We start from the raw sequence: 49,315 nt of genomic DNA on the forward strand, positions 1-49,315 counted from the left end.
TTTCGGTGCGGCGGCCGACGCGGATATCAAGATCGTCGGTGCGCTCTCGGCCACCGGAAAGGGTGACGCGATCCTGGTCGGCAAGGACTCGACCATCAGCTCCGTCACCGCACTCAAAGGCAAGAAAGTCGCCGTCTACAAGGGCAGTTCGGCCAATGCGAACCTGCTGCTGCAACTGCAGAAGGCCGGACTGTCGCTCAGCGATATCGAGCCGGTGTACCTCGCCCCCGGCGACGGCTACACCGCGCTCACCCGCGGCGATGTCGACGCCTGGGCCACCTGGGACCCCTACACCGCCATCGCCGAAAAGGAATCGGGCGCCAAGTCCATCGCCACCGCCGACCAAGCCGCCAACGGCTACAACTTCTGGGTAGCGGGCAACAAAACCGTCGCCGACGCGGGCAAATCCGCCGCCCTCGCCGACTTCTTCCAGCGCTACGCCGCCGCCACCAAATGGTCCGCGGACAACCTCGACACCTGGTCCACCAGGTACGCCGAACTGACCCAGATCAGCGTCGACGCCTCCCGCACCACCTGGACCCGCTCGATCAAGCAACCGATCAAGCTTTCCGACGAGGTCATCGCGTCCGAACAGGAAATCGCCGACGCCTTCACCAAGGCCAAGGCCATCCCGGGCAAGGTCGACTTCGAGTCCTTCGTCGACACCCGCTTCGACAAGTCGTAATCGGCACCGCTGGATATCGGCGCCCGCGATCCATCTCCGATCGCGGGCGCCGTTCGCGTGATAGCGCACTGTTCGCTCGTTGCCCGGTCGGGCTCCCCGGCGAACCGCTGAAGACTCGGTAGGTTGAGCTGCGGATCGGTCATGACCAGGAATCGGCGGTGAAGCTGAGTGGTGGGCACAAGTGCGGGGGCGTACGGATCGGTGCGCTGGGTCATGCTCGGGGTGCTGTGCGCGAGCCTGTTGCTGGTGGCGATGGATGCCACCATCCTCAATGTGGCGTTGCCGTCACTGATCGAGGATCTGCAGGTCGGGCCGCTGGAGCAGCTGTGGATCATCGACATCTACGGGCTGGTGCTCGGTGGGTTGCTCATCACCACGGGGGCGCTCGGTGATCGGGTGGGGCGAAAGTTGTTGTTCGTCAGCGGTTTCGTGCTGTTCGGTATCGCTTCGGTGGTAGCCGCTACCGCCGGGAGCGCGGCACAGCTGATCGGTGGGCGGGTGCTGCTCGGGATCGGCGGGGCGATGGTGATGCCGTCCACGCTGTCGCTGATCCGCAATATCTTCACCGACGCGCGCGAACGCACCATGGCCATCGGGATCTGGGCGGCGGTCGCGGGGGTGGGGGCCACGGTCGGGCCGATCGTCGGCGGGTTTCTGGTCGAGCATTTCGGGTGGTCGTCGGCGTTCTGGCTGAACGTGCCGGTGGTGTTGGTGACGGTGGTGGTCGGGCTGTGGGTGTTGCCGGAATACCGTGCGCCACAGGCCGGCAGCCTCGACTGGTTCGCCGCCGCGCTCTCGGTGGCGGGCATCGTCTGCCTGGCGTGGGGCGTCAAGCATCTCGCGAAAGGTGAAGCGAGCGTGACGGACTGGGCGATCCTGGTCGTCGGTATCGCCGCACTGGCCTGGTTCACCCGCCGCCAGCTCACCGCCACCGACCCGCTGCTGGACGTGCGACTGTTCCGCAACGGCGCGTTCACCGCCGCGGCCGTCGCGACCCTGCTGGCCATGATGGCGATCGGCGCGGCCATGTTCCTGATCTCGCTGTGGCTGCAGTACGTCCACGGCTACAGCCCGTCGCAGGCGGGCATCCGCATGCTGCCCGCCGCACTCACTCTCCTCACCGCCTCCCTCCTCACACCGATGCTGATGGAGAAGTTCGGTGTCCGCGCGGTGCTCGGAGTCGGCCTCGGCGCGGTCGCGCTCGGCTTCCTGCTGCTCGCGGTGAGTCCGGAGCCGACCACCTATCCGGTGGTCGCGCTGGTCCTGGTGTCGTTCGGCCTCGGCGACGGCATGGCAGTCACCGCGGCCGCCGCCGTCCTCGTCGGCGCCGTCCCCGCCGACCGCGCCGGCCAGGCGGGCGCGGTCGAGGAGACCAACTACGAGGTAGGCGTCGGTTTCGGCGTAGCCCTCCTCGGCAGTCTGCACGCCAGAATCTTCACCCAGCACATGACCGACCTCCCCGTCCCCGCCGACCGCCTCGACCAGGCGAGCGGCTCCATCGGCGGCGCGGCCGAAGTAGCCGCCGACCTCCCCGAACCAGCTCACACCCAACTCGCCCAAGCCGCAACCCACGCCTTCGACGCCGCCCTCACCACCACGTCCTACATCTCCGCCGCGGTGGTAGCCGTCGTCACGGTCTTCACCGTCTGGCTGGTCCCCAAGGGCTTCCAGATCACCGGCGGCCACTGAACGTGGACACGGCAAGTCCCGACCCGGCGTAATCGCACAATCGGCCGCCGCATAATCAGAAAACTGATTCTCGAGCGCCGTTTTGTGTGATTTCGCCGGGCGGTTCGGCCGGTAGCACCGTGGAGCGGGCGATCTGGGCGGTGGCGAGCTTCTCGAAACTATCGCGCGGAAAGTTATCCACAACCTGCGTGTTATCCACAGAGGCGGTCTGGAGCGGACGTCGGCCGTCGACGTCGGCGCAGAATGCCGGGCATGGACAGAGTCGTCACCCGCGCACAGTTGGCTGCCGAAGGTGTTGCGTCGAGCACGATCGGCGATCGGTGCCGCCGCGGCACCTATGTGCGGCTGCTACCGGGGATCTTCTGTGAAGGTGCGCCGACCGCGCTGGCGCGATGCGCCGCGATCATCGAGTGGCTGCCCGAAGCGCATCTCAGTCACCGAACGGCCGCATGGCTGTGGGGGATGTTGCCCGAGCCGGAGGTCTTCGAGGCGACCGTGCCGATCGCCCGCCGCCGCAGAACCCCGCCCTGGGTGCGGCTTTACGGGCGCGATCTCTCCGACGACGCGGTGGATGATCTGGCCCAACTGCCGATGACCACTACCGCCCAAACGGTGCTCGACTGTTTGCCGGTCCTGCCGGCGCCGGACGCGGACGCACTGATCGACGAACAGTTGTGCCGCACGGTCGATCCGGCTGAGTTGTCGCGGCTGTGCGAAACCGGTCGACGTGGTGTCCCCGTCCTGCGACAGCAGTTGCGGCATACGGCCTCGCGGGCGCTGTCGGAGCCCGAGCGACTGTTCGCCCGTGCGCTGGCACGCCGCAACCTCCACCTCGCGGCCAACGAACCGATCGGCCCCTTCACCTGCGACTTCGTCGACCATCGCAGTCGCACCGTGGTGGAAATCGACGGCTGGGAGTTTCATAACGACCGTCTGACGTTCCGTCGGGACCGACGTAGGCAGAACTGGTTGTTGATTCATGGCTGGTTCGTACTGCGCTATTCGGCGCACGATGTTCTGCGCACTCTCGACCACTGTGCCGATGAGGTCGCCGATGTTGTGCGTCGCCGCCGGTTCGGTCGTGGACTGGCGAAATCACACACTTCGGCCTCGATCAGTCAGAAAACTGATTAGAACGCGGCCGATTGCGTGATTACGCCGAACCAACCCTTGACGCAACCACTTGGTTGCCATACCCTGAGTTGCAACCAGTCGGTTGCAACATACGAGGAGGCATCATGGGATTCCCTGATCAGATCGTGCGGACTGTCGAGCTCGCGCATCCGCCGGAGAAGGTGTGGGCGGCGATTACTACCGCGGAGGGGCTGGCGAGTTGGTTCGGTAATACTGCCGAGATCGATCTGCGGCCGGGTGGGGCGATGCGGATGACCTGGACCGAGGGGTTCTCGGCGGATATTCGGGTGGAGCGGGTGGAGAAGCCGAGCGTGTTCGGGTACACCTGGCCGATCAATGGACTGCCCGACGAAGATCCGCGGCGCACGTATGTGGAGTTCACGCTCGAGTCGGTCGGCGCGGGGACACGGCTGACCGTGGTCGAGACCGGGTTCGCGCAGCTGTCCGACGACGCCTACAAGGAGGCGTTCGAGGGCAATGTCGGTGGCTGGAAGAGCGAGCTGGGTGAGCTGGTCGAGTACCTCGATGCGGCCTGAGTCGGAGGCGACGGCCGAACGAGTCTTCGTCGCGCTGGCGGATCCGAGCAGGCGAGCGGTGCTGGCCGCCCTCGCCGCCGACGGGCCCGCCACCGCGACGGACCTCGCCGATCGTCTGCCCATCACCCGGCAGGCGATCGCCAAACACCTTGTCCTGCTGGCAGATGCGGGATTGGTGATCGCGGAACCGGGGGAGCGGCGCAGGGTGCGCTACCGACTCGACTCCGCTCCCATGCAAGTGGCCCAACAGTTCCTGGCCGCCATGGCCCGCGACTGGGACGGGCCATTGGACGCCCTCCGGAGACATCTGGACGGCTGAACCGAAGGAAAAGCAATGAGCGACAACAACTTCACCGCGACCACCACCGTCGATGCGACGCCCGAGGAGGCGTTCGCGGCCATCAACAACGTCCGCGGCTGGTGGAACGAAACGATCGAAGGCACCACGGGCACCGTGGGCGACAGCTACCGCTTCGAGGTCCCTGGCGCGCACCGCTGCACGATGACCACCACCGAGTCGATCCCCGGTAAGCGCCTGGTCTGGCACGTCACCGACACCTACATCTCCTTCATCGCCGACACCGCCGAATGGGAGAACACCGACGTCGTTTTCGACATCGTCGAACGTGAGGGCGGTACCGAAATCCGTTTCACCCATGTGGGTTTGCGCCCCGCCGACGAATGCTACGAGGTGTGCGCCAATGCCTGGGGCGCCTACATCACCAAGAGCCTGCACGATCTGATCACCACCGGCACCGGTGACCCGTTCCGAACCGACAGCACCTTCGAGACCGAGGTACTCAAGCACGGCAACGCCGACTTGGTGAAGCCGCGTCCCTAACGCGGTGCCAGCAGCAGGGTTTGGGTGCTGCGGCCCAACGGCCCGGTCTCGTCGAAGAGTGCGGATTCGGCGAGGCCGATGCCATGCGGTTGGGGGTGGGTGACCGCGTCGAGGCACACCCATTCGCCGACCGGTTGGCGGTGCAGGGTGACGGTGAGGTCGGTGTTGATGAACAGGTACTTCGACCAGTCCAGGACGGCACTCACGCCGTTGCCCGAATCGGCGGCCGCGAGTACGCGCTCGAGCGGGCTCGGGGTGGTGCCCGCGACGATCGGATACTTCAGGCGAATCCAGCAGACCGCCGGGCCGGGCTCGTCGAAAGAGCCGGTGGTGAAACGGTATTCGATGCCGGTGTGGAAGCCGACTTCGTGATCGGTCGGGAACAGTGACGGTTGCGTGGCCTCGGGGAACTCGCGGGTGCCGGTGGGCAGGAATTCCTCGGGCAGGTCGAGCACGGGCTCGGCCAGCTTGATCCGCCACGCCTTCGCCTGCATCACCGGCCCCCGCTCGGACGACAGTGTCGCCTCGATCAGCTCCACACTGCGCCCCGCCCGCACCACCTTCGCCTGCGCGGTCAACGGCGCCAACGGAACGGGCCCGAGAATCTCCACCGCGACCCGCCCGACCTGAAACCCCGGCCGCGGCTCACACCGCTCGATCACATGCCCGAGCAGCGCCGAAGGCGGTCCGGCATGTTGGGCATCCGGCGACCAAGGGCCCCGGGTCAGCTCGGTCGAGAGGTACCGGTTCGGGTCCTCGGGGTCTCGGCGGTAGAAAGCATCGGCCACCCGGCTGACGTTACCCCCGGCCCCGCGATCCGAGGTAGCCGCTGCGCGCGGGGCAGTGACGGGCGAATCCGCCGATCGGCGGGCGCGACCCACCCCACCAGGTCGCGCGCGGTATTCAGGCCTGTGCGCTGCCGGTGTAGAGGGCTGTGAACAGGTCGAACAGCGGGCGGAGGGCGCACGGGCTGGTATCCGAAGTGCAGCCGATGGAGGACGAGCCGGAGTCGGCGACCGGCAGCGACGCGGCCTGGGCGGTGCCGATCGGGGCGGCGACGGACAGGGCGGCGGCCACGAGGGCCCCGGCGACGATGCGCTTCATTGATTCACTCCAGTGCTCAGCGTGCCGGTAGGTCGACACGCTTACCAAAGCTACCGATCTCCTCGATGAGCGAAAGCCCCGAAATCCGGGGTGCACGCGGTGGTGCGGCACGCTGGCTCGGCGCGGCGCGTGCCGGATCATCGCGATTTCCCGGTGTGCGAGCACAGCGCGACGCCCGCCTGATCGCGAAGATCGGACGGGCGTCGACGATGGTGGTGCTGGGAGTCAGGAGACGACCGGGAGGTAGACCTTGTTGCCCTGGTCGGCGAACTCGGCGGACTTCTCGGCCATGCCGGCTTCGATGGCGGCCACGTCGGTGAGCCCCTGTTTTTCGGCGTACTCGCGGACGTCGGCGGAGATGCGCATCGAGCAGAACTTCGGACCGCACATGGAGCAGAAGTGGGCGGTCTTGGCGGGCTCGGCGGGCATGGTTTCGTCGTGGTACTCGCGGGCGGTGTCGGGGTCCAGCGAGAGGGCGAACTGGTCGTGCCAGCGGAATTCGAAACGGGCCTTGGACAATTCGTTGTCGCGGTCCTGGGCGTGGGGGTGGCCCTTGGCGAGGTCGGCGGCGTGGGCGGCGATCTTGTAGGTGATCACGCCGACCTTGACGTCGTCGCGGTTGGGTAGGCCCAGGTGCTCCTTGGGGGTGACGTAGCAGAGCATGGCGGTGCCTGCCTGGGCGATGATCGCGGCGCCGATGGCGGAGGTGATGTGGTCGTAGGCGGGTGCGATATCGGTGGCCAGTGGGCCGAGGGTGTAGAACGGTGCCTCTTCGCAGAGCTCTTCCTCGAGGCGGACGTTCTCGACGATCTTGTGCATCGGCACGTGGCCGGGGCCTTCGATCATCACCTGCACGCCATAGGATTTCGCGATTTTGGTGAGCTCGCCGAGGGTGCGTAGTTCGGCGAACTGGGCCTCGTCGTTGGCGTCGGCGATGGAGCCGGGGCGAAGGCCGTCACCGAGGGAGAAGGTGACGTCGTACTTGGCCAGGATCTCGCACAGTTCACGGAAGTGCGTGTACAGGAACGATTCCTGGTGATGTGCCAAACACCAAGCGGCCATGATGGATCCGCCGCGCGAGACGATGCCGGTGACGCGCTTGGCAGTGAGCGGGATGTAGCGCAGCAGCACGCCCGCGTGCACGGTCATGTAGTCGACGCCCTGCTCGCACTGCTCGATCACGGTGTCGCGGTACATCTCCCAGGTGAGCTTGGTGGGATCGCCGTTCACCTTCTCCAGCGCCTGGTAGATCGGAACGGTGCCGATCGGGACGGGGGAGTTGCGCAGGATCCACTCGCGGGTCTCGTGGATGTTCTTGCCGGTGGACAAGTCCATGATGGTGTCGGCGCCCCAGCGCGCGGCCCACACCATCTTCTCGACCTCTTCGGCGATCGACGACGACACCGCCGAGTTGCCGATATTGGCGTTGATCTTGACCAGGAACTTCTTGCCGATGATGGTCGGCTCGAGTTCCGGGTGGTTGTGGTTGGCCGGGATCACCGCGCGGCCGAGCGCGACCTCGTGACGCACCAGCTCGGGGGAGACCCCTTCGCGGGCGGCGATGAACCGCATCTCGGGGGTGATGATGCCCTGGCGCGCCCAGTGCAGCTGGGTGGGCGGGCCTTCGACGGTGGGCTTTTCCCAGTCGTCGCGCAGTTTCGGCAGCCCGGCTTCGAGGTCGATCACCGCGTTGTTGTCGGTGTACGGGCCGGAGGTGTCGAAGACGTCGAAGTGGTCTCCATTGGTGAGATTGATGCGACGAACCGGGATCCGCAGGCCGTCGACCTCGTTGTAGTGCTTGACGCTGCCCTGGATCGGACCGGTGGTGACGGTGTCGACAGACGTGTTCGAGCCCATGATTCTTCCTCCCTACGCCGGCATTACCCGGTCAGGTTCATACGGTCGACGGCCCTGACGCCCGATTGGGCTAGCCGTCCTCTCAGCCCGCTGGTGCGAGCCCCCGTGCTGTGTTTGATGGAGCGCTGGCGCGCTCGAGTTCGCGGCCCCTTGTGTCCCGCCGATGGGAGGCCGTTGCTTGCTCCTTCGTCGCCTGCGCAACGGCCTCCCATCGGCGGGACGGCCGCGAACCGCCGCTTGCGCGGCGGCCCCTCCTCGAGGTCGGGGCGTGCGTGGCTGGGTTGAAGTCTAGGCGGCGTAGTAGTTGTTCGCTAACGAGTGGCGGATTCGGTCAGCTGCGGTTCGGCCGGTGCCGGGGCGGCCTCGGCTTCATCCAGCCCGAACTTGTTGTGCAGCAACGCCAGTGGTTTCGGCGCCCACCAGTTCCAGGTGCCCATCATGCGCATGAGGGCCGGGGCGAGCAGGCCGCGGATGATGGTGGCGTCGCTGATCACCGCGAGGGCGCAGCCGAGGCCGAACAGTTTCATCATCGACACGCCGGAGGTGGCGACGCCCAGGAACACGATGCTCATCAGCAGGGCGGCGGCGGTGAAGATGCGGCCGGTGCGGGCCACGCCCATCGCGACGGCCTCGGTGTTGCCCTCGGTGGTTTTCGGCCCGGCGAGCCATTCCTCGCGGATGCGGGAGAGCAGGAAGACCTCGTAGTCCATCGATGCGCCGAACGCGAGGCTGAACATGAGGATGGGCATGGCGAGGTTGAGGGTGCCGGTGGCGGTGAAGCCGAGCAGTTCCGACAGGTGGCCCTCCTGGAAGATCCACACCATCGCGCCGAAGGTCGCCGCCAGCGACAGGATGTTGAGGATCAGGGCCTTGATCGGGAGCACCACGCTGCCGGTGAACAGGAACAGCAGGACCAGGGTGGTGAGCGCGATCAGGGCGCCCGCCAGGGGCAACTTGCCGGTGATCGCGTTGACGGAGTCCTGGTTGAGCGCGGCCGGGCCCGTGATCAGGGCTTTCGACGGCGCGGGCACGGTGCGCAGGGTGTCGAGTTGGGCGCCGCCCGCGTCGGAGTAGGGGTCGAGGGAGGTGGCGACCGACAGGTAGGCGCCGCGCTGGGGGTCCGACATCTCGGGCACGCCCGCGGCCACCCGCAGCCCGTTGCGATACACCGCCGCGCTGCTGAGGACGGCCGGTACGTCGGGCACCTTGGACAGCTCGCGCGCGTAGGTGTCGAGTTCGGCTGTGTTGCCACGGAATTCGGGCAGCGCGATGGTGGCGCTCGAGGCGAGATCGGCGTCGAATTCGGTGCGAAGGATGTCGCCAACTTCGCGACTGGCGACATCGGTGGGCAGCGACCGGTCGTCGGGATAACCGAACTGCACACCCAGGAACGGCGAGCCGAGCAGCAGCAGGAACGCGGTGGCGGCCAGCGCGATCGACATCGGCCGCTTCATCACCGCGATGACGAGGCCGTACCAAAACGTCTGGCGCGGTTCCTTTTCCGTGCGCGGAGCCAGCCGGAACAGGCGGCGCATCGGTGCGCGCAGGTCGCCCGCGTCGATGCGGTGACCGACCAGGATGAGCAGCGCGGGCAACACGATCACCGCGGCGGCCGCGGCGGCGGCGACCACCGCGATGCCCGCGTAGGCGAACGACTTGAAGAAGTACTGCGGGAACACCAGCAGCGCCGAAAGCGACAGCGCGACAACAAGTGCCGAGTACACGACCGTGCGACCGGCGGTCTGGATCGCGCGGGTCACCGCGGCCGTCGGGGTGGCGCCCGCGGTCAGTTCCTCGCGATACCGGCTCACGATGAACAGGCTGTAGTCGATCGCCAGCGCCAGTCCGAGCGCCGTGGTCATGTTCAGCGCGAAGATCGACACATCGGTCAGGGCGGTCAGCACGCGCAGAATGCCCAGCGATGCCGCGATGGCGAACAGCCCGATCGCCACCGGCAGCGCGGCCGCCATGAGGCTGCCGAACACCAGCGCGAGCAGCAGACCCGTGATCGGGATCGCGATCGCCTCGGCGATGATCAGGTCCTTGCTGATCTGGGTGTTGATATCGGCGAACGTCGCGGCGAGCCCACCGGCCTTGACCGTGACCGGACCGCTCTCGACCTGAAGTTCCTTGCTCAGCATCGCCGCCCGATCGGGCAGTTCGGCATCGTCGCCCTCGATGCTGGCCAGGATGAGCGCGTGCGAGCGGTCCTTGCTGAGCATCGCCTGTTTGAGGTCGGGGCGCGCGGTCCAGTACGACTGCACGCCGCTGACGATCTCGGAATGGGACTCGAGAACGGCGATCGCGTGGTCGGCGGCCGCACGTGCCTCGGCGGAGTCGGCCACGCCCTCGGCGGAGATCGTCAGCACGAAGTTGGGTTCGCTGCCAGGGAAGTTGTCGTTCAGATACTGGCTGGCCTGCACCGAATCGAGATCATCGGTGACGAATCCGCCCGATTTCATGTGCGAGTGCACCGTGGCACCGATCGCGCCACACAGGATCATCAGCAACAGTGCGACCGCGACCACCCAGCGTGGTCGGGCGACGGCGGTGCGGGCGATTGTCGTCAACATCGTCGGGCCTCTTGTTTGTGACTGCTCGGAAACGCTCGAACCGTCACCGTATCCCGCGCCCGATTCTTCTCGATACCGCCTCGGGTCGGAAGTAGGTCGAGTACTATCTCCGCCCCTGGGTGGACGCGACCGCTGCGGTTATCCCGTAGACGAACCGCCCGCAGCAGGCGGCGAAGAGTTGTGCGCGGGCAGAATGCGTCCGCTGACCGCGCCGAGGCCGATCGGCCTCCCTGCCGATCCGGGTGCGGTGGCGGTGATCGTGACCTCGTCGCCGTCGGCCAGGAAGGTGCGGGACTCGCCTGCGACGGTGACGGGTTCTTTTCCACCCCAGGACAATTCGATGAGCGAGCCGCGCTGTGCCGGTTCGGGGCCGGAGATAGTGCCGGAGGCGTAGAGGTCGCCGGGGCGGATCGAGGCGCCGTTGGCGGTGAGGTGGGCCAGCATCTGGGCTGGGGACCAGTACATGCGTGCGTAGGGCGGGTGGGAGACGGCCTCGCCGTTCCACGCCACAGTCAGGTCGATGTCGAGGCCGAAATTATCGGTGCCGCGCAGGTAGGGGAGGGGTTCCGGGTCCTGGGCCGGTAGTGGCACCTGAGCTTCGGTCAGCGCCGCCAAGGGGGTGATCCAGGCCGACATGGACGTGGCGAACGACTTGCCGAGGAACGGGCCGAGCGGCTGGTACTCCCAGGCTTGGATGTCGCGGGCCGACCAGTCGTTGACCAGGGCCACACCGAAAACATGGGAGGTGAATTCGTCGACGGCGACAGGCGCGCCGAGGGTGGAGCCGGTGCCGACGACGAAACCCAATTCGGCTTCGATGTCCAAACGCTCGGACGGTCCGAAATCGGGTGTGCCGGAAGCTGTTCTGCGCTGGCCCCGCGGTCGGATGACAGGCGTATCCGACACGACGATGGTGCCGGCTCGGCCGTGATAACCCACCGGCAGGTGACGCCAATTCGGTAGCAGCGGTTCACTATCCGGCCGGAACAGTCTGCCGAGATTGGTGGCGTGGTCGATGCTGGCATAGAAGTCGACGTAATCGCCGATCCGTATCGGCAGTGCCATCCGCACCGAGGACGCCGGATACAGAGCATCGACCGGTAGTGCCGTATCGGCGAGCGCGCGCAACCTTTCGCGAACCTCGCGCCACCGGCTGGAACCCTGCGCGAGAAAGGCATTCATGTCGGGGCGCGCGAACACCGAATCATCCAGCAGCGCAGCCAGATCGAGCACCGTATCGCCCAACCGACAGCCGACCCGGAAGTCGCCGTCGGGGGGCGCGAAAACCCCGTAGGGCATGTTCTCGGGCCCGAACAGGGAGTCGGCGGGCACCTCCACGCGCAGCAGGCTCATCGCAGCCCCGGCCCGCGACCCGACCAGGTCCACGCATAAGCGGGATCCTCGCAGGCCAGCGCACCCTCGCCGAGTTGCAACGGCCGGAACGTATCCACCATCACCGCCAGTTCGTCGAAGAATTCCGCCCCGATACTGCGTTCATACGCGCCGGGTTGCGGGCCGTGCGCGTAACCGCCCGGATGGACCGAGACCGAACCCTGGGTGATACCGGAACCCTTGCGCGCCTCGTAGTTTCCGCCGCAATAGAACATGATCTCGTCGGAATCCACATTCGAGTGGTAGTACGGCACCGGAATCGACAGCGGGTGATAGTCCACCTTGCGCGGCACGAAATTGCAGATCACGAAATTGGTGGCCTCGAAGGCCTGATGCACCGGCGGTGGCTGATGAACGCGGCCGGTCAGCGGTTCGAAGTCGGCGATATTGAAGGTGTACGGGTACAGGCAGCCATCCCAGCCGACGACATCGAACGGATGCGTCGCGTAGGTCATCCGGGTGCCGATCACCTCGGTGCCCGCGCGATGCTTCACCAGCACCTCCACGTCGGTGTCGTCGACGAGCAGCAATTCGTTCGGCCCGTGGATGTCTCGCTCGCAGTACGGCGAATTCTCCAGCAGCTGACCGAATTTCGAGAGATAGCGTTTGGGTGGGGTGATGTGACTGGATGCCTCGATCACATACGCGCGCAACGGTTCCTCGCCCGTCGGCAGCCAGCGGTGGGTCGTGGCGCGCGGCATCAGCACCTGATCGCCCTGGCGGACCGGCAAGATCCCGAACACGCTTTCCACCACGGCCGCACCGGATTCCACGTACACCAGCTCGTCGCCGATGGCATTGCGGTACAGCGGAGACGCACCCTTGGCGACCACGTACGAGATCCGCACATCGGCATTGGCGAGCAGCAGCCTGCGCCCGGTGACGGGGTCTGTGGAAACGGCCGTGTCGCTGGGAAACAGCAGTGGCAGCCGCAGATGTCGGTGGTGCAGTGGATGATTCGGCGTCAGAGTCTGGTCGGGTAGCTCCCAGATGGTTGCATCGACGATCGCGGGTGGTAGGGCTCGGTGATAGAGCAGCGAGGAGTCTCCGGAGAACCCCTCTTCGCCCATCAGTTCTTCGTAATAGAGGTTGCCGCGCTCATCGCGATGCTGCGTATGCCGTTTCGGCGGCACCGCACCAACTCGCCGGTAGAACATCGAGCGCACCTCCCGCTGCGTTGCAGGCTGAAACTTCTCCCTTCAACGTAACCGAGAACGCGCGGAAATTCCGTCAGAATTCGGCGATCACCGGAGCATGATCGCTGGCGCCCTTGCCCTTGCGTTCCTCACGGTCCACCGAGGCGTCCTTGATCTGGTCGGCCAGCGCGGGGGAGGCGAGGATGAAGTCGATGCGCATGCCCTCCTTGCGGGGGAAACGCAGCTGGGTGTAGTCCCAGTAGGTGTAGACGCCGGGGCCGGGGGCGAACGGGCGCATCACATCGCGGAAGCCGAGGTCGAGCATCGACTGGAAGGCCTCGCGCTCGGGCGCGGAGGTGTGGGTCTTGCCGATGAACAGTTCCGGCGCCCAGACATCGTCGTCGGTGGGGGCGATGTTCCAGTCGCCGACCAGCGCGATCTTCGCCGCGGGATCCTCGGCCAGCCAGCTCGCCGCCTTCGCGTGCAGGGTCGAGAGCCAGTTCAGTTTGTAGGTGTAGTGCGGGTCGTCGAGCGCGCGACCGTTGGGGACGTAGAGACTCCACACCCGCACCCCGCCGCAGGTGGCGCCGAGTGCGCGCGCCTCGACGACCGGCGATTCGATCAGCGAATCACCGGCGTCCTTGTCGAAACCGGGCTGATCAGGGAACGCGAGTTCGACATCGGTGAGCCCGACCCGCGACACGATCGCGACCCCGTTCCACTGGTTGAGCCCCACATGCGCCACCTCGTACCCCGCAGCCTCGAACTGCTCGAAGGGGAACTGATCGTCACGGCACTTGGTCTCCTGCAACGCCAGCACGTCGATGTCGTGGCGGTCCAGTAAGGCGATCGCCCGATCGACGCGGGAGCGGATCGAGTTGACGTTCCAAGTGGCGAGACGCACGGGTGCGGTTGTCCCTTCTAGTGATTCTGGGGTGCTGCGTAGCGGTAGGCGTGGTGTTCGATGAAGCCCAGCTCGCGGTACAGGGCGAGGGCGGCGGAATTGCCCACCTCCACCTGGACGTAGGCGTGGGTCGCGCCGTGCTCGGCACCCCAGCGGATCAGTTCGGCGCACAGCAGCGCGCCGAGTCCGTTGCGGCGGTGCGCGGTTGCCACGGCCACGCAGGTGAGACCGACCCAGCGGCGGCCGTCGGGTGCGGTGGTCACCGCGCCGCGGCCGATGGACAGTGGTTCGGGTAGGCCGAGGGAGGCGAAACCGAGAACACCATCGATGACCGTGGTGAGCACGGCGACATCCGGTTCGCGCACGGACGGGTCGAGGGGGATCTCGCCGCGATAGCGGTGCGTGCGAAGCCAGCCGTCCTCGGGCACATCGGAGATCCGCACCATCGGCGGACCTTGTGGCAGTACGAAATTCGCGATGTCGAGACCGAGGACGACGGTCTCGCTCCAGGTGTTCCAGGTCGGCGGAACGGGGGCGAGGCGGTCGGGCAGTTGCAGCAGCAGCGGCAACCCCTGACTCGTGTACCAGTCCGCGATCTTGTGCATGGTGTCGATCGACAGCACCGCGGGCACACCCGACTCACCCAGTGGCACAGCCGAATTCGCCCGCCCGGTGTAGCCGTTGCCCGCACGCGCGAGCCAACCGTCGATCCACAGGTGGGTGCTGCCTGGCCACGCCATCGCTGCTGCGGTTTCCAAGGAACGAATCTCCTTGGTCCGAATAGGCCTGGGCCCCAGTGCTTTCAGCGCGACGACGCGGTCGGCCGACACCGACACCAGCTCACCCTCGGCGGTCCGGACCGACGGCGGTGCGAGCGACACCAGTTCGCCGATCACGTCGGTGAGCGGCTGGGGATAACCGGCGGGCAGCTGGTACCGCATCACTACGCGGCGCCCGAGGGGGATTTCAGTCGTCATGACCGAAGGGGTCGGGCACGGTTCCCGGAATCCAGCTCAAACCCGGTGTGCCCCAGCCGTTTCGCTTGATCGCCTTCTTGGCGGCGCGGGCGTTGCGGCCGATCAGCACGTCGACATAGAGGAAACCGTCGAGGTGGCCCACCTCGTGCTGCAGCATGCGCGCGAAGAAGCCGGTGCCCTCGATGTCGACCGGCTCGCCGTTCTCGTCGGTGCCGGTGACCCTGGCCCAGTCCGCGCGACCGGTCGGGAACTGCTCGCCGGGCACCGACAGGCAGCCTTCCTCGTCGTCATCGGGATCGGGCATGGTCTCGGGGATGGCCGAGGTCTCGAGCACCGGATTCACCACCACGCCCTTGCGGCGGACCTGGTTGCCCTCGGCGTCGAAATCGGGGCAGTCGTAGATGAACAGCCGCTTGCCGACGCCCACCTGATTGGCCGCGAGGCCGACACCCTTCGACTCTTCGAGGGTGTCGAACATGTCCGCGATCAGCTCGGCCAGCTCCGCGGGGGTCTCCGTCACCTTCGCGGTGGGGTTGTGGAGAACGGGGTCACCGACGATCACGATCGGGAGAATTGCCATGGTCGCCATTATCGCCGCACGCACCGGCGGGCGAGCGGCGGCCCCTGTGGGCCGCGACACCCCTACTGGCCGCTAGTCAACACGCCGTGACATGGGTCGAGGGATCGGGGGAACCCGTGGTTGAATGGCGACGGTATTCACCCATCTCGTGATACTCGGCGAGGGAGCAAGATGGACGGCGCAGCAGCTCGGCACATCTCCGAGGGCCCTGGTGCGGGCGAACCGGACGAGAGCACCGGTCTGAGCCGGCGCGAGCTCGACATCCTGGACTTCGAACGCAAATGGTGGAAGTACGCGGGCGCCAAGGAAGACGCGATCCGCGAGCTCTTCGCCATGTCGGCCACCAGGTACTACCAGGTCCTCAACGCGATCGTCGACTCCGACGCCGCGCTGGCCGCCGACCCGATGCTGGTCAAGAGGTTGCGCCGACTCCGGGCCAGCAGGCAGAAGTCGCGTGCCGCGCGCAAACTCGGTTTCCAGGTCTGACATGACGGTCACACACCCGGTGTTGCGACTAGGGTTGGGCGGGTGAGCAACCCGAACCCCACCCCCGGCGGCCCGCCGTTGCGCGCGCTGGCGATGGTGTTGATCGCGCTGGCCATTGTCTTCGCCGGTCTGGGTGCGATGTCGCTGTCGAATTCCGATGCCCAGGCCTCGGAGGAGCCGACCGAGACCACCACCTCGAGCGCGGTCGCCCAGGCGCCGGCCACCACGAAGCCGCCGACGACCACCAGCGCGGCCGCTGCCCCGACCACGACTTCCGTCGCGCCGACGACCACCTCCGCGACCACCACCGCTCCGGCGGCGAGCGGCACGGATCAGGCTGTGCCGGTGAAGGTGCTGAACAACAGCCTCGTCGCCGGACTGGCCGCGCGCACCGCGAGCGAACTGGGTGCGGCGGGCTGGACCAATGTGAGCACCGGCAACTACAGCGGCGCGAACCTGACCACCACCACCGTGTACTACGGCGGCGGCGCGGGCGACAAGGCCGCGGCCACCGAGATCGCCGAGCAGGTCGGTGGGACGGTCGCGCCCAAGTCGGGCGATACCTCGCCGGGTGTTGTCGTCGTCCTGACCGGTCGCTGAACCAGGCGCGGCACGCGGTGCCGTAGGTCGCCTCGCCGCTGTGGCATCATCTTGAGCGGTATAGCCCCAGTCCGATAAGGAGTCTCCTGATGGCCACGTCGACAACTCGTCGCCCGTCCTGGCGCATTGTGACCCCGGTGCTCGCGGTCGCCGCGCTCGGGCTCGCAGCCTGCACCAACAGCCAGGAGTCGAGTGACGTCAAGGGCACCACGCCGCCGGTGTGGACCAGCTCGGCGGCTCCCGGTGGCGAAAGCGGCGGTCACGGTGGTTCGCACGGCGCACCCGCGACCACCGCGGCTCCCGGCCACGGTGACGATCACGGCACCCCGGCAGCGGGCGGTCTGAAGACCACGCTCAAGAACGGTGCGGGCGCCGATGTGGGCACCGCGACCATCGCCCAGGAGGGCGGCCACCTGGTCGTCACCGTCGAGGCGCACGGTCTCACCCCCGGCTTCCACGGCCTGCACTTCCACCAGAACGGCACCTGTGAGGGCGACTTCGCCTCGGCCGGTGGACATCTGCAGGTCGGCGCCGCCACCGCGCACCCGGCCAGCGGTGACCTCACCTCGCTGCAGGTCGGCGCCGACGGTTCCGCGAAGCTGGTCACCCAGACCGACGCGGTCACCCTCGACAACGTCAAGGGCAAGGCGCTGATCATCCACGCGGGCGCCGACAACTTCGGCAACATCCCGCCGCGCTACACCCGTGAGGGTGGCACCGGCCCGGATGAGACCACCCTGACCACCGGTGATGCGGGCGCCCGGGTGGCGTGCGGCGTCGTCGGTTAGCGAGACACACCCAATGGCCGGGGCATTCGAGCCGGTTCCGTTTCGCGGTTCGCCCCGGCCGACCATCGGCATCGAGTGGGAGATCGCGCTCGTCGACAAGGTGACGCGCGATCTGTCCAATACCGCCTCCGCGGTGTTCGACGCGGTCGGTGATCTGCGCGCGCACGACGGCACCCAGCAGGTGACCAAGGAATTGTTGCGCAACACCGTCGAATTGGTGACCGGTGTGCACGACACGGTCGGTGGCGCGGTCGAGGATCTGCACACCACCATGGACGCGGTGCGGCGCGCAGCCGATCCGCTCGGCGTCGACCTGTTCTGCGCGGGCACCCACCCGTTCGCGGCGTGGTCGGCCCAACAGCTCACGCGCTCACCGCATTACGACGAACTCATCGAACGCACCCAGTGGTGGGGCCGCCAGATGCTCATCTGGGGTGTGCACGTGCACGTGGGAGTTTCGCACCGGGACAAGGTCTTTCCGATCCTGAACTCGCTGCTGCTGTCGTATCCGCATCTGCTCGCGTTGTCGGCCTCCTCGCCGATGTGGTCCGGTGACGACACCGGCTACGCCAGTAATCGCGCGCTGATGTTCCAGCAGTTGCCCACCGCCGGGCTGCCGTTCCAGTTCGAGAACTGGCGCCAGTTCGAAGGTTTCGTGCACGACCAGATGAAAACCGGTGTGTTCGAACAACTCGGCGGCATGCACTGGGACATCCGGCCCGCACCCAAGTGGGGCACCATCGAGGTGCGCGTGTGCGACGGGCTGTCCAGCCGCGCCGAACTGGCCGCGGTGGCCGCGCTGATCCACTGCCTGATCGTCGACCTGGACCAGCGTCTGGAAAACGGCGAGACCCTGCCGACGCTGCCGCCGTGGCACGTGCAGGAGAACAAATGGCGGGCCGCGCGCTACGGCCTCGACGCGATCATCATCGTCGACGACGACAGCAACGAGCGCTTGGTCACCGACGATCTGATGGACCTGCTCACCCGCTTGGAGCCGACCGCGAAGCGTCTCGGCTGTGCCGACGAGCTGGCCGCGGTGGCCGACATTCCCCGCCACGGCGCCTCCTACCAGCGGCAACGCCGGGTCGCGGCGGCTACCCAGGGCGACATGGTCGCGGTCGTCGACGCGCTGGTCCGCGAGCTGGATCAGTAGCGTTCAGCTGCGCAGCGGGGTGGCGTTAACCCGCCGTTTACGATGGTTGGATGCTTGTCGAACAACCACGCACTGTGGCGGGGGGTGCCACCCGTCTGCGCGACCCACGAACACTCGCCGTTGTCGCGGTGGCAGCGGTGCTCGCATTGCTCATCGGGCTGCAGGTCATGGCCGCGATCATGGGCTTCGACGGTCCGCTTTCCAGCCTGGCTCGCGACTTCGTCGGCACGCCCAAGTCGATGTCGGTGCCATGGGCGGGGTTCGTACTCGCGCTGGTCGGGATCTCCACGCGCAGACGCGTGATCTCGCTGGCCGCGGCGATCGGGATCGACGCGGTGTGGGTGGCGCTGCGGCTCATCGACGGCAAGGCGGTGTCCTTCGGCAACGGGCCGACGATCGTGCTGGCCGCGCTCGGCCTGGTCGCCCTGGTGCGCTGGCGGGGTCGCGAGCGCACCGACGCGCTGAAGGCCGTCGCACTCGGCGCGCTGCTGGTGCTGGCCACCAAGGTCGGCGATGTGTGGTTGCACCTGACCTCGGCCGTGCGGCCCACGGTGCTCGACGAATACGTGCTGCTCGCCGATCACGCGCTCGGTGACCCGTCGTGGGTCGTCGGACGGGTGCTCGATGTGCTCGGGCCCGAGGTGTACGCGGTGCTGCACTGGGTCTACATCGAACTGCCGGTGGCGGCGATCGCGGTGGCGGTGTGGCAGTTACGCAAGGTTGTGCCGACCGGGCAGTGGCCGAGCCACTATCTGGTGCGCACCTTCCTGGTGCTCGGGCTGGTCGGGCCGCTGTTCTATGTGCTTTTCCCGGTGGTGGGGCCGATGTTCGCGTTCGGCGCCGACGGGCACGGTTTCGAGGTGGGCAGTTTCTGGCCCGCCGCGCTGCCGCCGATCGACTCGAATCCGTCCGCGCTGCCGTTCGACGAGGTCACCCCGCGCAACTGCATGCCCTCGATGCACACCGCGTGGGCGCTGGCCCTGTTCCTGCACACCCGCCGCGATGTCGACGGCTCCCGCGCTCCGATCTGGCTGCGCTGGGGCGGCGCGTTCTGGCTCGCCGCCACCGTTACCGCGACGCTCGGCTTCGGCTACCACTACGGCGTCGACCTGATCGCGGGCGCCGTCCTGTGCCTGACCGTCGACTCGGCGCTGCGCGCTCCCGAACGCGGCTGGGACGCCTTCCGCCTCCGCCTGGTCGGCTTCGGCACCGCGGTCTTCGCCGGCCTCCTGCTCTCCTACCGCTACCTGGCCGTCCCGATGGCCGAATATCCCGTCGCCGCGGGCGCGATCGTCATCGGCCTACTCGCCGCAGTAGCCATCGCCTTCCACCACACCTGGTTCGCCGCCGCTCCCGAACCTGCCATCGAACGCATCCCCGCAACCTAGAACAACCCGGACGCGGTGGCGGCGTCGAACGGGTACTGCGGTCTCCACCGCCGATCGAAAGTCGAGTCCTGTTGCGCAGGTGAGTAATTGGGTGCGGACCAAAACCGGTACGCGGGCGCACTATGTGTGCGAGGCCAAAGCCGACGGGACCTACCGAACCCTCTGCGGCAAGGTTCGTGGCGTGAAGGATGATTCAACCGACATGGAGTGCCAGCACTGCTCCGGCCGGTGCGCGGTCGAGGTTGTACCCGCCTTCGGGTCATCCAACCCCGCGCCCGGTGTAGGCGGTCAAAGATAGTATGCGAAGCGTCCCAATAATGCAAGCAAATTATACCTCGGTGAATTGGGTGATGCTTGTTTGACGGATTGTTAGTATGCAGGTATAGGGAAGGTGGCTGCATGACTGGCGATGCGATGGCTCAACTCATTCCGGCTCTGCGCCGCGCCGGGCTTCAGGTTGCCTCGGGTAGCGAGAAAGACCTGGTCATAGTCTTGCCGGATCGTAGGTCACGATACGTCGACCTCAAACTGCACAATCGCCGACTGGGTCGCTCGAACATCGTCCATTCTGCCGATCGCCCGACCATGTATGCAGCGGTTTCGGCCACGTCGGCTGTGGTTTCTGCTGCCAAAGACGGGGAGTTCGACCTGGTCACCTTCGACCCGCCACGGGTGATCGTCGCCGCGCAAGCGTTCATACAACCGGGAGCCAGTCAGCGGAATGTACTCGGTAGGCCGGGCTGGGGTACCCAGGCTGTTCTGCGAATACTGGCCACAACAGCCTTGCCGCTGCGGCAAGTTGAACTCGCCGAGATGGTAGGCATCAGCCCACAAGCCGTCTCGCAGGTGCTGAAGCGGGCCGGTGATCGCGTTGTTCGTGATGGCAGCGGCTGGACCGCCCGAGAGGGCGTCCTACGGACCTGGGTCGAGGAATACCGTGGCCCGGGCGGGATGTCGACCTATTGGTATGGCCTCGACGATCCGGCCGAACAATCTCGGTTGGCCCTCGCGCTCCTGGACGAACTCGATCTCACGGGCATCATCGGTGGCGACCTGGCCGCTGACCGCTACTCGCCTTGGCAGCTGCCCGGTTCCGTGCGGCTCTATCTGCCCGAGCTGATCGACTTCACATCAGTCGGGTTCTCGCCTGCACAACCCGCGGAAGCGACCATGACCGTCGTCGTACCGCTCGACCCCACCATTGTTCACGTCGCCACTACGCAAGCACGGCCATACGTCGGCCGTCATCTACTTGCTGACCCAGCGATCACGATGTGGGACCTGCTCAACACCAGCGGCACGCCCACCGCACATGAAGCAGCCCACCATCTGAACACGGCAATATCCGCAAGGAGCCTCGATGCCTGACCCGCGCGTGATTCATGTGATTTCCACGAGTCGTGCCGCAGATCGAGGGTTCCGCGCACTCGCAGACTTGGCAACGGCCGCCGAACCTCTCGACGCGGGTGCCTATCGGGTCGTGGGCGGTCACATGGTGCAGCTGCTCCAGCATGTCTACCCGCTTCCCAACTGGCAGTTGCGTGGCACCATGGACGCTGACGCAGGAATGGATCAACAGGCCCTCGTGGCGGCTGAACCTGTACTGCACCAACGCATCCAGGCGCTCGGCTATGCCCTCACTGCCGGTAACCGCTATACCCGCGAAACGCCGGACGGGCGCCTCGACATCGACATCCTGATTCCCTCGTTCAGTGTGAATCGGCAAAGCACCGAAGTGGCGGGGCGTGGGTTCGATGGCGTCCCGGGCTTGGGCCTTGCGGTCTGCGCGCCGCCGATCATGGTGCACGCCAACATCACCCTGACTGGCGGCGAGCGAACTGAATTCGCTGTTCCCATCCCCGATGTCGAGATCGCGGTCATCCTCAAAGTACTGGCTTGGCAGAGCCGCCTTGCGGACAAGGACGTCACCGATCTGGTTACGCTCTTGCACATTGTGCACCGCCATCGAGTTCACCTCCCCGGATGGCAACTCGACGGGCACGCTTTGGTTGGTGCTCGTCGGGACGCTGCTGCGGCGTTACGAGCGCTGGCTGCGAGTATCGACCGCGGCCGCTGGGCGCAAGCGGTCTCCGCCGCAGCTTCGCCTGCTCACTTCAGCGCTCTTGTTCGCCGTTATGCGCAGCCGAATCTCAGCCGAACAAACCCATGACGAAGGGGAGGGAATCCGCCTGCTGCGGTCATGATGACCTGCGGGCTGTACTGAACCATGTCGAGCACCCAAGGGTGCCGGTGTCGTAACCATCCCTGCCCGCTTCCCCGCACCGAACCCCGATTCGCGTCCTCGGCCAACACTTCTGGCCGCGCGTCGCATGGACGCGTGGCTGGTTGGACCGTGGCGAAGGTGTGCACTCCCGGCCGTCACGGTGCGTACGTGCGAGGCGTACGACAGTGGTACTCGCAGACGGCTGTTTGGTGGGTTGGATGCTCCCCGGTCGGGCTCGTCGGTAACGACCGCGAAGGGCCCAGGGCCTTGGGAAGCGAAACGGGTTTTCGCGGTCCGCGCACGGGAGGATTGAAACTCCGGCGTCAGGACGACGACCTCGGCATTGGAGCACTCCGAGGAGGTGCAGGTAGGGTCTCCCTACGGTGCGAACAGGTTGAGTCTGTTTCGTACCCAGGCCCTCGGTGAGTGTTGACGCACTCCCGGGGGCCGATCTCTGTGACCGACGCTACACCTCGGGTTACAGATCGGCAAACAGTCTGTGGCGGTGAGGGATCCGATCCTGGCTCGCCGTTGCTCGACGCGGCAGTGCATTTCGACTGCAAGCACCGCCCGATCCCCCACAACGGCGAGCACCACCCGCCTCCGTAAGCAGTGGGAGCGGTGCCGCGACCTAATGAATCAGTGCTTACGGCACACGACATCCATCAGCGATCCGGCTCTCCCTGTGTACCTACGGGGGCACGGTCCTTCTGGAGGACTCGGGGTCCCGGTGCCCCGTGTGCTCACTTGTCGGCGATGGCGTTGGGAGCCAACCAGGTTCGGTGGAGCTCCCGGAACTCGTTAGGTGCGCCAAACCTCGAGGTTGAAAACTGCTGATCCGCAGTCTGTCGGGATGGCTTTGTTCGCCGGGCTGGTGGCGAAATCGAGGTTGCGCAAGGTAAGCAGGAGTTGCTCGCCGAGGTTCGTGGCTACCGGCCGATCATGATGCCTCATCTCGTAGATCGAGTTCTACCAGGGGACTAGCTTTGGCTGTGCGAGTGAATGCGTCGTCAGCGTTCTCCCATGCTGTCCGACTTCGGAAGATCACTTGGCTGTCGCGTCCCAGCGGACGTAAGGCCGCTCGAACGGCCTCGCTCACGTCGTCGCGGTTGGGTACGCCGATGACGATCACGTCGACGTCGCGCGGGAACGGTCCGTTGCCTCCGAGGTATCGGGCGGCCCAAGACCCGCCGATATACGCTGCCTCGATACCTGGGATCGCACCCAACGCGTGCTCGGTCGCTGGTTTCGGGCCGTATCCGAGCTCGAGCAAATCGACCAGGGGTTTCGCGAGTGGGCTGTCGCCGCGCCGAAGGAGTCTGGCTCGACCGACTCTGCGATCGGTCAGGATATCGGCCTCGATCAATCGCATTGCCTCTTTGTGCAGGTTGCCCGCGTCGGCCCCTGTCTCCCTGGCGAGTTCGGCGATGCTCGCCTCGCGGTCAGGGCGCAGGAGTAGGGCTGCCAATAATCGCGCTTGCGTCTCATTGCGCAGAATTGGCGCGAGTATCGAACGAACCCGTGTCATAGTTACACGATATCATGTAACTATGACACGATAGTGGTGGAAGTCTCTCGTTAGAACAGTCCGTCGCGGTGGCGTTGTTCTCGGTAGGCGGTGCGGCCGATGAGGTGGGCTACTACCGGGGCGGTGATGATGGTGAACAGGGCGGTGAGGACGAGCATCCAGACATTGACGTCGTGGCGGATGTCGATGCCGGTGCCGACGAGGACCAGCATGAGGCCCACCACCTGGGGTTTGGTGGCCGCGTGCATGCGGGTGAGGGTGTCGGGGAAGCGGACGATGCCGATCGAGGCCGTGAACGCGAGCGCGCAGCCGGTCAGGATCAGCACCGCCGACACCCACTCCCAGATGCTCATCGGTCGTCCCTCACCCGGAATCGGGTGACCGCGGCCGAGCCGAGGAAACCGACCAGCGCGAGCGCCACGATCGCCGGGATCACCGTGGTGTCACCGCTGTAGGCGGCCCATACTGCGAGCCCGGAGGCGGAAATGGCCATCAGTGAGTCGATCCCGACGACCCGGTCGAGGGTGCTCGGGCCAGCGAGGACGCGGTAGCTGGTGATCACCGCGGCGGCGGTGAGCAGGACAGCGGCGATGACGGCGACAACGGTCACGGTTGCACCTCCGTCGGGCGGCGCCGTTCGCTGGGTCGTTCGAAGGCGTTGATCATCAGGTGCTCCAGGCGTCGGGTGGTGCGGTAGAACTTCGCGACCGCCTCGTCGCTGCCCACATCCAGCACGTGGACGTAGACAACGCAGCGCGGGCGGTCGAGTTCGAGGACCATGGTGCCGGGGATCAAGTTGAGGATGTCGGTACACATCACCAGCACCAGATCGGACTGAATGCCCAGATGTACGCGCAGCACGCCCGAGACCGGCGGACCACTGGGCCGGAGGGCGAACCAGGCGACCTGCAGACTGGACTCGAGCGCGTAATAGCTGCTGACAGCGAGCAATTCGAGAAATGACAGCGGATGGAAACGCCCGGCCACCGGCACCAGCGGCAATGGCAGCGCGAAGACCACGATCAGCGCGACCACGATGCCGCCGAGCACATTGGCGAGGCTCACCTCGCCCCAGAGCGCGACCCAGACGGCGGTGAGCCAGATCAGGACGGCGAGGCGAAGGACATTGTCGCGATTGATTATTCGGCTCATCGCAGCTCCGGTCCGAGTACCGAGTCGATGTAGACCGACGGGTCGTCGAGGTCGGCGGCGGCGCGTTCGGCGATGCCGAGGATCGGCCCGGCGAACACGGTGAGCGCCAGCCCGGCGGTGACCAGGCCGATCGTGGCCAGCACCATCAGCACGGGCATCCGGCCGGGGTCGGTGCGGTCTTCGTAGTTCACGTCGGTCGAATCCTCCACCAGTGTCGGCAGATTCGCCGCGGTGAGATGACCTTCCGGCGCTTCCTCGCGCGGTCGCCAGAACGCTTTGCTCCATACCCGCGCCACCGCGTACAAGGTGAGCAGGCTGGTGACCACCGAACCGCCGACCAACACCCAGGCCAGCACACTGCCGTCGGCGGCACCGGCTTCCAGCAGCGCCACCTTGCCGATGAAGCCCGAAAACGGCGGAATGCCACCGAGATTCAGGGCAGGGATCAGGAACAACAGACCCAGCAGCGGGCTCGCGGAAGCCAGTCCGCCGATCCGGCGCAACGACACCGACCCGGCCTGCCGCTCGATCAAACCGACCGCGAGGAACAGCCCCGTCTGCACCAGAATGTGGTGGGCCACGTAGAACACCGCGCCGGTCAGCCCGGCGGTGGAGGCGAGACCGATGCCGAACACCATGTAGCCGATATGGCTGACCAGCGTGAACGACAGCAGTCGCCGGATGTCGGTCTGCGCGATGGCGCCGAGGATGCCGACGATCATGGTCGCCAGCCCGCACACCAGCAGGATGTTGTCGAAGGCGCCGTCGGGGAACCAGAGCGTGTGGGTGCGGATGATCGCGTACACACCGACTTTGGTGAGCAGGCCCGCGAACACGGCGGTGACCGGCGCGGGCGCGGTGGGGTAGGAGTCGGGCAGCCAGCTCGACAGCGGGAACACCGCCGCCTTGATCCCGAACGCCACCAACAGCACCGCGTAGCAGGCGGTGCGCACGCCGCTGGGGGTTGCCTCCAGACGCACGGCCAGTTGGGCGAGATTCAGGGTGCCCGTGGCCGCGTAGGTGAGGGCGATGCCGATCAGGAAGATCAGCGACGACACCATCGACACCATCACATACGCGATGCCGGTGCGGATCCGTTCCTCGGTGGCGCCAACGGTGAGCAGCACGAACGAGGCGACGAGCAAAACTTCGAAGGCGACGAACAGGTTGAACAGGTCACCGGCCAGGAACGCGGTCGAGACGCCGGCGGTCAGGATCAGGTAGGTGGGTCGGTAGATCGAGGTCGGCTGGTGTTCGTCGCCGTCGGAAATGTTCTGTCCCGCACCGTAGATCGACACCACCAGCAGCACGAACGCCGAGACCAGCAGCATGGCGGCACTGAGCCGATCGACCACCAGGGTGATCCCGATCGGGGTGTCCCAGCCGCCGACCTGTACGGCGGTGGTGCCGTCGCGGTCGGCGAGGTACAGCAGCAAACCGCTGATCACCAGCACCACCGCCAGCGCCGTCAGCGTGATCATGGCCTGCAGTCGTGGGCGGCGGCCGAACACCAGCGTGGCCGCGGCGGCGAGCAGCGGAACCAGCACGGGTAGTGCGGCGATGGCGGGCAACAGCTCCGGGGACAGGGTCACTGTTCGGGGTCCTCCCGTTCGCGCCGGGCGGCGACCTGGGCATCCTCGGGGTCGTTGGTCACGTCTTCGGTGGTGGTCAGCATGTAGGCGCGATAGGCCAGCGCGAGCACGAAAGCCGCCAGACCCATGGTGATCACGATCGCGGTGAGCACCATGGCCTGGGCGAGCGGGTCGGCCATGCCGTCGGGGGAGGTGTCGGAGCCGCTGAGGATCGGTGGTTTCCCGTCCGGGCCGCCCATCGTGAGGATCAGCAGGTTCACCGCGTTGCCGAGCAGGATCATTCCGAGCAGCATCTTCGACACCACCCGCTCGAGCAGCAGATAGACACCGCACGCGGTGAGCACACCGATGGTGATCAGGAGGGCGAGATTGGCACTCATAGGAGTTCCTTGTCGAGGCGGGCGCCGAGGCTGCGCAGGACGTCCAGCACCAGCCCGACGATCACCAGGTAGACGCCGAGGTCGAAGAACATGGCGGTGACCAGCTTGATGTGGCCGAGCAGGGGCAGCGTCACCTCGATGATCGCCGAGGACAGCGGGGGGGCGCCGAGCAGCAGCGAGGCGGTCGCGGTGCCCGCGGCGAGGGTCAGGCCCGCGCCGAGCAGGTGTCCGGCGTCGACCGGAAGTGCTTCGCCCAGTTCGTACTGACCGCCTGCGAGGTAGCGCAGGGTCAGCGCGAGCCCGGCGACGAGGCCACCCGCGAAGCCGCCGCCGGGGGCGTTGTGGCCGGCGAAGAAGAAGTACACCGACAGCACCATGATGGTGGGGAAGATCAGGCGGGTGGTGATCTGCAGGACCATCGAACGATCCCGGCTGTCGAGGAGGCGGGCGGCGGGCAGCCAGCTCACCGCGTCGGGGTCGTAGTTCGGTGAGTCGACGGCGCGAGGTGCGCTGCCGAAGCGGCGGTTGCGGAAGACCAGCGACGCGACGCCGGTCGCGGCGACGACGAGCACCGAGATCTCGCCGAGGGTGTCCCAGGCGCGGATGTCGACGAGCAGGACATTGACCGCGTTCTTGCCCGCGCCGATCCGGTAGGCCGTATCGGGAATGGCGTGCCAGATCGGGTCACCGTGCCGGGCGGCGAGGGCGAACGCGGCGAGCACGGGGACGGTGATGCCGACACCGATGGCCAGCAGGGCCCGGCGGAATTTGAATGCGGTGCCCTGGCTTTCGGTGATTTCGGCGGGGAAGGCACGCAGCACCAACACGAAGACGACCAAAGTCAGTGTCTCGACCAGGAATTGGGTCAGGGCCAGATCGGGTGCGCCGTGCAGTGCGAAGATCACACCGCAGCCGTAGCCGGTGACTCCGACGACGAGCACGCTGGCCAACCTGTTGCGCAACACGGTGGCGGCCAGTGCCATCGCGACCATGATCGCGCCGATCGCGGCCTGCAACGGTGAATCCCACAGTCGCAGTTGCACTCCCGTCCGGGTGCCGACCGCGAGCAAGATCGTCGGCAACACGATGAGCGTGCCGAGGATGGTGGCCTGGCTGGCGGGCAGCGAACCGGACTGCACAGTTCCGGTGATCCGCAACGACAGCCGGTCCATCGCGCGCAGGGCCGCGTCGTAACCGCGGTCGGCATTGCCGAGCCGCGGATGCGCCGGTTCGCCGATCCGGCCGCGGATCAGGAACAGCGCGATACCGGCCGCGACGATCAGCACCGTCAGCCCGAGTGGTCCGGTGAAGCCGTGCCAGAGCGCGAGATGGGTGTCGAGGACACCGGGCAGCGTGGCCGCGTAGGGACTCAACCAGTGATCGACGGCGGGCGCGGCGAGACCGCCTGCCAGTCCGGCGACCGCGAGCACTGCGGGTGGTCCGAGTATCAATGGCCCCGGTGCGTGCCAGGTGGTCTCGCGCTCGGGGTTGGCGGTGATTCCGAAAGCGCCCCAGACGAATCGGATGCTGTAGGCCACGGTGAACGCCGAACCGACCGCGACCCCCGCGAGCAGGGCGAACCGCACCGGCGGGCTCAGAATCTCGGCCGACCACAGCGCGCCGAGCGCCGATTCCTTGGCCACGAACCCGAGCAACGGTGGCAGCCCGGCCATGCTGAGCGCCGCGAGCACCGCGATCGCGCACAGCACCGGCGCACGATGACCGAGCCCGGACAGCCTGCGCAGATCCCTGGTGCCCGCACCGTGATCGATGATGCCGACCACCATGAACAGACACGCCTTGAACAGCCCGTGCGCCACCAGCAGCGCGAGCCCGGCCAGCGCCGCGTCGGGCGTGCCGATGCCCATCATCATGATCATCAGACCCAGCTGGCTGACGGTGCCGAACGCCAGCACCAGCTTCAGATCGTGCACCTGGATCGCCCGCCACCCCGCGAGCAACATCGTGATGATGCCGAGCGGCAGCAACATGAGATGCCACGGCGGTGTCTGCGCGAGCGCGGGCGAGAGCCGGGCCACCAGGTAGATGCCGGCTTTCACCATCGCGGCGGCGTGCAGGTAGGCACTCACCGGCGTCGGTGCCGCCATCGCGCCGGGCAACCAGAAGTGCAGCGGCACGATCGCGGATTTGCTGATCGCCCCGAGCAGCACAAGGCCGACGCCGACCGACACCGCGCTGCCGGTCGGAACCGGGCTCGCGAGAAGATCCGAGAGCAGGAAACTGTCGTAGCGCAGCCCGAGGATCACGATCCCGACCAGCATCGCCAGCCCGCCCGCACCCGTCACCAGCAGCGCCTGGATCGCGGCCCGTCGACTCACCGATCGCTCGGCGTAATGGCCGACGAGCAGGAACGACAGCACCGTCGTGATTTCCCAGAACACGAACAGCAGCAGCATGTTATCGCTGATGACCAGCCCGAACATGGCACCGGCGAACCCGGTCAGCTCGGCCGCGAACACCCCGAGTCGGGCCTCGTCACGGTCGAAGTAGCGGCCGCAGTAGGCCAGGATCAACGCGCCGACGCCGAGCACCAGCGTGCACATCACCGCGGAGAGGGAATCGAAACGCAGGTCGATGTCCATCGAGATCTGTGGCGCCCATTGCACATGCGTGCGCACGGTTTCGCCCCAGTGCGCGAACACCCAGCCGAGGCTGCCGAGCGGGACCAGCGCGAGTAGGTAGAAGGCGTTGCGGCCCAGTGCTCGTACGCACAGCGGGGCCAGGAGTGCGGCCAGTGCGTGAACGAGCAGTACGGCTAACAACTCCCCCTCCGTCGGGTAGGTAGCGGTCGAGTAGCGCGCCCCGATCCTACGGGCGCGAGTGGGATGTTCGGCGGCACCGAGGTTGTTGGGTCGGCCATGTCGCGGGGGTCGTGGCTATTGCTGCGGCACTCGGGCGGGGGCGGGGCGGAGTTGGTAGAGGACGGCGAGGCCGGCTGCCGCGCCGAGGGTGATGGCCAGCGCGACCTGGCCGGGAACCCGCTCGGCGACGGCGTCGCTGCCGGTGGGCCAGTGCCGTTTTCCGGTGGGAATCGACCACAGGATCGAGGGCAGGAACAGCGCACCGAGGCCGAGCATGGCGCTCGGCAGGTAGGTGACCCGCGTCGAACCGACCGCGAAGCCGGTCACCCAGGTCAACAGCATCACCCCGGCAGGCCACGCGAGTGCCAGCGGAATGTACTCGGCCAACGCGGCGAACGCGCAGACCGCGCCCGCGCCGAGCAGCACGCCCCACGGCGCCGCCCAGCGCAGACCGGCCAGGATGGCGAGCGCGCCGACGACGAGCACGAGCAGCAGATGCCAGCCGAGATTCGACGAGTCGCCGAGCGAATCGGCGGCCGCGGCCACGCTCACGGCGAGCAGCACACCGGAGCCGTCACGCCCCGGCAGCAGCAGCGCGGCGACGAACGCCGCGACGAGCGTGACGGTGACTGCGATGGCGATCTGCCAGAAGTTCCCTTTGCGCCCGTCGAACTCGCGGCCGAGCCACTCGGTGGCGATCAGCAGCGACAACGACAGCACAGTCGTGGCGATGATCGGAGTGATCGGCAGGTCCGCCGCCATCCGCGGCACCGCGGGCAGCATGATGCCGTGCCGGTGGCGCACGGTGTTCACCGCGAGCAGCACCACCGCGGCGCCGACCAGCCAGAACGGGGTGTGCACGGCCTTGTCCGCCGTCGCCGAGGCGTTCGAGGTGAACACCGCGACCACTTCGCCGTAGACGAACACCACCACGATCCCGAGCCCGAAACCGACTGCGGACCAGCGCATCCGCCACGCGCAGATGCACAGCGCGCCGAACAGCACCCCGCCGAACAGCGAGTCGATGTAGTTCTGGGTGGTGAGTACGTCGGCGGAGATCATCGCCTCGCCGACGGCGTAGTTGATCGCCAAGGCGAGCGCCCCGGCCGTCGCGGCGAGCCAGACGAGTCCGGGCCGGGTGATCGGCCTCGCCAGTACGGCAACGACGACGGCGACGATGAGACCGAGCGCCGCCGCGCGGGGGACGCTGTTGATCAGGCTGGTGACGCGGTACGGCGAGTCGATCGCCGAGTCGTCACCGAAGGTGAACGGCAGGAACAGTGACATCCCCGCAGCCGCGGCCCCGGCGAACGCCGTGACCGCGTCCAGACCATCGCCGATCTTGGGCACGTGCCGACGATACCGGCGACCACCCCTCCCACCTGGGATGTCGTGACCGGATCGAAAGGCGAGTTCATGACTTGCTGTCGGCGTAGCGGCGCAGCGATTCGACCTGGGCGGGATCGAGGGAGGGGCGCACGGCGGCGCGGGCGGCGGCCACGTCCTCGGCGGTGACGTCGGCGGCGGCCATATCGCGCCGCAGCGCCGAGAGCGCGGCTTCGCGGAGCAGGGCGGCGCAGTCGGCGGCGGAGTAGCCGTCGAGGTCTTCGGCCAGGGCGGCCAGGTCGACGTCGGCCGCCAGCGGAACCGAACGGCCTGCCGTGCGCAGGATCTCGAGGCGGGCGGGGCCGTCCGGCGGCGGGACGAAGACGAGGCGGTCGAGTCGGCCGGGGCGCAACAGGGCGGGGTCGATCAGTTCGGGGCGGTTGGTCGCGCCGACCACCACCACATCGCGCAACGGTTCGACGCCGTCGAGTTCGGTGAGCAGCGCGGCGACCACCCGATCCGAGACGCCGGAGTCGCTGCTCTGGCCGCGTCGTGGGGCGAGCGCGTCGACCTCGTCGAGGAAGATCAGCGACGGTGCCGAATCGCGGGCCCGCTGGAACAGCTCGCGGACCGCGCGTTCCGACGAACCGACCCACTTGTCCATCAGCTCAGCGCCTTTCACCGCGTGCACGCTGAGCTGGCCGGTGCCCGCGAGTGCTCGCACGAGGAAGGTCTTGCCGCAGCCGGGCGGGCCGTAGAGCAGGACACCACGGGGCGGTTCGACGCCGAGGCGGGCGAACGAGTCGGGGTGGCGCAGCGGCCACAGGACTGTTTCGGTGAGTGCCTGTTTGGTTTCGACCATGTCGCCGACGTCGTCGAGGTCGAGTGAGCCGATCGCCAATTCCTCTGTGCCCGAACGGGAAAGGGGCCGGATCACGTCGAGGGCGCCGATCAGATCGTCCTGGGCGAGTTCGGGTTCGGTGTGTTCGCGACTGGCTCGACCCGCAGCGTGCACGGCGGCTTCTCGGCACAGGGCGGTCAGGTCGGCGACGACGAAACCCGGTGTACGGGAGGCGATCATGTCGAGGTCGAGTTTTCCGGCGGGTACTTTGCGCAGCAACTGTTCCAGCAGGGCGCGCCGAATCGCCGCCGTCGGCAGGGGCAGGGCCAGTTCGCGGTCGCACAGGTCCGGTGCGCGCAGGCGCGAATCCACCTGTGTCGGATGGGCGGTGGTGGCCAGCAGGGCGACGCACGGCTCGCGGACCGCCGCGCGCAACTGGTCGAGGATGAGGGTGGCGACCGGCTCGGCCTCGGCGGGCAGCAGTGCGTCGATATCGGTGATCAGCAGCACGCCGCCCTGTCCGGTGGCGATATCGGCGACGGCCTCGGCGACCTCACGCAACCGAGTGCCGCTCTCGGTGGCACCGACACTGGGGCCGTCGAGTTCGACGATGCGTCGAGGCGCGGCAACAGCTTTCGCGAACGTAGCCTTGCCAACTCCGGCCGGGCCGGTGATGAGCACACCCAGATGTGCTGGGGCGCCGAGTGTTTTGAGCAATTCGGGCTCGTCGAGGGCGAGGCTCAACCATTCGGCCAGCTTTCCCGCCTGGCTCTGCACGCCCGCCAGGTCCTCGACCTGAATCGGAACCGTCCCCGAACTCACCTTCACCGCAACAGGTTCCGGCTTGCTCGCCGAGGGTGCATCCCGTGCCACCGCGTGCAGGGTCGCCGCCGCGCCCGCGCCCCAGCCGACAGCCGAATTCGGTTGCACACTCACCGGTCCCGGCATCGGCTCGATCGCGGTCACGGTGAGCAATTCGGTGGTCCAGGCGATGCCGAACGCGCGCGAAAGGGCCTGCGTGGCGGCCGAGGAACTGATGTCGGGTCCGAGATCGCGGGGCAGCAGCGACACCGTGTCGCCCACGGTCACCACTTTGCCGAGTAGTGCCTGTCGCAGGGTGGCCGCCGGAATGCTGGCCATCGCGTGCGCCGAGCCGCTCAGCGAGATCTGCCTGGCGCCGAACACCGTCACCGGTGCCACGGTCACCGCCGCGTTCTCGCGCAGCCCCACATTCGACAGCGTCACGTCGTCGAGCAGGGCCACCCCCGGCGGACTGCCCGCGGGCGCCTTCGCCACCACCGCCGCGGTCCTGCGGGCGCCGATCAGGGCGATGCCGTCCCATTCGCGCAGGCCGAGGGCGGTGAGCGTCTCGGGGTGCAGACGCACCACCCCGCGACGGGCATCGGCGGCGGAGGGGTTGAGCCGGGCGGTGAGCGAAAGTTCAGCCACCGCCCCATTCTGCCGCGTCGCGCCGCGATCAGGAATCGATAGGCCGACCGCAAGGTCAGGCGGCCATTCTGGCGGACATGACGAACTCCTCGCCCCAGTCGGTACGCTGCACCGGACGCGCCGGACATGCCGGCGCCGCGATCTACCGGGGAAAGCAGCAGATGAACCGAATCTCCCTCGCCGTGCTGGCCACCGGGGCACTGACCCTGACCTTGGTCGGCTGCGGGTCCGACGAATCCGCTGACGCGAGCGGGCTGCGCAAGGGAACGCCCAGCTCCAGCGCGCCCGCCACCACCACCGCCAAGCCCACCACGTCGAGTGCCACGCCCGCCTCGGCCGTGGTGACCGCCGATATCACCTGCGCGCAGTTCCAGACCCTCGACTCCGACGGCGAGAAGAAGGCGATCGAGCTGATCCTCGCCGAGCACCCCGGCGGGGCGTTCGAAGGCAGCCCCAACGTGGCGCTCAGCACCGCGAAGCTGGTCTGCCTCGTGCCGAGCAACGCCGACAAGCCGGTCGCCGACGCCGCCGGGATGAAGCCGTGATCAGCTGATCAACGACTGCCAGTTGGCGGGGACCCGTGCGGCCGGTCCGGGAACGGACTGGTCGGCGGGGTGGCTGGTCGGCGGGGCGAGTTCGGGGCCGTCGCTGTACATCTCACCGCTGGCGAAGTTGTAGAACCAGTCCTCACCCGGTTCGTAGCTCTGCATGAACGGGTGCGAGGTGGCCTCGTAATGCTTCGTCGCGTGCTTGGCGGGGGAGCTGTCGCAGCAGCCGACGTGTCCGCATTCGGCACAGCGGCGCAGGTGCACCCACCAGCCGCCGTTCTCGTCGCACTCGACGCAACCGGCGCCGCTCGGCGGCACGCTGGGATCGATTCCGGCTTCAGCCATCCTGACCTCCTGTAGTTGGTGTGCCCACATCCTCCGCCGCCGGGTGCAACGGCAGGCGCACGATGAACCGCGTGTTGCCGGGTTCTGATTCGACCCGGATGTCGCCGTCGTGCTTGTTCGCCACGATCCGGAACGAGATATCGAGGCCGAGACCCGTGCCGTCGCCGACCGGTTTCGTGGTGAAGAACGGTTCGAAGATGCGACCGCGTACCTCGGCGGGGATGCCGGGTCCGGTGTCGCCGATTTCGACGGCGGCGCAGTCGTTTTCCTTGAAGGTGCGGATCGTCAGGGTGCCCTCGCCGTTCATGGCGTAGACCGCGTTGTCGATCAGGTTGGTCCACACCTGATTGAGTTCGGCGGCGAAGCACGGGATCGGCGGCAGGCTGCGGTCGTAGTCCTTCACCACGCGGATGCCGTCACCGAGTTTGCGGTTGAGCATCACCAGGGTGGAATCGAGCAGTTCGTGCAGGTCGACGACCTGATAGGGCGCGCGATCCATCTGCGAATACTGTTTGGCCGCACCGACGAGAGTGGAGATGCGGGTGGTCGAGTCGAAGATCTCGTTCATCAGCAACTCGGTCTCGATGGTGTAGTTCAGCCAGCGCACCGCGCCCTCGAACACCGGGGTCTCACAGGCCTGCAGCGTCGCGGCGACGCCCTCCAGCCAGTCGGTGTCCAGACCGGCTTGGACGAAGGTCGGCGCCAGATTCCAGCCGTCGGCGATGCCGCGTTCCTCGAACCAATCCGCAAGGGCGTCTTCGCGATCGGCCGCTTCCATCGGGCTCAGGTCGGGTGCCTTGGCGACCTGAGCGGCCGCCTGCTCCTGCATTTCGACCAGCTTCACCAGGGCCTCGGGCGGGAACTTGCCCTCGGCCATCATCTTGAGCTTGTGCCGCATCCCCGCCACGCGTTCGCGCAGCCCGGAGGTGGCGCGTACCGCGGCGGCAGCGGGATTGTTGAGCTCGTGGGTGAGCCCGGCCGACAGCGAACCCAGCGCGAGCAGCCGCTCCCGTTCGGCGATCCGCTGGCTCGATCTGCGCCCGCCGAAGAACGCGCCCTCGAGCAGGTGCACGGCCATCGGGAACCACTCGTGCATGATCCGGGAGAAATCGGCCGCGTCCAGCACCAGGAAGCGGGAGCGGCGCAGCACGTACATCGAGCCGTTGTAGTTCGGATCCGCCTTGTCGCCCAGGTAGGCCGCCCAGGCGCCCGCGTACACCCCGCGATGGTCGGTGCGGTTGGTCTCGATCTCCACGCCGCCGGACAGTTTCGTCAGCCGCACCTCGCCGTCGATCATCACGTAGAAGCAGGTCGCGGGTTCGCCCTCGCGGAACACCGGGCCCGGGTCGACGTACTCGATGCGCCCGATCGAGCACAGCTCGGCGAGCTGGGAATCGTCGAGCTTCTCGAACAGGAACAGGGTGCGCAATTCTTCCGGATCGCAGATCATCGAACCCCCTGTGCAGTCTCTATTGGCATGATCGGGCGGCCTGCGTGGTCACGCTCCGCTACCGCCTCCGGCCGCCGACCTCTCATGCCAGGTACCGGTGGACGAGCATGACCGCCATCGCACCCTCACCGACCGCCGAGGCGACCCGCTTGGCGGATTCGGCGTGCACATCGCCTGCGACGAACACGCCGGGGACGCTGGTCTCGAGGTGCTGGGGTGGGCGCGGCAGTTCCCAGCCGGGTGGTCGGGTGCCGTCGACCATCAGGTCCGGGCCTGCCAGCACGTATCCGGCGGCATCGCGGGTGACGACGCCGTCGAGCCAGCCGGTTTGCGGCGCGGCGCCGATGAACAGGAACAGGCGTTGCGCGTCGACCTTGTCTTCGGTGCCGGTGTTGTTGTCGCGCAGGATGATTCGTTCCAGATGCGTATCTCCGTCGACACCTACCACCTCGGTCTCGGTGTGCACGACGATGTTCGGGATCTCGCTGATCTGCTGAACGAGGTAGTACGACATCGACCGCTCCAGCGAATCGCCCCGAACCACCAGGTGCACGCGACGAGCATTGCGTGACAGGAATACCGCGGCCTGACCGGCCGAATTGGCCCCACCGACGATGTAGACCTCCTGGTCGGAGCACTCGGCCGCCTCGGTCATCGCCGACCCGTAATACACCCCGCGCCCGGTGAATTCGTCCACGCCCGGCGCCGGATGGCGTCGGTAGTCCACACCCGTCGCGATCAGAACCGTATGCGCGCACAGCTTTCCGCCATCGGCGAACCGCACCGTACGCGCCGACCCGTTGACCTCGAGTGCGACCACATCGCGCGTGGTGATGATCTCCGCGCCGAACTTCGCCGCCTGCCTGCGCGCACGATCGGCCAGCTGCGACCCCGACACCCCGTCCGGGAAGCCGAGATAGTTCTCGATCCGCGAGCTCTGCCCCGCCTGCCCACCGGTGGCCGTGCGCTCCACCAGCACCGTGCGCAGCCCTTCCGACGCGCCGTAGACCGCCGCGCCGAGGCCGGCGGGCCCACCACCGACCACGATCAGATCGTAGAAATCCCCACTGGGTTCGACTGTGAGCCCGACGTTTTCGGCCAGTTCACTGTCGGTCGGCTGGATCAGCGCGGTGCCCTCGGCGGTGATCACCACCGGACAGGTCAGGGGATCGGCGCCCGCCGCCTCGAGCAACCGAGTGCCCTCCGGCTCGTCGACCGGGTACCACCGATACGGCAATTGATTGCGCGCCAAGAACTCTCGCACCTGCGAAGACCGCGGCGACCAGCGATCGCCGACCACCTTGGTCTCGTACACCGGCCGCTGCTCGGCACTGCGCCACACGTCGAGCAACCCGTCGATCACCGGGTACAGCTTCTCCTCCGGCGGATCCCACGGCTTGAGCAGATAGTGGTCGAGATCGATCACATTGATCGCGTTGATCGCCGCATCGGTATCGGCGTACGCGGTGAGCAGCACCCGCCGCGCGTACGGGTGCAGATCCATCGCCTGCTCGAGGAATTCGATCCCGTCCATCCCCGGCATCCGGTAATCGGCGATCAACACCGCCACCGGCTGCCCGCGCAGCTTCAACTCCCGCAGCGCCTCCAGTGCCTGCTGCCCCGAGTCGGCCCGCAGAATCCGGTAGTCGGCGCCGTACCTGCGACGCAGATCGCGCACGACCGCCCGGGAAACCCCTGGATCGTCGTCAACGCTCAAAATGGCCGGTTTGGTTACCGAGGGAGTGCTCACCATGTCGAGTATCCCCTGTCTGCCCCCACCGATCCATGTCCACAACACTGGGTCGGGTAATCACCAGGAAGTCTCTACCAAAGGGGCCCGCCCCGATCTGGACTGACCGGAGGGTGCGACGAAGGAGTACCCGGAGGGAGGGAAGATCGGGGCACCGGAGGGCCCCGCTCGAGCGCGCCAGCGCTCCAAAAACACAGCCGTATACAACCCTGTGCGGGTAGTCCTGAGGCGCTACCGAGTCTCAAAGCTGATGATACAGCACCAAATCCAGCTCGGATGGAGTCAGCAATCGTTCGAGGCGTTCCTCGCGTTTGAGGCGGGTGCCGCGTGGCACGAACGCGCTGGGGAGCGCGAAGGCGTCGTCCGGTCCGATGCTCGGCAGGAGCGGGACCTCGTTGATGTGCCTGCGTGGCAGGAGTGAGCGCAGTTTCACGGCCGATCACCTCGGGTTGACGAACGGGAACGCTGGAGGCTGAGCTTCGTCGATCAGCTGAACGTCGGTAGCGAAAAGTTTGCCAGTATGTCCGAGTTGGTGCAACTGGGACAAGGTGGACACGGCGAGCCAACCGCTCGGTGGCCTGCTTCGTCGCAGGCCACCAGGGTTTTGCAAGATTTGCTGATCCAGTTATTTCCAGGCAGGAAGCGCGACAATCTGTGCCGCGTAGGACAGCCCGGCGCCGAAGGCGATCAGCAGCGCGGTGTCGCCCGGCTTCGATTCGCCCTTGCGCAGCAGGGCCTCCATGGCGAGCGGGATCGAAGCTGCCGAGGTGTTGCCGGACTCCTCGATATCGTTGGCCAGCGCGCAGCTCTCCGGTAGCTCGAGCACCCTGGCCATGATCTCGATGATCCGGCCGTTGGCCTGGTGCGGGATCATCGCATCGAGGTCCTCGGTAGTCAGGCCCGCGCGGTCGATCGCCTCGCGGCAGACCTTCTCCAGCGAGTGCGCCGCCCAGCGGAACACCGCGGTGCCCTCCATCGTGAGGTAGGGCCGCACCGCGTCGGTGCCCTTCTCCTCGATCTCGGCGAAGAACTCCGACCAGTCCTTGGACTGGCGGATGGCGTGGTGCTGGGTGCCGTCCGAGCCCCACACGGTCGGGCCGATGCCCTGCTCGGCCGACGGGCCGACAACCACCGCGCCGGCGCCGTCGGCGAACAGGAACGCCGTCGAACGATCGGTGAAATCGATGGCATCGGTGAGCTTTTCGACGCCGATCACCAGCACGTGGTTCGAGGTACCCGCGCGGACCAGGTCCGATGCCATCCCCACCGCGTGACAGAACCCGGCGCAGCCCGCCGAGACGTCGAAGGCGGCCGAGCCGGTCATGCCGAGCTCGGTGGCGATGCGCGGGCCGATGGCCGGGGTGAGTAGCAGGTGCGTCGACGTCGCCACGATGACGCAGTCGATCTGATCCACCTCAACGCCCGCGGCGGCGATCGCGTCGCGCGCGGCGGCGACGCTCATGGATTGGATGGTTTCCTCGGCCGAGGCGAAGCGCCGGGACTTGATGCCGGATCGGGTGAAGATCCACTCGTCGCTGGAGTTGATCGGCCCTGCGACCTCGTCGTTGGTGACCACCCGGGCGGGGCGGTAGACGCCCAATCCGAGGATCGCGGTGTGCTCAGCACCCGTCGTCTGGGCGATTCGAGCAGCCATTGTGCGTCTCCTATGTACCTGTCAACCTGCGGCAGCACCGCTGGGTCTACCCGAACCATCCAAATCAGTCCCTCATCGCCCGTGGCTCGTGTGTGGACAGCATGTGAACGCACAGAAGTGAGGCTTCCTCATGTTATAGACGTGAGGCGTCCTCATGTTAACGCGGATTGGCGAACGATGAGTGTCGATTGTCACAAGCGGATGGGGGTATATCTTGGATACAAGGCGATTGCTCGCCGACCCTTCGAGGGATCGAGGACACCATGCTTGAACTCGGGATCATTGGTTGGATCATCATCGGCGGTCTCGCTGGATGGATAGCGAGCAAGTTCATGAAGACCGACGCGCAGCAGGGCATCCTGCTGAATATCGTCGTGGGGGTAGTCGGCGGTCTCCTCGGAGGCTTCGTGCTGACCCTGTTCAACCGCGATGTAGCGGGTGCAGGTTGGATCTTCAGCTTCTTCACCTGCCTGGCCGGAGCCTGCGTGCTGTTGTACCTGGTGAAGCTGGTCACCGGGCGTAAATCGGTCCACTGACCACAGGTGCTTGCCGCGGGCTTCCCGTAAGGTGTGATCGCTTGTAGTCATCACACGAAAGAGGGAGCCCGTGGCACGCCGCCCCACCCCGCCCGGCACGCCCGATACCACCGGCGTCGGACATGTCGTCGACTTGGTGCGGGCCGCTGTACCCCCACTCCATCCCGCCGGATTGCCGTTCGTCGCAGTGCCGTTGGCGGTGGCTGTCGTCGGCGGCCGCAACAAGTGGATCCGTCGCGCCGGTCTGACCGCCGCCGCCGCATGCGCCGCCTTCTTCCGGCACCCGCACCGCGTCCCACCGAACCGCCCCGGCATCGTGGTCGCGCCCGCCGACGGTGAGGTGGCGCTGGTCGACACCGCCGTGCCGCCCGTCGAACTCGGACTCGGCGATCAGCCGCTGCCGCGCGTGAGCATCTTCCTTTCGGTGCTCGATGTGCACGTGCAGCGCGTTCCGGTGTCGGGCACCGTGCGCGAGGTGCTGCATCAGCCGGGCAAGTTCCTCTCGGCCGATCTGCCGGAGGCCTCCGACGCCAACGAGCGCAACAGCATGGTGATCGACACCGCCACCGGCAAGCAGGTCGTGGTGGTGCAGATCGCCGGACTGCTGGCCCGGCGCATCGTCTGCGATGCCCGCGTCGGCGATGTGCTCACCATCGGTGACACCTACGGTCTGATCCGTTTCGGGTCGCGCGTCGACACGTACTTCCCGGTCGGCACCGAACTGCTGGTCGCCCCCGGGCAGCGCACGATCGGGGCCGAAACCGTCCTGGCTGTGCTGGGATGATCGAACAGGCGCGCTCGGCTCCGCGTAAGCGGCCCCGCTCGGTGCGATTGCTGCCGAGCGTCGTCACGATCCTCGCGCTGTGCGCCGGTCTGTCGGCGGTGAAGTTCGGGCTCGACGGCGAACTCGGCATCTCACTGGCGATGGTCGGCGCGGCCGCCGTGCTCGACACCCTCGACGGGCGCCTGGCCCGCATGCTCGACGCGACGTCGAAGATGGGTGCCGAACTCGATTCGCTGTCCGACGCCATCTCCTTCGGCGTCGCGCCCGCGCTGGTCATCTACGTGACCCTGCTCGACGGTTACAGCGCGGGCTGGATCGTGGCGCTGCTGTTCGCGGTGAGTCTCGTGCTGCGCCTGGCCCGTTTCAACACCCTGCTCGACGACGATTCCCGGCCGAACTGGGCGCGCGAATACTTCGTCGGGGTGCCCGCGCCCGCGGGTGCGTTGATCGCGCTGGTGCCGATCGCGTTGAAGGTGCAGTTCGGCGACGGCTGGTGGGACGGTTTCGCCTTCGTAGCCGCCTGGACCATCTTCGCGGCACTGCTGTGTGTGAGCACGATTCCGACGCTGGCGATGAAGTCGGTATCGGTCGCGCCACAGGCGGCGGCGGGTCTGCTGGTGCTGACCGCGCTCGCCGCCGCGCTGCTCGTGACGTATCCGATCGTGCTGCTGCTGATCCTGGTCGCGCTGTACCTGGCGCACATTCCGTTCGCGTGGCGGTCGGCTCGCTGGGTGGCGGCGCGGCCGGAAACCTGGCAGCACAAGCCCGCTGAGCGGCGTGCGCAGCGGCGTGCACAGCGGAAGATGCCCGCGATCCGTCGGCCTGCTATTCGCGGGTCCGCGCGGTTGCGGTTACGTCGTCCGCGCAACGACGACTGATCAGCGATGGAGCGATCAACGCCCTCACCCGACCACGAGGGTTTTCGGCCGCCTCGGATCCGAGGGGCGAGACGGAACGCCGAAGGCGCAGTATCGCCCCTCGGATTCGAGGCACACGGGGCCGAAAACCCCGCGGCGCCAGCCGCCGATATCACAGAGTTCCTCGAGCATCGGCCTCGGCTGTTCTCACTCGCCTATCGCATGTTCGGGGCGGCGAGTGAGGCCGAGGATGCCGTGCAGGAGGTCTATCTGCGATGGGCGCTGGCCGATCGTGGGGAGATCGCCAATCCTGAAGCGTGGCTGACCACCGTCACCGTGAATCTGTGTCGCACTCAACTCGTTTCGGCTCGGGCCAGGCGTGAGACCTATGTCGGGCAATGGCTACCGGAACCGGTGCCGACCGGTGGTGGCGCGCTCGGTCCGCTGGGGACCGTCGAGGAACGCGAGTCGGTGTCGCTGGCCGTGCTCACCGCGATGGAACGGCTGAGCCCGATCGAGCGCGCGGTGTTCGTGCTGCGCGAGGCCTTCGGTTACTCGCACAGCGAGATCGCGGAGATGCTCGACCTCACCGTGGCCAACTGCCAGCAGATCTTCCATCGGGCCGGTCAGCGAGTGCGGACCGGCAAGCAGCGTTTCGTGGTGTCGGCCGAGCACGCGCGCACGATGATCGAGAAGTTCCTGCAGGCGGCCTCGACCGGCGATGTGGACGGTCTGCGCGAACTGCTCGCCGACGATGTGGTGTCGGTCGCCGATGGTGGTGGCAAGGTTGTCGCGGCCAAGATTCCGGTGGTCGGTGGCGATGTGGTCGCCCGGTACCTGTCCAACCTGCGGCGTTTCCTCGGTCCCACGTCGCGGTTCGAATTCGCCGAGATCAACGGCGACGTCGGGTTGATCTTGATCCAGGACGAGGTGCCCGCCGGTGTGCTCGTCTTCGACTTCAACGAAGCGGGTGTGATCGAGGCTGTCCGCACCGTCGTGAATCCGGTCAAGCTGACGGCCGTCACGGTGTGATGAATCGCGACAGTTCGCACGGTCGAGTACCGGCCGAGTTGGCGCTACGCGGGCGCGAAACAGTGTGATGCAGGTCACTGCGTAGACCTGTCAGGAACTCGAGGGCTGCTCGGTCTGGTGTGTGTAGGCATTGCGAGAGAAGGAGCCACACCATGACCGGTCAGCATCGGATCGTCGTCCTCGGCGCCGGGTACGCGGGACTCACCGCGGCCCGCGCCCTCGCGAAGAAGACTCGCGACACCCAGATCACCGTCGTGGACGGCCGCGCCGAATTCGTGCAGCGGGTGCGTCTGCACCAGGCCGCCGCCGGCCAGTCGGTCAAACGCCTTGACTTGCAGAAGTCGTTGGAGCGCAAGGGCATCGACTTCATCCAGGCGCGGGCCACCGACCTGGACCCGGAGCGCAAGGTCGTCGCCATCGACGGCGAGTGGACGCTGCACTACGACACCCTGGTCTACGCCCTCGGCAGCCAGGCCGACCGCAATGCGGTGCCCGGCGCCGCCGAGCACGCGAAGTTCGTCGCGACCGCCGAAGACGTGACCGAGCTGTCGGGTCAGATCGTGATCGTGGGATCGGGCCCCACCGGCATCGAACTGGCCACCGAACTCGCTGAGTCGCACCCGGATTCGCAAATCAGCCTGCTCGGCTCCGAGGACCCCGGCGCCTGGCTCTCACCGCGCGCGCACCAGCTGATCCGTTCCGCGCTCACCCGGCTCGGCGTCGAAATCCGAACCGGTGTCAAGGTTGTCGAGGTGCTCGCCGATGCGGTCCGACTCGCCGACGGCACCCTGGTCCCCGCCGCAACGACTGTGTGGACCACCGGTTTCACCGTCTCCGACCTGGCTGCCCGTGCCGGTCTCGAGGTCGCCGCCGACGGCCGCATCCGCACCGACGAGACGCTGCGCTCGGTTTCGCACCCCGACATCTACGCCATCGGCGACGCCGCACTGATGGCCGGTGTGGACGGGCGTCCGCTGCGAATGGCTTGTGCGACAGCCATTCCCGCCGGGCAATACGTCGTCGGCGCGATCACGGCACGAGCGAAGGGCCGCGAACCCGAGCCGATGAACGGCCGCTACGTCGCCCAGTGCATCAGCCTCGGCCGCCGTGACGCGGTGTTCCAGGTCGTCAAGGCCGACGACACCCCCACGAACACGGTTGTGACCGGGCGGCTCGGCGCGGTGATCAAGGAACTGATCGTGCGCGGGACTGCGCTCACGGTGGGGTTGCGATAGTTCGCTCGGACTGGCGTAATCACACACTTCGCGGTGTTCGAGTCAGAATTCTGACTGTAGGGCGGCGGAGTGTGTGATTACGCCGGGTCGGTGCCGCTGCGAGGCACGAATGCCGCGCACCATTCACGGAGATGTCCGACCGGCTAGGCGGCGAGTGTGCGTTCAGCACGGTCAGGGGCTGGTGTGCGGTGTCGTGCGTGGCGAATCAGAGTCCGAATCCAGGGCGCGATCGCGATCGCGATGAGCAGACTCAGCCACGGAAGTCTCCACCACCAGCGCAGATCCCGTCCTACCGCCGTCGTCGGCTCGGTCAGCAGGCGGGCCGTCGACGACCACACCACGAACGCGTCCCCGATCGGCATCAGCCCGAAGGCGTACCGCTTGGAGCCGGGCAGGCCGAGTGGAAGTCCGAGCAACTCGCCTTCGGAACCGATCGCGGCCGCCAGATCGCGGTCGCCGTTCACGCGGGCCGCACCTTGGGCGACGACCGTGGCGGACAGGCTGATGCCGGCGATCAGCGGTCCCGAGTCGACATCGCCGCCACCGTCGACCCCCTTCGGATACTCACGAAGCGCGGGCCCGAAACCGCCTGGGTAAGCGACGAATTGTTCGCGATAGAGCGCGTATTGGCTCTTGGCGAAGGCTGGATCGATCTCGGGCAGGAATCGGTGGATCGCCGTTTGCGAGGTTGCCCGTGCGCCGGTCGTCATCGATCCGTCCGCTGGTGAAACCTGATGGGGCAGTAGCCCGGTGGCAGGGTCGAGCCGTGTCTTCGCCTGTTCGAGCCAGCGATCGATCACCGGCGTGTACTTCGCACCGAACAGCTTGTCGTGCAGGCGCAGCGATGCCATGGCGACCGTGGAGTCCACTGGCCAGGCTTGGCCCTGGTAGGCCTGGAGAAACGGCGTTTCGGCTGCGGTGAATGCCTGCGCGATTTCGGAGCTGTGCGTGGAAAAACGTTGTACTTCTTCGGGTTCAGATCTACCAAGGGACAAGATCGCCCCGCGCAACCAGTTCGTCCAGCCCGCCCAGAACACCCCGTACGCAGGCTGCAGACGTGGGCTGAATATCGCCCGCCCCTCGTCGGACTCCAATCGTGTCAGTGCCCACCGTGATTCACGCACCGCCTTGTCGCGTAAAGCTGAATCGGTGTGCGCGGCCTGTACCCATGCCAGGCCGTAGAGCACGTTCGAGAAGATGTACCCCTCCGGAAACAGTTCCTGCGCAGCGGTATCGGAGCCCTCGTCGAGTGAATCGCGTACGAAAGCCAGCTGTCGTTCTGTCGACCCGGGCTGCTCGTCCAGGCCCGGCTGCGGCCACAGCAGTCGCCCGGCGCCGACAAGGCACGCCAACGTCACGACGATCCCCACCACTCGCGGCGCCCAGCGCCGAATTCTCCCCATGGCGACACTCTGCCAGGAATTAACCGTCAACCAACCGTTGACGCCACCGCATCGTCAACCTACAGTTGACGCATGAGCACTCCGAACTTCCGCCTCGACGACCTCATCGACGGCATCAAAAAGGCCCGCCCCGACAACGTCCTCGACCAGCTCTCCGATGCCGTGGTCGCCGCCAATCACCTCGGCGAGACCGCAGACCACCTCATCGGCCACTTCGTCGACCAGGCCCGCCGCTCCGGCGCCTCCTGGACCGATATCGGCGCCAGCATGGGCGTCAGCAAGCAGGCCGTACAGAAGCGATTTGTGCCCAAGGGGCCAAGCGACACCGCCGCGATGGACCCGCAGGCCGGCTTCGCCAAGTTCACCGAACGGGCCCGGCAGGTGGTCGTCGGCTCCCAGGAGGCGGCCCGCTCCTCGGGCAACGGTCAGATCGCGCTCGGGCATCTGATTCTCGGTCTGATCGGTCAGTCGGACGGTCTGGCCGCCAAGGAAATCGTCGCCAGAGGTGTCACGCTGGACGCGGTGCGCGATGTCGCTACTGCCTCGCTGCCCGCCGCCGACGGTGACGTGCCCGCCCTCATCCCGTTCGACGGCGACACGAAGAAGGTCCTCGAGCTCACCTTTCGCGAGGCGCTTCGCCTCGGCCACAACTACATCGGCACCGAACACATCCTGCTCGCGCTGCTCGAGCAGGAGAACGGCACGGGCGTACTCAGCGGTCTGGGCCTTGACAAGGCCGTCGTCGAGGCCGAGCTCGTCGAACTGCTGAATCAGTTCCTGGCTTCGGCGCAGGCGCAGGACTGAGGCGTCAACCTTGCACTCTCACCACCTGAGTGCTAAAAATGACCTGGCACTCGTCACTGTTGAGTGCCAGGTCGGGACGGTGAGATCGGGTTCCATCGACACCCTCGGTCGTCCGTCGCGGGCACCTCCTGGCCAGCGTACTTTGGGGCGATCCAACCTGTGGTCGTCTCGTGTGTCAGCCATAGACATGTGGAGGATCTCAACGCAATGGCCAAGACAATTGCGTACGACGAAGAGGCCCGTCGCGGTCTCGAGCGGGGTCTGAACGCCCTCGCCGACGCTGTCAAGGTGACGCTGGGCCCGAAGGGTCGCAACGTCGTGCTCGAGAAGAAGTGGGGCGCCCCCACGATCACCAACGATGGTGTTTCCATCGCCAAGGAGATCGACCTCGAGGACCCGTACGAGAAGATCGGCGCCGAGCTGGTCAAGGAAGTCGCCAAGAAGACGGATGACGTCGCCGGCGACGGTACGACCACCGCCACCGTGCTGGCCCAGGCGCTCGTACGTGAAGGTCTGCGCAACGTCGCGGCCGGCGCGAACCCGCTGGGTCTGAAGCGCGGCATCGAGAAGGCCGTCGAGGCGGTCACCGCTCGTCTGCTCGACACCGCCAAGGAGATCGACACCAAGGAGCAGATCGCTGCTACCGCTGGTATCTCCGCGGGCGACCCGGCCATCGGCCAGCTCATCGCCGAGGCGATGGACAAGGTCGGCAAGGAAGGTGTCATCACCGTCGAGGAGAGCAACACCTTCGGGCTCCAGCTGGAGCTGACCGAGGGTATGCGCTTCGACAAGGGCTACATCTCCGGTTACTTCGTGACCGATCCCGAGCGTCAGGAAGCGGTCCTCGAGGATCCGTACATCCTGCTGGTCGCGTCGAAGATCTCGACCGTGAAGGACCTGCTGCCGCTGCTGGAGAAGGTCATCCAGGCGGGTAAGCCGCTGCTGATCATCGCCGAGGACGTCGAGGGTGAAGCCCTGTCGACCCTGGTCGTGAACAAGATCCGTGGCACCTTCAAGTCTGTCGCCGTCAAGGCGCCGGGCTTCGGTGACCGTCGTAAGGCCCAGCTGGCCGATATCGCCATCCTCACCGGTGGCGAGGTCATCAGCGAAGAGGTCGGCCTGTCGCTGGAGACCGCTGGTCTCGAGCTGCTCGGCACCGCGCGCAAGGTCGTCATCACCAAGGACGAGACCACCATCGTCGAGGGTGCGGGCGACGCGGAGGCCATCAAGGGCCGCGTGGCGCAGATCCGCGCCGAGATCGAGTCCTCGGATTCGGACTACGACCGTGAGAAGCTGCAGGAACGTCTGGCCAAGCTGGCCGGCGGCGTCGCGGTGATCAAGGCCGGTGCCGCTACCGAGGTCGAGCTCAAGGAGCGCAAGCACCGCATCGAAGATGCCGTGCGCAACGCCAAGGCCGCCGTCGAAGAGGGCATCGTTGCCGGTGGTGGCGTCGCGCTGCTGCAGGCCGCCCCCGCGCTCGACGGCTTCAGCGGCCTGACCGCTGACGAGGCGACCGGTGTCAACATCGTGCGCGTCGCGCTGTCGGCTCCGCTCAAGCAGATCGCCTTCAACGCGGGCCTCGAGCCCGGCGTCGTGGCCGAGAAGGTCTCCAACCTCCCCGAGGGCGAAGGCCTGAACGCCGACACCGGTGTCTACGAGAACCTGCTGGCCGCCGGCGTTGCCGACCCGGTCAAGGTCACCCGTTCTGCCCTGCAGAACGCGGCCTCCATCGCGGCCCTGTTCCTCACCACCGAGGCAGTCGTCGCCGACAAGCCGGAGAAGTCCGCCCCCGCGGGCGACCCCACCGGCGGCATGGGCGGCATGGACTTCTGAGTCCAGCCACCTAGGCAACCAGTTCCACCCGAAGGCCGGTCCACTCGGACCGGCCTTCGGGCGTTTCGGGAGCGAAAACCAGCTGTTCACTGAACTAGTTTCGAACTAGCGTAGGCTGGTGGCATGGCTACTCGCACCTTCCCGTTTTCGACGCTGATCAACAAGCAGACCAGCGTTTTCCCTGCTCTCGCCGACGCCGATGTCATCCTCGAACGCCGGGATGCCGAGAACCTCGTGTTGATGCGCTCGGAGCGGTTCGAGGCAATGGTGAAGGGTCTCGGGCTGGCCGCCCGCTCGCTCGCGATCATCGCGAAGGCGAACCGGCCGCTCGCCGAAGAAGTCTTCGCCGAGGAGCTTCCGTGGCTGACGTGGCTGCCGGCCGAAGCTCGTCCCGAATGCATCAGCGAGCTTCTCGACCACCTCCTCGCGGGCGCCGAAACCGGTCTCCTACTGCCTTTTTCGCGGGCATTACGGGAATGGCAATCGACCGCCGAGATCTACTCCGATCCGGAGCTGGCCCGTCGACTACGCGGTCCGTTCGACACCGAGGACTCGACGGCCGTGCCGCGCCCCGGCGGTGGGGATGCCTGAACTCCGGCGTGGTGACGAGATCCGGCGCCCCACCGGCTGGGTCGTCCGAGCTGTCGACCTGCGGGCTGCCAAGGGATGGGCACAACTGGTGAATCAGGCGCAGACCAATACCGACCGCGCATGGCTGGCTATCACGGCAGACCCGCGCTGCCGGGACGATCCTTCCCGGCAGCATCCTCTGAAGTACGACCTGAGTCGAGTCAAGGTCGACGGATCCGTATTCGAGCAGTGGCAATTCGAGGTGACAGGCGGCGGCCGGATCTGGTACGCCATCGATGACGAGACTCGCACGCTGTGGATCACCCACGTCGGAACCGGCCATCCGAAGCAGACCGACCGTCGCAAGTAGGGCGAGCAGTTTCTGAGTCCAGCCATTCAGGCGCCCAGCTCCATCCGAAGGCCGGTCCGCTTGGAGATCTGCCAGATTCGGACGAGGGTGCCTCGTCGTCGGCTCGCAGCTCAGGTCTCGTGGTCGAAGGCGATGACGAGGTGAGGGCGGACGGGGAGCGGGGCGGGGCTGGTGTTGTTGTGGAGTGCTGAGACCAGCACGCTCAGCTCGGTGGGGTGGATGTCGAGCGTGAGAACGCCTTCATCGAGGCTTACACCCGCGGAGTCGTCGGGGGAGAAGGTGATCGATCGGCCACTGCCGGCGATCGTCAGTGACTTCCGGTGGGGGAGACGGTTGACGAGGGCGTCGGCGATCGCAGGGCAGGCGCTGGCACTGAACCGTAGGTGTAGGGAATCGTTGCGAGACTCCCATGACACCGTCTCGACGCAGAGCATGCCGAGACCGGAGCCCTCGCGTTCGATGCCCGTACGGATGGCCTCATCGACATCGTCGTGTGCGAGCAGGCTGGTTCGGTCGAGGTCGGTGATGTACAGCGGCATATGCGGTGTGACCGCCTCCAGCAGGCCTTGCGTGCGCCAACTTCGCGCCGCGTCGTACTCGTCCAGAGTCAGGCCGACTACCTGGAGGAACTGGAACCGGCCGTTCGGCGAGTCGACCACACCGAGTTCGGGATCAACGGCGAAAGCGAACGCGCGGATGAGCGAATCCTGGCGGTCGAAGTAGATCGGGCCGTTGGCATCGACATGATCACCGGGTTCGAACCAGTTTCCCGAGGAGTAGACGTAGCGCGCCAAATTCTGCAGAAAGCCGATCGGCCATACCGGGGCTTCGTGTTCTTCGGGTCGCCGCATGAGTTTCCTGAGTCAACCCCTACGCTGCAATCAGCTGTTTTTCGGGCTCGTGCCGGGTAGGGTTGTAAGCGGTTTCAGTGCGCCAGCACGCCCAGATGATCCGCAGCCAAGACCGACCCAGGGTGCGCAGGGCGTGTGGGTGTCGTTGCCCGC

General features: G+C 66.8%; 48 protein-coding genes and 1 riboswitch (1 of these 49 running past the window's edge). Of the genes, 23 read left to right on the plus strand and 25 right to left on the minus strand.

Annotation, left to right across the window (positions count from 1 at the left end):
* From ACFWUP_RS10305 to ACFWUP_RS10330, 6 genes are all read left to right on the plus strand, one after another.
* Positions 1–685, plus strand: the 3' portion of a protein-coding gene (locus ACFWUP_RS10305; RefSeq protein ID WP_379232785.1) for an ABC transporter substrate-binding protein. Its footprint begins 326 nt before the window's first position; the window shows 685 of its 1,011 coding nt (coding positions 327–1,011); the start codon falls outside the window, past its left edge; its stop codon occupies positions 683–685.
* Positions 686–853: 168 nt separating this feature from the next.
* Positions 854–2,374, plus strand: a complete 1,521-nt coding sequence (locus ACFWUP_RS10310) for an MFS transporter (RefSeq protein WP_379232787.1) — start codon at positions 854–856, stop codon at positions 2,372–2,374.
* Between the two features lie 252 nt (positions 2,375–2,626).
* A complete protein-coding gene (locus ACFWUP_RS10315; protein WP_379232789.1) occupies positions 2,627–3,508 on the plus strand; it encodes a DUF559 domain-containing protein in 882 nt (293 codons plus the stop codon).
* Positions 3,509–3,612: 104 nt separating this feature from the next.
* The gene (locus ACFWUP_RS10320) at positions 3,613–4,044 is read left to right on the plus strand and encodes an SRPBCC domain-containing protein (RefSeq protein WP_379232791.1); all 432 of its coding nucleotides are present in this window, start codon (positions 3,613–3,615) and stop codon (positions 4,042–4,044) included.
* Entirely contained in the window at positions 4,034–4,363 is a 330-nt protein-coding gene (locus tag ACFWUP_RS10325) for an ArsR/SmtB family transcription factor (RefSeq protein ID WP_379232793.1), read from the plus strand. Before ACFWUP_RS10320 ends, ACFWUP_RS10325 begins: the two co-directional genes overlap by 11 nt.
* 15 nt (positions 4,364–4,378) lie before the next feature.
* Positions 4,379–4,885, plus strand: coding sequence for an SRPBCC domain-containing protein (locus ACFWUP_RS10330; RefSeq protein ID WP_379232795.1), 507 nt, complete (start codon positions 4,379–4,381; stop codon positions 4,883–4,885).
* Here ACFWUP_RS10330 and ACFWUP_RS10335 read toward each other — a convergent pair.
* The 9 genes from ACFWUP_RS10335 to ACFWUP_RS10375 form a co-directional block, all read right to left on the minus strand.
* Entirely contained in the window at positions 4,882–5,673 is a 792-nt protein-coding gene (locus tag ACFWUP_RS10335) for a thioesterase family protein (protein ID WP_379232797.1), read from the minus strand. The two genes, ACFWUP_RS10330 and ACFWUP_RS10335, sit on opposite strands and share 4 nt — an antisense overlap.
* A 115-nt stretch (positions 5,674–5,788) precedes the next feature.
* Complete coding sequence (locus ACFWUP_RS10340) at positions 5,789–5,989, minus strand: hypothetical protein (protein WP_379232799.1); 201 nt, start codon at positions 5,987–5,989, stop codon at positions 5,789–5,791.
* Positions 5,990–6,214: 225 nt separating this feature from the next.
* A complete protein-coding gene (gene thiC, locus ACFWUP_RS10345) occupies positions 6,215–7,846 on the minus strand; it encodes a phosphomethylpyrimidine synthase ThiC (protein WP_379232800.1) in 1,632 nt (543 codons plus the stop codon).
* Positions 7,838–7,963, minus strand: a riboswitch (TPP riboswitch). (Overlaps the previous gene by 9 nt.)
* Positions 7,964–8,157: 194 nt before the next feature.
* Positions 8,158–10,419 (minus strand): MMPL family transporter, encoded by a 2,262-nt coding sequence (locus ACFWUP_RS10350; RefSeq protein WP_379232802.1) that lies wholly within the window; start codon positions 10,417–10,419, stop codon positions 8,158–8,160.
* Positions 10,420–10,557: 138 nt separating this feature from the next.
* Positions 10,558–11,772 carry a fumarylacetoacetase gene (gene fahA / locus ACFWUP_RS10355; RefSeq protein ID WP_379232888.1) on the minus strand — a complete coding sequence of 405 codons (1,215 nt, stop codon included), beginning with the start codon at positions 11,770–11,772 and terminating at the stop codon, positions 10,558–10,560.
* A complete protein-coding gene (locus ACFWUP_RS10360) occupies positions 11,769–12,968 on the minus strand; it encodes a homogentisate 1,2-dioxygenase (protein ID WP_379232804.1) in 1,200 nt (399 codons plus the stop codon). Before ACFWUP_RS10360 ends, fahA begins: the two co-directional genes overlap by 4 nt.
* Before the next feature lie 73 nt (positions 12,969–13,041).
* Positions 13,042–13,851, minus strand: a complete 810-nt coding sequence (locus ACFWUP_RS10365; RefSeq protein WP_379232806.1) for an exodeoxyribonuclease III — start codon at positions 13,849–13,851, stop codon at positions 13,042–13,044.
* 17 nt (positions 13,852–13,868) lie between these two features.
* A complete protein-coding gene (locus ACFWUP_RS10370) occupies positions 13,869–14,828 on the minus strand; it encodes a GNAT family N-acetyltransferase (protein WP_379232808.1) in 960 nt (319 codons plus the stop codon).
* The gene (locus tag ACFWUP_RS10375) at positions 14,818–15,408 is read right to left on the minus strand and encodes a peptide deformylase (protein WP_379232810.1); all 591 of its coding nucleotides are present in this window, start codon (positions 15,406–15,408) and stop codon (positions 14,818–14,820) included. Before ACFWUP_RS10375 ends, ACFWUP_RS10370 begins: the two co-directional genes overlap by 11 nt.
* A gap of 171 nt (positions 15,409–15,579) precedes the next feature.
* On the opposite strand from ACFWUP_RS10375, the gene ACFWUP_RS10380 reads away from it, so the two are divergent.
* From ACFWUP_RS10380 to ACFWUP_RS10410, 7 genes are all read left to right on the plus strand, one after another.
* Positions 15,580–15,894 (plus strand): DUF3263 domain-containing protein, encoded by a 315-nt coding sequence (locus tag ACFWUP_RS10380; RefSeq protein WP_379232811.1) that lies wholly within the window; start codon positions 15,580–15,582, stop codon positions 15,892–15,894.
* Positions 15,895–15,936: 42 nt separating this feature from the next.
* Entirely contained in the window at positions 15,937–16,494 is a 558-nt protein-coding gene (locus ACFWUP_RS10385; RefSeq protein WP_379232813.1) for a LytR C-terminal domain-containing protein, read from the plus strand.
* Positions 16,495–16,583: 89 nt separating this feature from the next.
* Positions 16,584–17,282: a superoxide dismutase family protein gene (locus tag ACFWUP_RS10390; RefSeq protein ID WP_379232815.1), complete on the plus strand. Its 699-nt coding sequence runs from the start codon at positions 16,584–16,586 to the stop codon at positions 17,280–17,282.
* Between the two features lie 13 nt (positions 17,283–17,295).
* Positions 17,296–18,438 (plus strand): glutamate--cysteine ligase, encoded by a 1,143-nt coding sequence (locus ACFWUP_RS10395; protein WP_379232816.1) that lies wholly within the window; start codon positions 17,296–17,298, stop codon positions 18,436–18,438.
* A gap of 50 nt (positions 18,439–18,488) precedes the next feature.
* Positions 18,489–19,826, plus strand: a complete 1,338-nt coding sequence (locus ACFWUP_RS10400; protein ID WP_379232818.1) for a DUF5933 domain-containing protein — start codon at positions 18,489–18,491, stop codon at positions 19,824–19,826.
* Between the two features lie 399 nt (positions 19,827–20,225).
* Positions 20,226–21,194 carry a hypothetical protein gene (locus tag ACFWUP_RS10405; protein ID WP_379232819.1) on the plus strand — a complete coding sequence of 323 codons (969 nt, stop codon included), beginning with the start codon at positions 20,226–20,228 and terminating at the stop codon, positions 21,192–21,194.
* Positions 21,187–21,996, plus strand: a complete 810-nt coding sequence (locus tag ACFWUP_RS10410) for a hypothetical protein (protein WP_379232821.1) — start codon at positions 21,187–21,189, stop codon at positions 21,994–21,996. Before ACFWUP_RS10405 ends, ACFWUP_RS10410 begins: the two co-directional genes overlap by 8 nt.
* 994 nt (positions 21,997–22,990) lie before the next feature.
* Here the strand turns inward: ACFWUP_RS10410 and ACFWUP_RS10415 are convergent.
* The 9 genes from ACFWUP_RS10415 to ACFWUP_RS10455 form a co-directional block, all read right to left on the minus strand.
* Positions 22,991–23,578, minus strand: coding sequence for an ArsR family transcriptional regulator (locus tag ACFWUP_RS10415; RefSeq protein WP_379232822.1), 588 nt, complete (start codon positions 23,576–23,578; stop codon positions 22,991–22,993).
* A 50-nt stretch (positions 23,579–23,628) separates the two neighbouring features.
* Positions 23,629–23,931 (minus strand): monovalent cation/H(+) antiporter subunit G, encoded by a 303-nt coding sequence (gene mnhG / locus ACFWUP_RS10420; protein WP_379232824.1) that lies wholly within the window; start codon positions 23,929–23,931, stop codon positions 23,629–23,631.
* Positions 23,928–24,188: a monovalent cation/H+ antiporter complex subunit F gene (locus tag ACFWUP_RS10425; protein WP_379232826.1), complete on the minus strand. Its 261-nt coding sequence runs from the start codon at positions 24,186–24,188 to the stop codon at positions 23,928–23,930. The genes mnhG and ACFWUP_RS10425 overlap by 4 nt, the downstream gene beginning before the upstream one ends.
* Positions 24,185–24,718: a Na+/H+ antiporter subunit E gene (locus tag ACFWUP_RS10430; RefSeq protein WP_379232890.1), complete on the minus strand. Its 534-nt coding sequence runs from the start codon at positions 24,716–24,718 to the stop codon at positions 24,185–24,187. The genes ACFWUP_RS10425 and ACFWUP_RS10430 overlap by 4 nt, the downstream gene beginning before the upstream one ends.
* Positions 24,719–24,726: 8 nt before the next feature.
* Positions 24,727–26,322 (minus strand): Na+/H+ antiporter subunit D, encoded by a 1,596-nt coding sequence (locus ACFWUP_RS10435; protein ID WP_379232827.1) that lies wholly within the window; start codon positions 26,320–26,322, stop codon positions 24,727–24,729.
* Positions 26,319–26,702: a Na(+)/H(+) antiporter subunit C gene (locus ACFWUP_RS10440; protein WP_379232829.1), complete on the minus strand. Its 384-nt coding sequence runs from the start codon at positions 26,700–26,702 to the stop codon at positions 26,319–26,321. The genes ACFWUP_RS10435 and ACFWUP_RS10440 overlap by 4 nt, the downstream gene beginning before the upstream one ends.
* Positions 26,699–29,485, minus strand: a complete 2,787-nt coding sequence (locus ACFWUP_RS10445; RefSeq protein WP_379232831.1) for a Na+/H+ antiporter subunit A — start codon at positions 29,483–29,485, stop codon at positions 26,699–26,701. Before ACFWUP_RS10445 ends, ACFWUP_RS10440 begins: the two co-directional genes overlap by 4 nt.
* Before the next feature lie 114 nt (positions 29,486–29,599).
* Complete coding sequence (locus tag ACFWUP_RS10450) at positions 29,600–30,874, minus strand: hypothetical protein (RefSeq protein ID WP_379232833.1); 1,275 nt, start codon at positions 30,872–30,874, stop codon at positions 29,600–29,602.
* Positions 30,875–30,938: 64 nt separating this feature from the next.
* Complete coding sequence (locus tag ACFWUP_RS10455) at positions 30,939–33,140, minus strand: AAA family ATPase (protein ID WP_379232835.1); 2,202 nt, start codon at positions 33,138–33,140, stop codon at positions 30,939–30,941.
* A gap of 77 nt (positions 33,141–33,217) precedes the next feature.
* Here ACFWUP_RS10455 and ACFWUP_RS10460 point away from each other — a divergent pair, with 77 nt between their 5' ends.
* Complete coding sequence (locus ACFWUP_RS10460) at positions 33,218–33,685, plus strand: hypothetical protein (protein WP_379232837.1); 468 nt, start codon at positions 33,218–33,220, stop codon at positions 33,683–33,685.
* On the opposite strand, the gene ACFWUP_RS10465 is transcribed toward ACFWUP_RS10460, so the two are convergent.
* The 5 genes from ACFWUP_RS10465 to ACFWUP_RS10485 form a co-directional block, all read right to left on the minus strand.
* Entirely contained in the window at positions 33,686–34,033 is a 348-nt protein-coding gene (locus ACFWUP_RS10465; RefSeq protein ID WP_379232839.1) for a UBP-type zinc finger domain-containing protein, read from the minus strand. It abuts the gene before it with no gap.
* Complete coding sequence (locus tag ACFWUP_RS10470; RefSeq protein WP_379232840.1) at positions 34,026–35,483, minus strand: ATP-binding protein; 1,458 nt, start codon at positions 35,481–35,483, stop codon at positions 34,026–34,028. Before ACFWUP_RS10470 ends, ACFWUP_RS10465 begins: the two co-directional genes overlap by 8 nt.
* A gap of 82 nt (positions 35,484–35,565) precedes the next feature.
* Entirely contained in the window at positions 35,566–37,236 is a 1,671-nt protein-coding gene (locus ACFWUP_RS10475; protein ID WP_379232842.1) for an FAD-dependent oxidoreductase, read from the minus strand.
* Between the two features lie 238 nt (positions 37,237–37,474).
* Positions 37,475–37,666 (minus strand): hypothetical protein, encoded by a 192-nt coding sequence (locus tag ACFWUP_RS10480; protein WP_379232844.1) that lies wholly within the window; start codon positions 37,664–37,666, stop codon positions 37,475–37,477.
* A 192-nt stretch (positions 37,667–37,858) separates the two neighbouring features.
* Positions 37,859–38,887 (minus strand): beta-ketoacyl-ACP synthase III, encoded by a 1,029-nt coding sequence (locus tag ACFWUP_RS10485; RefSeq protein ID WP_379232845.1) that lies wholly within the window; start codon positions 38,885–38,887, stop codon positions 37,859–37,861.
* 263 nt (positions 38,888–39,150) lie between these two features.
* Here ACFWUP_RS10485 and ACFWUP_RS10490 point away from each other — a divergent pair, with 263 nt between their 5' ends.
* The 5 genes from ACFWUP_RS10490 to ACFWUP_RS10510 all read left to right on the plus strand — a co-directional run bounded on the left by ACFWUP_RS10490 (position 39,151) and on the right by ACFWUP_RS10510 (position 43,331).
* Positions 39,151–39,423 (plus strand): GlsB/YeaQ/YmgE family stress response membrane protein, encoded by a 273-nt coding sequence (locus ACFWUP_RS10490; RefSeq protein WP_379232847.1) that lies wholly within the window; start codon positions 39,151–39,153, stop codon positions 39,421–39,423.
* A gap of 70 nt (positions 39,424–39,493) precedes the next feature.
* Positions 39,494–40,207 carry a phosphatidylserine decarboxylase gene (locus ACFWUP_RS10495; protein WP_379232848.1) on the plus strand — a complete coding sequence of 238 codons (714 nt, stop codon included), beginning with the start codon at positions 39,494–39,496 and terminating at the stop codon, positions 40,205–40,207.
* Positions 40,204–41,085 carry a CDP-alcohol phosphatidyltransferase family protein gene (locus ACFWUP_RS10500; RefSeq protein WP_379232850.1) on the plus strand — a complete coding sequence of 294 codons (882 nt, stop codon included), beginning with the start codon at positions 40,204–40,206 and terminating at the stop codon, positions 41,083–41,085. Before ACFWUP_RS10495 ends, ACFWUP_RS10500 begins: the two co-directional genes overlap by 4 nt.
* A gap of 201 nt (positions 41,086–41,286) precedes the next feature.
* Complete coding sequence (locus ACFWUP_RS10505; protein WP_379232852.1) at positions 41,287–42,096, plus strand: sigma factor-like helix-turn-helix DNA-binding protein; 810 nt, start codon at positions 41,287–41,289, stop codon at positions 42,094–42,096.
* Positions 42,097–42,248: 152 nt separating this feature from the next.
* Positions 42,249–43,331, plus strand: a complete 1,083-nt coding sequence (locus ACFWUP_RS10510) for an NAD(P)/FAD-dependent oxidoreductase (RefSeq protein WP_379232854.1) — start codon at positions 42,249–42,251, stop codon at positions 43,329–43,331.
* 143 nt (positions 43,332–43,474) lie between these two features.
* Here the strand turns inward: ACFWUP_RS10510 and ACFWUP_RS10515 are convergent, their stop codons facing one another.
* The gene (locus tag ACFWUP_RS10515; RefSeq protein ID WP_379232855.1) at positions 43,475–44,734 is read right to left on the minus strand and encodes a hypothetical protein; all 1,260 of its coding nucleotides are present in this window, start codon (positions 44,732–44,734) and stop codon (positions 43,475–43,477) included.
* 72 nt (positions 44,735–44,806) lie between these two features.
* On the opposite strand from ACFWUP_RS10515, the gene ACFWUP_RS10520 reads away from it, so the two are divergent.
* The 4 genes from ACFWUP_RS10520 (at position 44,807) to ACFWUP_RS10535 (ending at position 48,311) form a co-directional block, all read left to right on the plus strand.
* Positions 44,807–45,538, plus strand: a complete 732-nt coding sequence (locus tag ACFWUP_RS10520; protein ID WP_379232857.1) for a Clp protease N-terminal domain-containing protein — start codon at positions 44,807–44,809, stop codon at positions 45,536–45,538.
* Positions 45,539–45,745: 207 nt separating this feature from the next.
* Positions 45,746–47,371, plus strand: coding sequence for a chaperonin GroEL (groL, locus tag ACFWUP_RS10525; protein WP_379232859.1), 1,626 nt, complete (start codon positions 45,746–45,748; stop codon positions 47,369–47,371).
* 123 nt (positions 47,372–47,494) lie between these two features.
* The gene (locus ACFWUP_RS10530; protein ID WP_379232861.1) at positions 47,495–47,962 is read left to right on the plus strand and encodes a hypothetical protein; all 468 of its coding nucleotides are present in this window, start codon (positions 47,495–47,497) and stop codon (positions 47,960–47,962) included.
* Entirely contained in the window at positions 47,955–48,311 is a 357-nt protein-coding gene (locus ACFWUP_RS10535) for a hypothetical protein (RefSeq protein WP_379232863.1), read from the plus strand. The genes ACFWUP_RS10530 and ACFWUP_RS10535 overlap by 8 nt, the downstream gene beginning before the upstream one ends.
* A gap of 110 nt (positions 48,312–48,421) precedes the next feature.
* Here the strand turns inward: ACFWUP_RS10535 and ACFWUP_RS10540 are convergent, their stop codons facing one another.
* Positions 48,422–49,162: a suppressor of fused domain protein gene (locus tag ACFWUP_RS10540; RefSeq protein WP_379232864.1), complete on the minus strand. Its 741-nt coding sequence runs from the start codon at positions 49,160–49,162 to the stop codon at positions 48,422–48,424.
* Between the last annotated feature and the right edge of the window lie 153 nt (positions 49,163–49,315).

Source organism: Nocardia sp. NPDC058658 (assembly GCF_042716665.1).
In the GTDB taxonomy this organism is placed as follows: Bacteria; Actinomycetota; Actinomycetes; order Mycobacteriales; family Mycobacteriaceae; genus Nocardia.

Bases quoted from the DNA above. Each gene is read 5' to 3' on its own strand.
- ACFWUP_RS10360 (WP_379232804.1), bottom strand. From the start codon at position 12,968: ATGTTCTACCGGCGAGTTGGTGCGGTGCCGCCGAAACGGCATACGCAG.
- ACFWUP_RS10515 (WP_379232855.1), bottom strand. From the start codon at position 44,734: ATGGGGAGAATTCGGCGCTGGGCGCCGCGAGTGGTGGGGATCGTCGTG.
- ACFWUP_RS10320 (WP_379232791.1), top strand. From the start codon at position 3,613: ATGGGATTCCCTGATCAGATCGTGCGGACTGTCGAGCTCGCGCATCCG.
- ACFWUP_RS10530 (WP_379232861.1), top strand. From the start codon at position 47,495: ATGGCTACTCGCACCTTCCCGTTTTCGACGCTGATCAACAAGCAGACC.
- groL (WP_379232859.1), top strand. From the start codon at position 45,746: ATGGCCAAGACAATTGCGTACGACGAAGAGGCCCGTCGCGGTCTCGAG.
- ACFWUP_RS10375 (WP_379232810.1), bottom strand. From the start codon at position 15,408: ATGGCAATTCTCCCGATCGTGATCGTCGGTGACCCCGTTCTCCACAAC.
- ACFWUP_RS10475 (WP_379232842.1), bottom strand. From the start codon at position 37,236: ATGGTGAGCACTCCCTCGGTAACCAAACCGGCCATTTTGAGCGTTGAC.
- fahA (WP_379232888.1), bottom strand. From the start codon at position 11,772: ATGAGCCTGCTGCGCGTGGAGGTGCCCGCCGACTCCCTGTTCGGGCCC.
- ACFWUP_RS10325 (WP_379232793.1), top strand. From the start codon at position 4,034: ATGCGGCCTGAGTCGGAGGCGACGGCCGAACGAGTCTTCGTCGCGCTG.
- ACFWUP_RS10505 (WP_379232852.1), top strand. From the start codon at position 41,287: ATGTTCGGGGCGGCGAGTGAGGCCGAGGATGCCGTGCAGGAGGTCTAT.
- ACFWUP_RS10340 (WP_379232799.1), bottom strand. From the start codon at position 5,989: ATGAAGCGCATCGTCGCCGGGGCCCTCGTGGCCGCCGCCCTGTCCGTC.
- ACFWUP_RS10370 (WP_379232808.1), bottom strand. From the start codon at position 14,828: ATGACGACTGAAATCCCCCTCGGGCGCCGCGTAGTGATGCGGTACCAG.
- ACFWUP_RS10405 (WP_379232819.1), top strand. From the start codon at position 20,226: ATGACTGGCGATGCGATGGCTCAACTCATTCCGGCTCTGCGCCGCGCC.
- ACFWUP_RS10390 (WP_379232815.1), top strand. From the start codon at position 16,584: ATGGCCACGTCGACAACTCGTCGCCCGTCCTGGCGCATTGTGACCCCG.
- ACFWUP_RS10460 (WP_379232837.1), top strand. From the start codon at position 33,218: ATGACGAACTCCTCGCCCCAGTCGGTACGCTGCACCGGACGCGCCGGA.
- ACFWUP_RS10410 (WP_379232821.1), top strand. From the start codon at position 21,187: ATGCCTGACCCGCGCGTGATTCATGTGATTTCCACGAGTCGTGCCGCA.
- ACFWUP_RS10330 (WP_379232795.1), top strand. From the start codon at position 4,379: ATGAGCGACAACAACTTCACCGCGACCACCACCGTCGATGCGACGCCC.
- ACFWUP_RS10380 (WP_379232811.1), top strand. From the start codon at position 15,580: ATGGACGGCGCAGCAGCTCGGCACATCTCCGAGGGCCCTGGTGCGGGC.
- ACFWUP_RS10500 (WP_379232850.1), top strand. From the start codon at position 40,204: ATGATCGAACAGGCGCGCTCGGCTCCGCGTAAGCGGCCCCGCTCGGTG.
- thiC (WP_379232800.1), bottom strand. From the start codon at position 7,846: ATGGGCTCGAACACGTCTGTCGACACCGTCACCACCGGTCCGATCCAG.
- ACFWUP_RS10510 (WP_379232854.1), top strand. From the start codon at position 42,249: ATGACCGGTCAGCATCGGATCGTCGTCCTCGGCGCCGGGTACGCGGGA.
- ACFWUP_RS10350 (WP_379232802.1), bottom strand. From the start codon at position 10,419: ATGTTGACGACAATCGCCCGCACCGCCGTCGCCCGACCACGCTGGGTG.
- ACFWUP_RS10535 (WP_379232863.1), top strand. From the start codon at position 47,955: ATGCCTGAACTCCGGCGTGGTGACGAGATCCGGCGCCCCACCGGCTGG.
- ACFWUP_RS10490 (WP_379232847.1), top strand. From the start codon at position 39,151: ATGCTTGAACTCGGGATCATTGGTTGGATCATCATCGGCGGTCTCGCT.
- mnhG (WP_379232824.1), bottom strand. From the start codon at position 23,931: ATGAGCATCTGGGAGTGGGTGTCGGCGGTGCTGATCCTGACCGGCTGC.
- ACFWUP_RS10400 (WP_379232818.1), top strand. From the start codon at position 18,489: ATGCTTGTCGAACAACCACGCACTGTGGCGGGGGGTGCCACCCGTCTG.
- ACFWUP_RS10440 (WP_379232829.1), bottom strand. From the start codon at position 26,702: ATGAGTGCCAATCTCGCCCTCCTGATCACCATCGGTGTGCTCACCGCG.
- ACFWUP_RS10470 (WP_379232840.1), bottom strand. From the start codon at position 35,483: ATGATCTGCGATCCGGAAGAATTGCGCACCCTGTTCCTGTTCGAGAAG.
- ACFWUP_RS10540 (WP_379232864.1), bottom strand. From the start codon at position 49,162: ATGCGGCGACCCGAAGAACACGAAGCCCCGGTATGGCCGATCGGCTTT.
- ACFWUP_RS10520 (WP_379232857.1), top strand. From the start codon at position 44,807: ATGAGCACTCCGAACTTCCGCCTCGACGACCTCATCGACGGCATCAAA.
- ACFWUP_RS10485 (WP_379232845.1), bottom strand. From the start codon at position 38,887: ATGGCTGCTCGAATCGCCCAGACGACGGGTGCTGAGCACACCGCGATC.
- ACFWUP_RS10315 (WP_379232789.1), top strand. From the start codon at position 2,627: ATGGACAGAGTCGTCACCCGCGCACAGTTGGCTGCCGAAGGTGTTGCG.
- ACFWUP_RS10415 (WP_379232822.1), bottom strand. From the start codon at position 23,578: ATGACACGGGTTCGTTCGATACTCGCGCCAATTCTGCGCAATGAGACG.
- ACFWUP_RS10465 (WP_379232839.1), bottom strand. From the start codon at position 34,033: ATGGCTGAAGCCGGAATCGATCCCAGCGTGCCGCCGAGCGGCGCCGGT.
- ACFWUP_RS10395 (WP_379232816.1), top strand. From the start codon at position 17,296: ATGGCCGGGGCATTCGAGCCGGTTCCGTTTCGCGGTTCGCCCCGGCCG.